The organism is Microcoleus sp. LAD1_D5 (assembly GCF_036702115.1).
Taxonomy (GTDB): Bacteria; Cyanobacteriota; Cyanobacteriia; order Cyanobacteriales; family Microcoleaceae; genus Microcoleus.
In genome coordinates this window covers 1-57,671 of sequence record NZ_JAUBSA010000035.1, presented here as the reverse complement: position 1 = coordinate 57,671, position 57,671 = coordinate 1, and the positions used below count along the sequence as shown (strand labels likewise).

Below are 57,671 nucleotides of genomic sequence, written 5' to 3'. Positions count from 1 at the left end.
TAACAGTTGCGTAGCTGTGTTAGAGGGCGGTAAACCCGTCGTGATCGCCAATTCCGAGGGCGGCCGCACAACTCCGAGTATAGTAGGATTCGGCAAGGCGGGCGATCGCTTAGTAGGTCAACTAGCCAAGCGGCAAGCTGTAACTAATGCTGTAAATACTGTCTACAGCATCAAACGATTTATCGGGCGGCGGTGGGACGACACGGAAGAAGAACGATCGCGAACTCCCTATACCTGCATAAAAGGCAAAGACGACACCGTTAACGTCCAAATTCGGAACAAGGTTCACACTCCCCAAGAAATCTCGGCAATGGTACTCCAAAAGCTCAAGCAAGATGCTGAAGCTTATTTGGGACAAACTGTTACCCAAGCCGTGATTACAGTGCCAGCCTACTTCACAGACGCCCAACGGCAAGCTACTAAAGACGCCGGTACGATCGCCGGCCTAGAAGTCCTGCGGATCGTCAACGAACCGACGGCAGCAGCCCTTTCCTACGGGCTGGACAAGCAAAATATAGAACAGAAAATCTTGGTCTTTGACCTAGGCGGCGGTACTTTTGACGTTTCGATCCTGCAACTGGGAGACGGAATTTTTGAAGTCAACGCTACCTCCGGTAACAACCATCTCGGAGGAGATGACTTTGACGACTGCATAGTCCAGTGGCTGGTAGAAGCTTTCCGCACTCAAGAAGGCAGTGACCTTTCACAAGACAAAATGGCCTTGCAGCGCCTCCGAGAAGCTGCCGAAAAAGCCAAAATCGAACTCTCCAACCGCGAATCCACCTCAATCAATTTGCCCTTCATCTCCTCTGACGAGAAAGGGCCGAAGCATTTGGAAATGGAACTCTCCAAAGCTCAGTTTGAAAAACTGGTGGCTCATTTGGTGCAAGCGACGATCGATCCGGTGACTCAAGCCCTCAAAGACGCAAGTTTGACCCCCAAAGACATAGACAGGATTATTTTAGTGGGAGGGTCAACCCGAATTCCGGCAGTTCAAAAGGCAATTAGCAAGTATTTTGGGGGCGTTTCTCCCGATAAATCCGTCAATCCCGACGAAGCTGTAGCGGTAGGCGCGGCAATTCAAGCCGGGGTGTTGGGCGGTGAAGTCAAAGACTTGCTGCTGCTCGATGTGACGCCACTCTCCCTGGGGCTCGAAACCTTGGGCGGGGTGTTTACCAAAGTAATCGAGCGCAATACAACTATTCCCACCAGCCGATCGCAAATGTACAGCACGGCGGCAGACGGGCAAACCTCGGTAGAAATTCACGTACTCCAAGGCGAGCGGGCATTGGTTAAAGACAATAAAAGTCTAGGCAAGTTCCTGCTCAAAGGCATTCCGCCAGCCCCCCGTGGCGTACCTCAAATCGAAGTTACCTTTGAAATCGATGCCAACGGGATTCTCAAAGTCGCTGCTGAAGACAAGGGAACCGGAAAAGAACAAAGCATCCAAATTTCCAATACAGGGGGATTGAGCGAAACCGAAGTCGAGCGGATGCGACAAGAAGCCGAACTTTACGCCGACGAGGACATCAAGCGCGCTCTACTCGTCGAACTCAAAAATCAAGCTGACTCCCTCGTCTATAATTGTGGTGTAACTTTAAAAACCAACACGCAACTGCTGAGTGACGAGCTCAAGGCCGAAGCGGAAACAGCCGCAGCAGCCTTGCGGGCAGCGATGACTAACCCCGACATCACAGTCGAGGAACTCACGCCCGCAATCGAATCTTTCAAGCAACTGCTATACTCGCTGGGGACAGCAGTCTACGACCAAGCCCGCAGCGGGGTAGCCCCGTCAGGAGCTGTTGTTGAAAGCGAGATGATGTCAGAAGTAGAATCATCAGAACCAGAAGAGGTTAAAGCGGACGACGACAGCATTTTGCTGAAAGAAGAGCTGCTGGTGGCGCCGGAACCAAAGCCGGAACCAAAGCCGGAACCAAAGCCGGAACCAAAGCCGGAATCAAAGCTGGAATCAAAGCCGGAATCAAAGCCGGAGCGACAGTCAAAACGACAGTCAAATCCACAGCCAGGTCCACAGTCAAATCCACAGCCAAGTCCACAGTCAAATCCACAGTCAAAACAAAAACAGAAGGTTCCCGAACCAGAAGTTGATGATATGAATCCTTTCCTTTAAAACTGAAAAGCTAAAAATTAAAAGTTAAAAATTAACAATGAGAATTTTTGATTTTTAATCTGTAATTTCAGGAAAGGTCGCCCGTTTCTTTTTCGTACACTTTTTGTTATTTACCTCCAGGCAAGCAGCTCTATGGCCGGTGATTACTATGAAATATTAGGCGTTTCTCGCAGCGCAGACAAAGAAGAAATTAAGCGTGCTTACCGCCGCCTAGCTCGCAAGTACCATCCAGATGTCAACAAAGAATCCGGTGCCGAGGAGCGGTTTAAAGAAATTAACCGCGCCTACGAGGTACTCTCAGAACCAGAAACCCGCGCCCGTTTCGACCGTTTCGGCGAAGCAGGGGTCAGCGGTGCAGGCGCACCTGGGTTCCAAGACTTTGGTGACAGCTTTGCCGATATTTTTGAAAGCTTCTTTCAGGGTTTTCAGGGAGGTGTCGGCCAACAACAGCAAGGTCGCAGGCGCAGCGGGCCGGTGCGCGGAGACGATTTGCGCCTGGATTTGCGGCTGGACTTTCGGGAAGCAGTGTTTGGTGGCGAAAAAGAACTTCGCATCAAGCATCTAGAAACCTGCGAAACTTGCACCGGGACTGGCGCGAAACCGGGAACCAGACCCCAAACTTGCTCGACTTGTACCGGCAGCGGTCAAGTCCGACGCGCTACCCGCACTCCTTTCGGCAGCTTTACTCAAGTTTCTGTTTGCCCCACTTGCAACGGCACCGGGCAAGTGATTGAGGATAAGTGCGAAACTTGTGGGGGCCGAGGCCAGAAAGAAGTGATGAAAAAGCTGAAAATCACAATTCCGGCTGGGGTTGACAACGGTACTCGCTTGCGCGTTTCCAATGAAGGGGATGCCGGCAAACTGGGCGGGCCGCCCGGGGATCTTTACGTGTTCTTGGCGGTGAATGAAGACCCGCTATTTAAGCGCGACGGCACTAACGTTAGCTCGGAAGTTAAAATTAGTTATTTGCAAGCAATTTTGGGGTGCCGGTTGGAAGTGGAAACCGTAGACGGGCCGACGGAATTGTTAATTCCTACGGGAACTCAGGCAAATACTGTTTTGACTTTGGAGAAAAAAGGGGTGCCTCGGTTGGGAAATCCAGTCAGTCGTGGCGATCATTTGATTACGGTGTCTATTGACATTCCGACTAAGGTGACGGCTGAGGAACGGGAGTTGCTGATGCAGCTTGCTAAGCTGAAGGGCGATCGTACCGGTAAAGGCGGTATAGAAGGGTTTCTGGGCAATTTGTTTCAGAAATAAGCAATTTTTGACACCAATTGGTGTCAAATTTTCCTGTTTGAGGATTCCCCGGCAATTTGTTTTAGTACCTGTCAAAAAATTGTGTGCAATTGCTCACAAAAATGGCAGGTGGGACGGTTCCGGGACATGGGGTTTCAGTAGCGGTCAAAAAAATGTGCGCAATTGCGCACATTTTTTCCAGAAAAAATAATCTGTGTCCAATTGGAAACAAAATTTTAGATTCTCCAGTTTCCAGGCAACTTGTTTAAAAAACTAAGGCTTTCAGGATTTGAGATTGCAAAAAACATTATGAATTCAACATCCACAATTGAAAATCCCAAATCCCCAGATGCCAAAATCGATCTGCGTGGTACTCCGTGTCCTCTGAATTTTGTCCGCACTAAACTGCGCTTGGAGCAAATGGCACCGGGTGCTGTTTTGGAGGTGTGGCTGGATGCTGGGGAGCCGATCGAACAAGTACCCGATAGTCTCAAAATGGAAGGCTACCAGATTCTCGAAACGCAATTTGTCGCTGATGAGCCGGAGTCGGGCTTTTTTTCAATGAAAGTACAGCGCCCCGAACATAAGGAAGCAGGATGAGCCTGAATTCGCCCTCGATCGTGGGTACTGTAATTGCTGTTCAGGCTAACTTCTACCAAGTGAGGTTAGATCCCGAAGTCTCCATTGACGGGAAAAATGCCCCCCTTGCTGATTCTCTAATTCTCCTGTGCACTCGCCGCACTCGACTGAAAAAAATTGGTCAACAGGTGATGGTGGGCGATCGCGTGGTGGTAGACGAACCGGACTGGACTGACCGCCGGGGTGCAATTTCTGAAGTCTTCCCGCGCCAAACAGAACTCAACCGCCCGCCTGTAGCTAATGCCGATCGCATTCTCCTTGTTTTTGCCCTCGCTGAACCCGACTTAGACCCGGCCTCATTAACTCGGTTTTTAGTCAAGGCCGAATCTACAGGTTTAGAGGTAAGTTTGTGCCTGAACAAATGCGATTTGGTCACCCCCGATGAGTTGGAACAGTGGCGCGATCGGCTGTCAGGCTGGGGCTACGAACCAATGTTTATTAGCGTCCGTAGCGGCTTAGGAGTCCAGGAAGCTGCCGCTAATTTTCAAAATGAAGTTTCTGTAGAAAAAGTAGCTTCCCAACCTTTATCGGACAAAATAGATAATTCCCTCTTGCCTTCTGAGGATAAACCCCTGCTGGCAAATTCGGTCTATCCATTACATCCGTTAAATCCTGTACAAAGTCCGTTGCCGAACTTGCTTCAGGGTCACATCCAAGGGAAAATAACGATAATTTGCGGCCCTTCTGGGGTCGGCAAGTCCAGCTTGATCAACCAACTGATTCCGGCCTTGAATCTGCGAGTGAACGCTGTTTCCGGCAAACTCGGCCGCGGGCGCCACACGACTCGCCACGTAGAATTATTTGAACTCCCCGGCGGTGGACTCTTGGCAGATACTCCGGGGTTCAATCAACCAGCTCTAGAATGCGATCCGTCCGAGTTAGCTGAATATTTCCCAGAAGCGCGCCAGAGGCTGGCTTTGGGTAGCTGCCAGTTTAGCGACTGTTCGCACCGAAGTGAGCCTAACTGTGTGGTGCGGGGCGATTGGGAGCGCTATGAGTATTACTTGCAGTTTCTCGAAGAGGCGATCGTCCGCCAGCAACAAGAGCAAAACTCTAGTAGTGCCGAGGCGAGTTTGAAGCAGCAAACTAAGTCGGATGGTACGCAGCAATACGAACCGAAGCTGCAAACTAAAAAGTATCGGCGCTCTTCCCGCCGCCTTCAACATCAGTCGCTGCAAGATAGGTGTCAAGACGACTTAGAAGAGGTTTGAGGAAATAGTCGATCGCGATCGGTCTATCGGCCCCGGAACACAGTACATTAATAGCTAAAATTAAATGGCCTTAAATTTGTTAAAAAAAGTACAACAGAAGCAAAGCTAAGCCGGTTATGCAGGAGTAAAAATACTGTGAATATTCAAGAACTGTTTCAAAAAGGCGGCCCCGCCATGTGGCCCCTGTTGGTGTTATCGATTCTATCTTTGAGTACAATTATCGAGCGCTTGTGGTTTTGGGCGAGCCTCCTGAGCAAAGAAAAGCAGATAGTTAACCGTATTCTGGAAGCGGCTCGCAGCGATTGGGGGGCGGCTAACGAGATTGCCAGACAAGCTAATCGACAGCCGATCGGGCGATTTCTTTCTGCACCACTGCGACTGTACAATCCCGAACCCGATTTATTTCGACTCGCACTCGAAGCCGCAGCCGATGAAGAGCTGGCTTCGATGCGTCGCGGCGACAAAATATTAGAAGCTACGATCGCTCTAGCCCCTTTGCTGGGCTTGCTGGGAACAGTTTTGGGCTTGATTAACTCGCTCAGCTCTATCCGTCTGGGCGACATCGGCACGTCGGCAACAACGGGCGTAACTTTGGGGATTAGCGAGGCGCTGATCACGACTGCTACAGGGATGGTAGTAGCAATTTTTACCTTGGCGTTTTATCGGATATTTCAAGCTTTTTTGTTCAACCAGGCAAAAATATTTCGCAAAGCTGGAAATGAACTGGAATTGCTTTACAGGCAATACTGGCCGGCAGCTAATGCTAAGGGTCGATCGCCCGGTGTAGAACACAGCAATTCTTCCTTTGGTTCCGATGGTTTGAACAGGCGTTCTCTCAATTCTCAAGAATCGGGAGAACGGAACCGGGAGCCGAAATTGAAAGGTTCCGATCCGGCTGAAGATTCACCTTCTAATAATTAGAACTAAGGAGAACTGATGAAGATTCACTTAGATACTCCTGCTGAAGAGGCTCGGATAGAACTGGTGCCTTTAATTGACGTGATATTTTGCATTCTGACCTTTTTTCTCCTGGCGGCTTTGCAACTGACTCGCCAGCAAGCCATTAATGTCGATTTGCCTAAAGCGAAGACTGGACAAACGCAGATGCGAGAGATGCTGATTGTCAGCATTGACGATTTCGGGCAAACTTATATCGATCAATTGCCTGTTAATTACCAACAGCTCGATCGAGTGTTAAAGAGTTTCCAAAGCACAAATCCTACGGGGTTGATGGTGCTGTACGCTCCTCAAAATGCTAGATATGCTAAAGTTGTCGAGGTTTTAGACAAATTGAGAGAGGTAGGGGGCGATCGAGTTGCCCTGGCAACTCTTCCTAGCTCGGCTTCCTCCCCATTGCCCAATCCCTCGCTTCCCAATTCTGGGATTCCTGCAACACCTGCGATCGGCAATTCCGGTCAACCCCTGCAGTCTCCTGTGCCTCCAGGGCAGCAACAGTTCAATCCTAATCAGTTTCAATCTCCTCTCCCCGCTCCAGGGCAGCAGCAGTTCAATCCCAATCAGTTTCAATCCCCTCTCCCCGCTCCAGGGCAGCCTAGCAACTTTGGGGCAAATCAGGGCATTCCTCCTGTTTCGCCTGCACCCGCTGCTCCCAATTTCCGACCCGGAGCGGCCACTCCACCCCAGGATGGCGGGCCCTCGAATTAGTTAGAAGGAATAAGGAAGAAGGGAGAACAGAGAAAAAGAAATTCTCCCTTCTCCCCATCTTCCGCTATCGAGCTCTCCTCATCTCCCCCTCTCCCCTGGCGGAGAGAAGCTCCACCCGATTTGGTATAAAGCGCTTCAATTCTTTTGGTTCGTACTGAGCCTTTTTTCTCTTGACAAGTAGATACACTTGTATATGCCTGCAGAAGGAACTTTTGCAGGGATTTCGCCATCTCTCTCACTAAGTTATTTCCTGGGACAGATGGTAATTTTGTCAAATGATTGTTACCTTTTGTAATATACACTCAAGCCAGATGGGCTATCGGGCATCCCGAAACCAACGGTTGATCGCTGAAACAATTTACAAATCTGGTTAATCCAGGTGTTCACTTTTAAGTCACCTTTACTTACAGAGGAGTCAAAGTCATGAGCCAACCAGCAGAATTGTCTTTGGAACAGCAATTTAGCCTGTGTTCCTTCAAAACACAGGTAAGTGACATGAGTCGCGAACAAGCTCAGGAGTTTTTGGTCAAGCTTTACGAGCAAATGATGCTGCGGGAAACCATGTACCGCCATTTTCTGAAACACCACTGGGGTTTAGAACCTAACCCAGGCCTTGAGTAGGAAAGAGTCGCAGTCGGCGACCTCCGTCTCTTACTCTCTTCCCTCAGGCGGAAAGGAGTTGGGGGTGATGGGGCGTCACTCGAAGGCAGAAGGTAGAAGGCCTCTGTACAGACTTGAGGAAAATTTGACAGTTTCTTTGTGAATTTCACTCTATTTGGGGAGTCGAGCTAAGCAGTTTGGCGATCGACACTACAGAGAGTGCAAAGATAATTTATCGCGCCTCGATGCAAAAATTGGATAACTCTTAATAAGAAGTGTTAATTTTTTAATCCCTTAAAATTTTTAACAAATTCAATATATTTGTTTTTAGTTGCAGCGGATGAGGTTTGACAGCAATGGGGCTAGTCGGACATCTGAGCGCGACCTCCGACTAGCAAAACCTTCAATTTTCACATCAAACCCTCGAACTGGCAAATGTTTACTCTAGAAAGAGTTATTCCCCCTGACGTTCGAGAGTCGCTTCCATCGTACTCGTCAGGTAATGACCAGACATGATGCCACTAGATTGGTAGTATCGGTTATCATCAACGCGGTGAAGGGTATCAAAACCCGTCCGTCGCTGGCGTTCGTCTCCCAATACCCAATAACGCTGGACGATCGACTGGGGAGCAATCCAACCTTCGCCCTCGACGCGGGCGAGTTCGCTGTGTTGGAGTACAAAAGTATACTGCCGTTCATCGCTGTTGAGGTGTCCTCGGTACTGCAAAATAATCTCTTCGCGATCGCCTCCAGGAAATACGAGCTTTGTCACCATACTGAACCAATCTGTTCGGTTCCAGCTCACTAAAGTTTTGCCTTTAACCGTAATTGGCACGCCATTGCGCTCAATCCAGCTTCCTTCGAGCGTCCATTGGCCAGATTCCATTAAAAACGTGTGAGCCACAGTGCTGTTCCTATGCTTTTGCTGCTGGCTACAATGCTGGTGCAACAACGCACAGCCGTTGTCCCTCAGACTCTATGCTATCACGCCCAACTGTGCCAACAAGAGTTAATTTCCCCTAAAAGTACCGGTACCCGGGCACCAGTAACTTGAGGCAGATTACCGGGAATGCCCCGAACCCGCCATGCGGCTAAAACCGCAAAAGCGATCGCCTCTTTAAAATCTACATTCAAGCCTGCCTCAGAAGTAGTCAACACTTGCACTGGATGCAATTGAGATTGCAATCGGCGTTTTAAGTAGAGATTGTGGCTGCCACCCCCGCATAGTAAGACTCGATCGGGCATAGCCGGTAAAAATGTTTGGTAACTGTGAACGATCGAGGCAACAGTCAGTTCTGTCAGAGTAGCCAGCACGTCAGCAGGACTGAGGTTGTAACCTTGGGCCTCGATCAAACACCTGTCAAAATAGTCTACACCAAATAACTCTCTACCCGTTGATTTCGGCGGTGCTTGCCGGAAGAACTCTGATGCGAGCCAATCCTCGACTAAAGCTTGACAGGGAGTGCCCGATGCCGCCCAAGCTCCACCTTCATCGATCGTCTTAGTGCCGCCTGAGAAGTGCTGTACTGCCAAATCTAACAGGGAATTCGCCGGGCCTGTATCCCACCCCGATATGCCATCCCCAAGACTGAAAATCTCAGACTCGTCATTGTTTCCCCCTTTTCCTCTTGCCGGAAGATAGGTTACATTGCCAATTCCCCCCAGATTTTGGATGCAGAGGCTGATGTTGGGTTCCGCCAGCAGGCAGGCATCAACTATTGACACTAAGGGTGCTCCTTGACCCCCTGCTGCAATGTCTGCTGAGCGAAAGTTACTCACAGTAGTAATTCCTGTCAATTCCGCAATTAGCGCGCCCCGCCCGAGTTGCAAGCTGTAGCCCATTAACGCATCGGCGCTGTCTGTGTGGGCTTTCCCAGCAGGTCGGTGGTAGACGGTTTGACCGTGAGAGCCGATTAACTCCGCTTTATCATATTCTGCTTGTATTGTCAAGGCAGCCGTGGCAAATTCTTGGGCGATGGCATCATCTAATTGGGCTAGTTCAGCCATTGACAAAGCTGAGCCACTGCAAACCGAGAGAATTTGCGATCGCAAATTAGCAGGATAAGGGAAAGTCTTGCCGGCCACCAATTGCACTTTCAAGTCTGTTTGGGAACCGACCACATCCACCAAAGCAGCATCAATGCCATCCACCGACGTGCCGCTGATCAAACCGATAACGCGGGTCATTCAATTTTAGATTTTAGATTTTAGATTTTAGATTTTCCGGGGGTGCCCGACTTATTTGAGGTCGATCGTTACGATCACCACAGTAATATTATCGCGTCCACCTTTATCCTTCGCTGCTTGAATTAAAGCATTTGCAGCGCCCTCGCAGGCGCGAATCGACTTCAGAGGCGAAGCTATCAAAGGATCGGAAAGTTCTTCAGTCAAGCCATCGCTGCAGAGCAGCAAGCGATCCCCAGGTTGCACGTCCACCGGCAAAATATCTATCTCCCGCAAATCATCGCGGCCCAAACACTGGGACAAAACGTGACGCCAAGGATGACTGCGAGCCTGGTCAGGAGTTAGGGCCTTTCTTTTCACAGCCTGAGCCACCCAAGTCTGGTCTTCAGTAATCTGCTCCAAGCGAGAGCCGTGCAGCCGATACAAGCGAGAGTCCCCGATATTAGCGCACCACGGTCGGCCCTCATCCCTAAACATCAGAACCACAGCAGTAGTCCCCATATCAGCACGCTCGGGGTGGTCGAGTTGATCCGTCAAAATTGCTTGATTGGCAATTAAAAAAGCCTTTTCCAACAACAGCGGAGAATCCTCAGGCCCTTCCCAATGTTCGTGCAAATAAGATTGAATCGCCTCAGTCGCAATCCGGCTGGCTTCTTGACCTCCGGCGTGTCCTCCCATTCCATCGGCCACTATGAAAAATCGCCCGTCAGAGTCTATGTAGTAAGAATCCTGATTTACGGAACGAACTAGCCCTGTGTCTGTCTTACCTGCGAAAGAGCGTTTCATAGATTGGGTGATTGGACTCATCGAACTTGAAAGCTTGATTTAAGTGGTGCCATGTTTTCTTCCAAAACTTAAATCCCGAACGGGACTTGAAATTTCTGCCGCCCGCGATCGCGAGTTTTGGAAAAATTGCACTACCTTGACCTCATATTGTAGATCGTAGGATGGTAATCCCATCTTAAAATTTCGGTAAATCCAGTAAATTAAGCAGCACCTGCAAAAAAAAAACAGGATTTTTACCAAAAATCAGAGGTTTAGCTGGGGGAGAAATATAGGAAGCAACGCGGTTTTTAGCGTCAAAGCGTGTAAGTGCGGTAAATTTTAGCAATCCGTTGTCAGCCAGCCAAAACTTAACATTCGATGTCAAATTTTGGCTGGCGAGAAATCTCAAACCTGAAATTTCAAATCGCAAATTGCACAATTATGACATCCTGTCTAAACGATCAATCCGCTTGAACAAACGCAGCATAGCAAACCCTGCACCCGCCGCCAGCGCGGCAACAGCGACAGCCGGCCAGACTTGATTGCTGACAAACAAAATTGTCGCCGACAAAGTAAAAGCACTCATCAGCAAAGCATAATTCGTGCCCATTTGAGCGCTGCTCATGCGGCGCAGCAAGCGCTCTGTTTCTGCCGAACGGACGCGAATCCGCAAATCTCCCTGTTCGAGTTTGTCAATAGTCTCCTCAATCCGGCGGGGCAAACCCAAAGCACTCGAACTCACCTGAGCTGCCTGACGGCCGATTTCGTTAAAAATGCTGCTACTTGTATCATGGCCATTTCCATTAGTCATAAGCTGCATGGCAAAAGGTTGTGCCACCTCCATAAAGTTGAACTCGGGATCTAAGCCTCGACCCACCCCTTCGATGGTGGAAAAAGCTCGCATTACAAAAGTAAAAGTAGCTGGGAAGCGGAAAGGTTGGTTGTAGGCAATATCGTAAAGGTCGTCGGTAATCGCGCTCACAGACTGATTTTCAAAAGGCTTGTCCATGAAGTTATCCAGCATATACTGGATCGATCGGCGCACCGGACTCATATCACCCGTAGGCACCAAAGCTCCCAAATTGATCAGAGAATCCATAATCCGCTGTCCATCCTTGGAAGCAATGCCGTAGAGCGTCTCCATCAGTCCTTCGCGGACGTTCGACTGGATTTGCCCCATCATGCCAAAATCGTAGAAAATCAGACAACCGTCAGCACTAACAGCAATGTTGCCGGGGTGTGGGTCAGCGTGGAAAAAGCCGTCGTTGAGCAACTGCCGCAAATAAGCTTTTGCGCCCAACTGAGCGATTAATTTACGATCGATACCGGCCGCTTCCAAAGCTTCGTAGTGGCTGATTTTAATCCCTGGCAGGTATTCCAAAGTCAGCACTCGCGGAGCCGCGTACCGCCAATAAACCCTCGGCACCCGCACCCAGTCACAGTTGCTAAAATTGCGACGAAAAGTATCAGCATTGCGGCCTTCATGGAGATAGTCAATTTCCAGCCACAGAATGCGACAGCATTCCTCATAAATCCCCATCCAATCTCGGCCGCGGCCCCACTTAGGATGGTTTTGAAAGTAACGGGCAATTCCCTTAAGAATTTGCAAATCGATCTCGAACAGCTTCCGCAGTCCAGGTCGCTGCACCTTGACAACCACTTCCGGGCCCGAATGGAGTTGAGCTTTGTGTACCTGACCCAGACTGGCAGCAGCCAGGGGCACTGGATCAAAGCTGCGGTAGAGTTTTTGAACTGTCTTGCCCAAATCTTGCTCAACAATTACCTCTAACTGCTCGTAGCTGAAAGCAGGCACTTTATCTTGCAGCTTAGAAAGTTCCTCCACAAACTCTGCTGGGAACAAATCGGCGCGGGTAGAAAATAACTGCCCCACTTTAATGAAAGTTGGCCCCAAATCCAAGAGTGTTTCTCGAACCCAGATAGCTTGAAAGCGGCGTCTGGCAACTTTCTTTTCTTCAGTCACGCCTCCCCAGTAGCTCCAATTTTTGCTGTCGAGCCACAGCGAAGCCAGCCAGAGCAAAACAAAGGCCCAAATGTCGAAGAAGCGCCGCTTCCGGGAGTATTTTTCGCGATTCCAGCGATAAGCTTTACTTTTGTAGGATTTACTAGCAGTTTTTTGCTCATCGGCTTCGCCAGTGTGCTTGGGGGAGCGCTGGCGATTAACAGAGTCATCAAGGAGAGCAGACACTTGGGTTCCCAACTTGCTTATTTTATGTTGTTGCTTTGATTGAAAGTAGGAGCGCAGGAGCGCAAAGCAATGCGCTCACGTAGTAAATAATATTTGTGGTCGAATCGATCGCTACGGCAAACTGCTGCGGTAACGCTGCAATTCCGATCGCACCAGAGCCACTTCGGCGCGCAGCTCGTCAATAGTCGCTTGCAAATCTGCAGGATGGATGTCTTGAATAGTGGTGGTGCTTGCAGTGCCAGTTCTGGTGTGCATCGCCTCATCCGAAGCTCGATTTGCCCGTTCCACAACTCGATCCGTGAACTGTCGCAGGCGTTCTCTTTGTTCTGCGTCAAATTTGCCGAGTTCAGAGAAAGCGTTGGTTGCCGCGCTTTCTAATTGCTCGTACAGGGCTTCGGCAAGTGCTCTGCCTACAAAAAAAGCATGAACTGGGGGTTTACTCATAAAAAATCTCTGTGCGCTTCCGCAACAAATTATAACTTGCTTGTCCCCGATGATGCTTGCTCCCAAAGGAAGGAAGTTTGGGGGAATTGACACTCCCACCCCGAGTGTCGCAGATGGGATTCTTGAGATTTAGAACAGTCTAACGCGCCACGGCCTAGCCCAAAAGCGTCGCTTACACTGACTCAAATTCGAGGTTGGGGTTGCTTTGTACCAAAATGTTTGCAGCTTGGCAGCAGTAATACAAGACTTAACAGAACCTCAGCGCCGCGCACATATTCTAACATAATTTAAATCAAAATAGGAAACAGTCCTGCATTTTTTTGCGGGCATTTGGATTGCAGAGGGAATAGGAAATATTCGATAAACTCAGACGCCGACTGTTGGGATTTTCAGATTCGACGGAAGTTTTTGGAAGATAGTCGTTGGCTAGGTAGGGCCTTATTATCTCAACTACTGAGCGGATATTTGCTGACTTAGAAAACCAAGTATTTGTCCGCACTTTTAACCAACAAAAACCATACTAATTTGTCGCAGGTTCGGGAAAAGGCATCGTGGGATCGGCTACAGGAGGTGGTGAATCAGGTGCGATCGAACTATCTGAATTGTTGCCACTGGGACTTGGTATCGCAGGCTCAGGCGATCGCTCGATCGGCGAGGCTATTACTGGCGACGGGGATTCCGACGGCGGCAGGGTTTCAGCGCTAGCACTCCCAGGGGCAGGCGGGGCGGGTGCGGCGGGCGGTTTTGGCGGCAGGGGCGCAACTTCCGGTACTGGTGCGGCTTCTGGTTGGGGATCTGGCTCGATTTCGGTTTGAGGCTCTGGAATGGGGGACTCAGAAGGCTCCTCCGCGGGTTCGGGCGTCGGGGATGGCTCCGGTTCCGCTTCGGGCTCTGGGGCGGGAGTTTCCTGGCTTGGAGCCTCAGAAGGTTCGGCGCTAGTTTCTGAGGGCTCGTCGATCTGTTCAGGAATGTTGCTGGTATCTAAGGGGGGTTTGGGACGCTTGTTGAGTTCGATCGGGTAGAGAGGGCTGCTTTCGACAGATGGCTGCCCGAACATTGGCCCTGACAAATCGCGGGATTTGAGCAAATCTTCCAGAGATGGGAAGGACTCACTTTTGGGCCGATTACTGAGAGTCGTGCTGTTGTAGTGCGATGCTAGGTCAAAACCCATCCAGCCTGCAATTGCAGCCGTTACCACAAACGCCACAAAAGTCAACTGTGGCGGGGGAGGTGCGGGCAATTTTAGACTTTGCTTGCCTTTTCTTTTTACTGATACTCGCTCTGTTTCTTGCAGCATGGTGAGCCAATTTTCCACTGTTTGAGGGCGGTTGTGGGGGTCGATTTCGAGTCCCTGAAGGATGGCTCGCTCGATTCCTGGGCTGAGGTTGGGCTGAAATTGCCGTAACTCAGTCAAGGGAATGCGATCGCGCAGGGGTGCTGCTACGGGCGCCACGCCGGAGAGTAAGTAGTAGAGGGTGGCTGCGATCGCATAGATGTCAGTGGCCGGTGTACATTTACCGTCATAGAGGTATTGTTCGATCGGCGCGTACCCGGGGGAGAGCAAGTTAGTGTGGGTTTGTTTGGTGCCGGCGGTAAAGCCGCGGGCAATTCCGAAATCTATTAACATTACTACGTGAGAATCGGCTCGCCGGATAATATTTTCTGGCTTGATATCTCCGTGCAGCAATCCGCTGTGGTGAACTGTACTTACGGCTGAGGCTATCTGCCGAATATAGTGCAGGGCCTGGGCTTCTGGCAGCGGCTGATCGGTTTCGACTATTTGGGCGAGAGTTTGCCCCGGAATGTAGTCCATTGCGACAAAAGACTGTCCGGCTTCTTCAAAAAAGTCGATTACTCTGACTATGTTGGAATGCTGACACTGCGACAGGCGTTGGGCTTCGGCAATAAACTGCTGCTGAAATTGGGCAGATTCGGGGTGTTGGCGCAGACTTTCGTTGAGGGTTTTGAGTACGACGGTTTGGTTTAAATGAGTGTGGATAGCTCGGTAAGTGATGCCGAACCCTCCTATGCCTAAAGTCGCGTTAATTTTGTATTTGCCCTGTTGCAGGACTGTTGCTGAGGCTAAGTTCATCTTCAGTTGATGCCGTTTCCCAAACTATGCTACCGCCTTTGGGTTATTTCGCAGAGTTAGGGGTGAGGTTTGATCGATCGGCGCCCTAGTTTGAGCTTTAGCTCTGCTATATCTTTAATCTTGGCATCCCCACGTCATTTTATCGAAAAAATGGGTCTAAAACCCCGTGCTTCTAGCACGGCTTTGGATTAAAGTAGAGATGGTTGAAATCCCCAAGGTGGGCGGTTGTGAAGCGACTTTTAGTCGGCACCCTCGAACCTGAAAGCTCTTTAAAAGCACAAAGAAGGGTAGCGAAAACCTTGTAAAACACAGCTAGAGAGTCAACGCATTCTCAATACCAGAAAATCCCTAATTCGGTTCAATCAATCCAGTAGGGCGGGGCACGCCCGAACTCTAGGTCGTATCCTAGTACGCTTTTGGAGATAGACCCTCTGGGGTTGCTGTAAGTCAGACTCGTCAATTGGTGTTTTTTCACGGTTGAAAGGTTTGAGAATTGCCTGCAAGGGATATGGTGCCTAAAGGTCAGTCGCTGAATTAAGAATCTCCGGACTTTAGGACGGAGAGTGTCAACTGTAGTAGGTATTGTGAAACTTAACCCTCCGGCTTTCCCATAATAAAAATCCCGCTCTTGTGGAACGGGAAAGCCATCAGGGTGCATCTATAATATCTGACTCTAACTTATGGGGGGTACAACCCCTCATTGCTTTAGCAAGTCTTTAAAATTAGTCGATTTTTGTAAAGATTTAGGTTTTATGTTGACTTATGATCAATCTTATGAGTTATAAGATTGCCGGATGGCGATCTTGAGCTTGGGGAATTGACACTCTCAGGTCTGATGTTGCTCCCAGAGTCACACCTTACAGACCTGATTACCTTTTTGGCTCAGATGAAGTTCAGGCGAGCGGCATAAAATAACAAAGAGGCATCGTATCGGGCTTAATCTTGAGGCTGCACATGGCTCAAACCTTGTAAATAAAAAGGCTGTAAGCATTCTCCCGACATTGGTAGCCCATAGCCATCAATGCTTCAATCGCTGTTCGCGTTACACAGCAAGGCCTGGAGGCAAGCTCAAGTTCTCCGAAGGGGGGAACTTGAGCTTAAGTTGTCACCAATGGGGTCTTCCTAGTAACGAGAAGCGATCGATTAGGAATTAGCAAATTAGTAATTACTTATTCTTTGGTTTGAAAATGTCTGTTAAACAATCACATTACGAGACTTTACTAGCAGAGTACAGCGAATCTTCTGCCGCGATCGCCCTGCTGAAAAAATATCGGGTTTACATGGAAATGATTCCGAGTATCCGCCGCGCCCATGAGAGTTTAATCACAATTCCTTTGCCAATTGCGCGCTTGCGGGACGGGGTTTCTTATGCCGGAAGCAGCGGCACTAGCATATCGCCCGGACAGGCAGTTTGTTTGCCCTGCGATTTGGCGATTTTGATGTGCGATCCTGAATGGAAAGTTAAAATTGGTGTGGAAATTTTGATTTTCATTCATCGTCCGGACGAAGAGTTTTCTGAGTTGCTCGGCCGCTGGCGGCAGTCTCAGGTTTGGCTGGATAAAGGTTACGAATGGGTGATGCCGTACCGCTACAGACATATTTACAGCGATGAAGCCGAGGCTGTTCATCCGCTATTTGTTTTGTTTGATGAAACGCCGGAACTGATTCAACGGGGTTTGATGGCGGCTGGTTTGCCGTTTGTGGTGGAAAGTTTCGAGTCTGGGAGTGAGGAAGTAGAGGAGGAAGAGTTTCTGGGTAGCGGGGAACTGGGAAGTATTGGTGAAGAGAGTTTTGATTTGTAGGGTGGGTGCGATCGCCTATAGCTATCCTATTACTTGAAGTAAACTAGATTTTTTTCAACGAACCGCAGAGGGAGCAGAGAAAGAGAAAAGAGAGAAATATTGATGTTTGCCAATAATCCCGAATCTGGCTGTTATATGCAGATATTCAAAGATATTTTGGGTGGGTAAAGGAATGTTTATGCTCCACAGGTGGATCATATTTCAAACAATCGAATTAATCGATCGCTTTGGCATTTGTGACCGGGCAAAAACACATACAATCTCCCGATGTCGTGGAGAGATAAAAATTTTAGACGCAAGTTAAAGCTCCCAGATCCACCTGTGGAGTAAATCTCAAATCTCAAATCGAATGATCCCTCTAGCTGGGCCACCAACGTTGGCTTTCATGCTGGTTGGGTAGCCTAATGTAAAGGTGTAGGTTGAGATTTTGCCCTCGAACATGATATCATCAGCGTGTTCTATTTGGTTTATTAATTTGAATAGAATTTACTAAATGAACCGCAGAGAGCGCAGAGTTCCCAGAGGGGAGAGAAAGAGGAAATTAGAAATTTATTTATATGAGTACAATTTTTTATTAAACCGGAGCTAGTGAAATGAGATTGTTAAAATTATGGCGTTTAGTTTTATTAGGTCTAGTTTTTGGGATGGCTGTAATTTTATCAAATTGCGGCACTCCTTCAAACACGGTTAGCAATAATTCTCCAACTCCGACAACTCCTGCTGCGGTTCCGGCTGGGGCTTTAGTCTACGGTGCTGGTGGGCCGCCGATCAATCTGGAACCGGGAAATATTACTGATGGCAATTCGGTGATTGTTATCGACCAAATTTACAATCGCTTGACTGATTTCCAACCGGGAACTGTGGAACTTGAGCCGAGTCTCGCTACTAAATGGTCAAGTTCTAAAGATGGTAAAACTTGGACTTTTAAGTTGCGTTCCGGGGTAAAGTTTCACGACGGTACGGATTTTGACGCGGAAGCTGTTAAGTTTAATGTGAATCGCTGGTGGGATGCTAAAAATCCTAACGGTTTTCGAGAAGCGGGGAAGAATTATCCAATTTGGAAAGATTTTTTTGGGGGGTTTAAGGGAGAAAAAGATTCTTTAGTAAAAGATGTGGCGGTTGTTGATAAGTTTACAATTAAATTTGTTTTGAATCGACCTTTTGCTGCTTTTCCCTCGGCGATAGGTTCCGCTTATTTCGGAATGGCGAGTCCGGCGGCGGTGAAAAAAGCGGGTGCTAAGTACGGCACTCCGGGGTCGCTGGCGGTGGGTACGGGACCTTTTGTGTTTCAGGAATGGCGATCGGGCGATCGCATTGTTTTGGAGAAAAATCCGAATTATTGGAAAACTGGCACGCCAAAAGTCAATCAATTGGTAATTCGTTTTGTTGATGATCCGGCGGCGAGACTCGCTCAGTTGCGAGCAGGACAACTTGATTTTACTGTGGATTTAACGCCGGATCAACTGAAAGAAGTTCAGGGAGATCCTAATTTAGAAGCTGTTGTGCGACCTTCTTTTAATGTCGGTTATTTAGGGTTAAATCCGAGTTACGAACCTTTGTCAAAACCCGAGGTCAGGCGGGCGATTGCCCAAACAATTAACAAGCCAGCAATAGTCCAAGCTTTCTGGGGAGAACTGGGAAAACATGATTCGGAATTTATCCCACCTGCGCTGAATTGGGCGGCGTCTGATAAATTTAAAGATTATGAATTTAACCCGCAGCAAGCTAAAGCAATGCTCGCGAAAGCCGGTTATCCGAACGGTTTTGATTTGGATTTGTGGTATATGCCCGTCAGCCGTCCCTATTTTCCCACGCCGAAGCCGATTGCTGAGGCTTTGGCGGCGGATTTGAGCGCGATCGGGATTCGGGTAAAATTGCTGACAAAGGATTGGTCTGCTTATTTAGCCGATCGGCTAAAACCTCCCGGCTTTCAAGCTTTTATGATGGGTTGGACTGGAGATTATGGCGACCCGGACAATTTTTATTATCCTCACTTCGGGCCTGGTTCGACGGCGGATTTGGGAAATTGGAAAAATCCGAAAGTTCTGGAACTTTTGGATCGGGGGAGGGCGAGTGGGGATAAAGCAGCTAGGGCGAAAATTTATGCGGAAGTTAGCGAGATTTTGCATGAGGAAGCTGTGCGTTTGCCGATCGTACATTCGCAGCCGCTTTTAGGGAAACGCAAGAATATTCAAGGTTGGATTCCGAGTCCTTTGGGATCGGAGTCTTTTGAGGAAGTGAGCAAAAATTGAGAAGTTAGAGACAGATAGAGTTTATGGGTAAGTCCTGTTTTAGATGAAAGTGAAGTCGGCAGCATTAATTTGACTCGCCGATATCGCGCTCAGAGATGCCAAGATTTCTCCTGTTGGCACAAACCGGATTACAGTTGCACTGTTACTGTGAGTAATTGCTAATTGAGAGAAGGTGATACCGCTAGCAAGTGTCAGCAAATCTTGGTCGTCTTCAAAATCTAAAATGGTATCCGTTGCGACATCAAGTCCTAAGAGGAATCGATCGCTCCCCAAACCTCCAATTAAACAATCATTTCCCAAGCTGCCAAATAGGGTATCATTTCCCTCACCGCCGTAGAGAGTATCATTCCCTTCACCGCCAAGGAGACTGTCAGAAGCGCGATCGCCAAATAAAACATCCTCACCGTTATTGCCAAGCAAAGTATCATTGCCCTTGCCACCGTAAAGGGTATCATCCCCATTGCTACCTTCGCGAAAATCATTACCTTGATGACCATACATCCCATCATTGCCATCAAGACCACTGAGGGTATCATTTCCCTGTTTACCGCTGATGGTATCGTTGCTGCGATCGCCTGGAAGGATATCGTCGCCATCAGTACCGATAATTGGAGAAGAGTTCTGCGTTGGTGTCGGTGTGACAGATGGCGTCGGTGTTGATGTCGGAGTTGGCGTTGGCGCGATCGAGGGCGTTGGTGTTGATGTCGGAGTTGGCGTTGGAGTGATTGAGGGCGTTGGTGTTGCCGTAGGAGTTGCTGTGAAAGTAGGTGTCGGCGTTGTTGTGGGAGTAGGCGTCGATATTAGTATCGGTGTTGGTTCTGGTGTTGGTGTCAGCGTTGGTGTGACTACCTCTGCGATCGTGCCGAGTTTAGCAATCCAAATATCTTGACCGCCTGCATTGGGACCTCCCAAAGCGCCGTTGGTTTGTCCCGTCAGGTAGACATTACCAGCGCTATCGAGTGCTAACTCTGAGGGAGAGTCAGAGTCAGCAGTCCCAAATTGCTTCAGCCACAACTGGTTGCCATTGCTGTCATACTTAGTTGCCCAAATATCTTTACCACCTGCATTTTGGCCTACCAAAGAGCCGTTGGTTGATCCCGTCAGGTAGAGATTGCCAGCGCTATCGAGTATTAACTCTGAATAGGAGTAATCGCTAGCAGTCCCGAATTGCTTTAGCCACAACTGGTTGCCATTGCTGTCATACTTGGCTTCCCAAATATATTGACCGCTTGCATTGGGACCCCCGAAAGCACCGTCGGTTTTTCCCGTGAGGTAGAGATTGCCAGCGCTATCGAGTACTAACTCTGAAGAGGAGTCATCGCTAGCAGTCCCGAATTTTTTCAGCCACAACTGGTTGCCATTGCTGTCATACTTGGCTGCCCAAAGATCTTGACCGCTTGCATTGGGGCTTCCCAAAGCGCCATTGGTTGTTCCCGTCAGGTAGACATTGCCAGCACTATCAACTGCTAAGTTTGAGGGGTAGCCTGAGAAGGAGTCAGAGTTGGTATTCGGAAATTGCTTCAACCACAACTGATTGCCATTGCTGTCGTACTTGGCTGCCCAGGTGCCACCATCCGGTGGATAGCCTTTTGAAAAGTTATAGTTTATGCCCGTCAGGTAGACATTGCCACTGCTGTCCACTTTTATGCCATTGGAGATGTCGTAGATGTCAGAATTGACACTCTTCAACCACAACTGGTTGCCGCTGTCGTCATACTTGGCTACCCAAGCGCTTTTGGGGCCTCCACCTGCACCGGAAGTTGTATAGCCACTTGTTCCTGAAATGTACACATTGCCGACACTATCCACAGCGAGGTCTGAGGGATTGTCATTAAAATCAGGGGTTGTGACGACGAACTGCTTGAGCCACAACTGGCTGCCGGTGTTGTCATACTTAGCTACCCAAGCGTCTGACTCGTTAAAGGGCGGCTGCGGTGAAGGGCTAGCAATGCTTCCCGTCAGGTAGACACTGCCAGCACTATTAACAGTCACTTCACTGGGATAGTTATTACTGCCACCTAACTGCTTGAGCCACAACTGACTGCCACTGCTGTCATATTTGGCTACCCAGGTATTTGTACTTCGATTGGTGCCCAAAAAGTCATCGGTATATCCTGTCAGATAGAGATTGCCTGCACTGTCAAGTGCTGCGCTGCTGAAGCGATCGTCACTGGGTGTGCCGAATTGTTTGAGCCACTCAAGGTTAGGCGCTAGTTTTCCAATAGTCAGTGTGGTTTCAGGGATTGTACCTGCAACGGCATCTGCGATCGCGCGTGCTGATATTGTTGAGGAAGGCATAATACACCTCACAAATTCATTTATGTCACAAAATGCGTATATTCCGGTTAAAGGTGCGATCGCTCGTTTTTATCTAGTGCTAGTGCGATCGCCTGCAAGATTCAGCCCAAATAAAATCAATTTTACAACAGCCTATGTCTGCGTAAGTATGTGCGCAAGTATGTCACTGTCGATCAAAATATCTTCTCTTTGGTTCCTCATACTTTACATAAATTTACTTTTCTATTTATATTTTTGTTCTCAAATCTCAAATCTCAAATCTAATTATGGCTAAATATATTGCTAAACGTTTGCTGGGACTATTGCCAGTCCTTTTCGGAATCACTCTGCTAGTATTTACTTTTTTGCATTTGATACCAGGAGACCCAGCTACAGTGCTTTTGGGAGAACGGGGAACTCCCGAACAGGTGGAAATTTTGAGAGCAAGGTTGGGTCTGAATCAGCCTTTGCCTTTGCAATATTTGGCTTTCTTATGGAGTTTGCTGCGCTTCGATTTGGGAAATAGCATTCTTAGCGGTATTCCGATAATTGATGAAATTAGAATGCGCTGGCCTGCTACTTTGGAACTGTCTGTGGTGGCGATGTTGGTAGCACTTTTTATCGGAATTCCGGCGGGTATTTTGGCTGCTGTTCAGAAAAATAGCTGGCTGGACAATCTAGCGATGAGCGGTTCGTTAATTGGCGTATCATTGCCGGTGTATTGGTTGGGATTGATGTTGATTTATTTGTTTGCTGTTTATTTGAAATGGCTGCCCCCTAGCGGGCGGATTAGTGTAGATTTGGGGTTTGGTTTTAAGTCGATTACGGGTATTTATGTTTTGGATTCTTTGCTGAGGTGGGATTTGGCGACTTTGCGGGATGCGATCGCCCATTTAATCCTGCCAGCTTTGACTTTAGGAACTATTCCTCTGGCGATTATAGCTCGCATCACTCGTTCTGCGATGCTGGAAGTGCTTTCTCAAGATTACATCCGCACTGCGAGGGCGAAGGGATTGCCGGAATATTGGGTGATTTTGAAACACGCTTTGAAAAATGCGTTTTTGCCGATCGTCACAACTATCGGTTTGCAGTTCGGCACTCTTTTAAGCGGCGCTATTTTGACTGAAACGATTTTCTCGTGGCCGGGAATTGGTTCTTGGATTTATAGCGGTATTCTGACGCGGGATTACCCAATTGTCCAAGGCGGAGTAATTTTTGTGGCTGTAACTTTTGTACTGATTAATCTGGCGGTTGATATTTCCTATGCTTTTTTCGATCCGAGAATTCAGTACCGTTAATCAAAAGGAAATTAGACACGAAATGCTTGTTTAACATCCGGTCGCAATAGGTAGTAAATGCTAGCCACTGCAAAACCCAGAGTTAAAAAATTGACTGCTGTACCCCCGCTGCCAAACATTTTGACAATTTGCGCGAGGATGGCGATGATATGGACAATTAACGTTCCCGTCCAAGCCCAATTTTTTAGTTGAAACAAACCCCAAGCTAAGAGTAAGGAGAGGAGGCCTAAAATAAAACTGAGCGCCGCAAAAATTGCAATGAAGCTGCCGATTACAGTGCCAACTTGCGCCCCGCCGACAGCCGCACCGAGACCGCCAAAAATGCCTGCAAAAAGTAAGATGAACAAGCCGTCAAGCAAACTGAAGATGCCGCTAATTAGCTGCAATATTGCCAAAACTGTAACGCTTTGAGGACGATTCATTGTTTGGATTTTCCATTTTTAACGAATTTGAAAAATATTTTAACCTGTTGTGGGCACAGGGCGGATATGTATTCAGGACTTACGCACCGCTACCCGTGAAACCTGGTTTATGAGAATAAATGTGTCCCTAGTGTGTCGCTGCGAGATTCGCCCTGGCAGATCCCGCTGCGATCGTTAACATGAGTCCGCAATAACCTAGTGACGATCGCCCGCTGTCACATCCGCCTTGGTTGCTGGTGAGAAGCGCACTCCTAGATCCCAAAAAGAATATTATCTGCTAAAATATATTTTTATTTGCCAGCAGCCGGCAGCGATTCAGTTTGGGCCCACCTCTTTGGGATGAAAAAACTTAACATTATTTAATAATTTGCAAAGATTAGCTATAATTGTTTACAGGTGCTGGTTGGGGAACTTTTTTAAATTCACCCGATCGGATGAGTCTGAAAGACGATGCCAAGCATCAGAAAAAATTCTACCTTTAAAGGTAATCCTGAGATTAAATTAGGTGAGTCGGTATGATCGTTAGCCCCAAAAAGGAAACTGCTCAGGTCAAGGTGGAAGATACTCAGACTGTAGACACCAAGGCCGCAGAGACCAAAATTGCAGATAAAAAAACCGCCCAAAAACAGTCTCCGAAGAAACCCGCGCGCAAACCGCAGCGGTGGGCGATTGGGTTGGTTGCAGCCGGGTTGCTAGCTGTACCGACCACAATATATGTAGCAAAAAGTCGATCGCAGCCGAAAGTAGATGCGATCGCCACGATGACAGTGCCGGTGGAAGCGCAAAACCTCACGGTGCGGATCACATCGAGCGGCACGGTGCAGCCCGTACAGCGCGTGAATCTCAGCCCCAAAGGCTCCGGCCGCATAGCAGAATTGTTTGTCGAACAGGGCGATAAAGTGGAAGCAGGACAGATTGTTGCCCGCATGGAAAGCCGCGACGTAGAAGCTCAACTAGCTCAAGCTAAAGCCCGCGAAGCCAGCGTGCGAGCTAAACTCGCCAAAATCGAAGCAGGAAATCGATCGGAAGATATTGCCAGTGCCCGAGCGCGCTTAGATCAAGCCGAGGCCAGTCTCGCGCAAGTCCAAGCCGGCAGCCGTATAGAAGAAGTGGCAGGAGCCAGAGCCCGCTTGCAGCAAACTCAAGCTGGCTTGCAGCGATTGCGAGCCGGCAGCCGCGTGGAAGAAGTCAGCCAAGGGCGAGCTCGTTTAGTCCAAGCTCAAGCTCGTTTAGCAGACGCTCAAACCGGCAGTGTCAAACAAGAAATTGCCCAAGCACAAACGCAAATTGAATCGAGTAAAGCCCAAGCTGAACTAACAGCTCAACGGGTGGAACGCAATCGACCGCTAGTGGAAGAAGGTGCTCTTGCTAAAGATAAACTAGATGAATTAATTAAAGAAAATCGTACAGCCCAAGCTAAATTAACAGAATCTCAAAGACGCCTGCAACAACTACAAGAAAATCGGCTGTCGCAAATTCAGCAACTGCAAGCTGCTGTGCAAGTCGAGCAGCAAGCATTGAATCAGTTACAAAACGGCACGCGATCGGAAGAAATTGCCCAAGCTGAAGCAGAAGTTGCCGAAGCCAAAAGCAAATTAGCGCAGCTAGAAAACGGCAACCGTCCAGAAGAAATCGCCAAAGCCGAAGCAGCAGTTGCTGAAGCCAAAAGCCAATTGGCGGCACAAGAAAACGGTTCTCGCCCTGAAGAAATAGCTCAAGCTCAAGCTGAATTAGAGGAAGCTCAAGCTCAAGTCCGCTTTCAAGAAGTGCAGTTAGAAGATACGAAAGTTCGCGCTCCTTTTGCTGGAGTTATTACCCAAAGATACGCCATTCAAGGAGCTTTTGTAACTCCCGCAACTTCGGCATCGGAAGCAACTTCGGCAACTTCGACATCGATTGTCGCTTTAGCTAGAGATGTGGAAGTTTTAGCGAAAGTTCCAGAGGCAGATATCAGTCAAATTAAACCGGGGCAAGAAGTTGAAATAGTCGCCGATGCTTATCCAGATAAAGTGTTTAAAGGCCAGGTTAAATTAATTGCGCCGGAAGCAGTTAAAGAACGGGATGTGACGCTATTTCAAGTGCGAGTTGCGATCGCCACGGGCAAGGATTTCTTGCAATCGGGGATGAATGTAGATTTGAGATTTGTCGGTCAAAAGCTGAGCAATGCTTTGGTTGTGCCGACAGTGGCAATTGTGACTAATAAAGGTCAAACAGGTGTGCTGGTTCCTGATGAGAAACAACAGCCGAAGTTTAAGCCTGTTACGGTTGGCTCGACTATTGGCAACAAGATTCAGATTTTAGAGGGTGCCGCATCGGGCGATCGCGTTTTTACCGAACTTCCTCCAGGTAAAAAACTGGAGGATATTATCAAGAATCAGAAATAGGGCATAGGGCATAGGGCATGGGGCATTATTTATCTCGATCGCTCTAGGGTGTTTTCTAACCTGGAGATCCCCCTAACCCCCCTTAATAAGGGGGGGACAAGAGCAGTCAAAGTCCCTCTTAATAAGGGGGATAAGAGTATTCAAAGTCCCTCTTAACAAGGGGGGGACAAGAGTATTCAAAGTCAACCCCTACTCCCCTTATTAAGGGGGATTTAGGGGGATCGAGACTAAAATACAAGCGAGATTTATTATGGGTTTAAATATTAAGTTGACACCAATAATCCCAATTCCCTAATCTAAAATCTAAAATCCAAAATCTAAAATCGAATTATGGATATTGTTGAAAGCGTCAAAATGGCCGTCACAACCTTGATGGCAAACAAGCTTCGCAGCACCTTGACGATGTTAGGAATTATCATAGGCAATGCTTCGGTAATTTCTATGATCGGGATCGGGGAAGGAGCTCAAACATTTATCGAAGGACAAGTTAACTCTCTGGGTTCAAACTTGCTATTTATTATTCCCGGAAGTCCTGAAGCCCAAAGCCGCCCGGTGATTCCGCCCCAGACTTTAGTAGTGGAAGATGCAGAGGCGATCGCATCTCAAGTTGCTTCTGTCCAAGAAGTCGCACCAACTCTCAATGACAGTCAACTTGTTACCTACCGCAACAAAAATGTCTCATCTTCCATTGTCGGAACTACCCCAGAATTTCTGACAGTCAGAAGCTTTGATGTTGGTCAAGGTCGATTTTTAAACAAATTAGATTTAGAAAGACAAGAAAATGTGGTTGCTTTAGGATCGGAAGCAGCAGAACAATTATTTGGCAATACACAACCAGTTGGTCAATACATTCGCATCAAAAACTCGACCTTTCAAGTGATTGGAGTCATGCAGGCGAAAGGCTCAAGTTTTGGCGACAATCAAGATATGAATGTTTATTTGCCGCTGACAACAATGGCAAATCGAATTGTTGGTCGCTCGTCTCCCTACGGCACAAAAGTAACATTTATTTCGGTGGCTATCAAAGATGAAACTATGATGCAAGCTGCCCAATTTCAAATAGAAAATTTGCTCAGATTGCGTCATAAAATTACTAAAGAGGATGATTTTACTGTTCGCAACCAGAAAGATTTAATGAATACTTTGGGCAGTATTACTGGTGCTTTGACGTTGATGTTGGCTTTCGTGGCGGCAATTTCGCTGTTTGTGGGCGGCATCGGGATTATGAATATCATGCTGGTTTCTGTTACCGAACGCACGAAGGAAATTGGTTTGAGAAAGGCGATCGGAGCTTCTCAGCAAGATATCCTGATTCAGTTTATGATCGAGTCTGTGATTTTGTCAGCAGCAGGCGGGGCGATCGGTACTGGATTTGGTATCGGAGGCGTGCTTTTAGTCGCTGCTTTTACTCCTCTGCAAGCTAGCGTTTCCCCAGTGGCGATCGCACTTGCAGTCGGTGTTTCCGGCAGTATCGGCTTATTTTTCGGCATCGTACCTGCGAAACAAGCTGCTAAATTAGACCCGATTGTGGCATTGAGAAGTGCTTAATTAGTTTGTTGACCGTGGACGGTTGACTGTTGACTGTAGTAATTAGTTATTAAGGGTGTAATTTTCGCTGTGCGTTGCAATCCCAATCCTGTGGGATTGTGACGCACAGCAAACAATGACATAGGGCTTTCTTTATTCTTTATTCTTTCTTCCTTTTTAACAAATTATGAATTTTATTGAAAGCGTCAAAATGGCAGGTCAAACACTGCTAGCCAACAAAACTCGCAGCAGTTTAACAATGATCGGGATGATTGTCGGAAATGCCTCAGTAATTGCGATGATTGGAGTGGGAGAAGGAGCTCAAAAATTTGTAGCAGGACAAGTTCAATCCCTGGGTACAAACGTATTAATCGTGAGGCCGGGAGTACCGAACGCTAGGCGAAGTACAATCTCAAGTGCGCCTCAAACTCTCGTACTGCCAGATGCAAAGGCGATCGCAACTCAAGTCCCGTCGGTTCAAGGGGTGTCAGCAGAACTTAACAGTTCCGAAATAGTTCGCTACAGCAACAAAAATGTTTCTGCTCTAATTTTTGGCACAATTCCAGAATTTCTAGAAGTCAGAAGCTTTGAAATGGCAAAAGGGCGGTTTTTGACCGAACTAGATGTTAAGCAAAGTAACCAAGTTGTAGTTCTCGGTTCAGAATTAGCGGAGAAACTTTTTGGCAATACAAATCCCTTGGGCGAACAGGTGCGTATCCAAAATGTCAGCCTCAAAGTAATTGGAGTATTGGCGCCCAAAGGCACATCTTTTGGTACGAATTTTGACAATTCCGCCGCTGTGCCGATCGCCACAATGGCCAATCGCATTGTCGGGCGCAAATCTCCCTACGGTTTGGCTGTCACGTCGATATTTATTTCTATTAAAGATGAATCGCAAATGGATGCGGCTCAATTTCAGGTGGAAAACCTGCTGAGACTGCGGCACAAAATTACTACCGAAGATGATTTTAGTGTCAGAAATCAGAAAGATTTAATGGCAAGAATGGGGGCCATTTCCGGCGCTCTAACTATTATGTTAACTGCCGTTGCCAGCATTTCCCTATTAGTCGGCGGCATTGGCATTATGAACATTATGCTGGTGTCCGTTAGCGAACGCACTCAGGAAATTGGACTCAGAAAGGCGATCGGCGCATCCCAACAAGATATCTTGTTTCAATTTATTGTAGAAGCTGTAATTTTGTCGGCTGCTGGAGGGATAGTCGGTACTTGCGTAGGTGTCGGTGGTATCTTACTTGTAGGTAATTTCACGCCCTTGCAAGCTGGTATTTCGCCCGTGGCGATCGCCCTTGCTGTCAGTGTATCCGGTGCAGTTGGCCTCTTCTTCGGCGTTGTCCCCGCCCGCCAAGCCGCCAAACTAGACCCGATCGCAGCTTTGAGAAGTGCTTAATCAATATATACTTACTCAGTTACACAATCCGCAGCTTTTATGCGGGTAAAAATTATATTGCTCTCAATATTAAAACAAACAGCTTTTTTGTAAAACTTTAACAAAGTTGCAGTATATGAAGTCCTTTTAATGGCTGTATTTTTACGCACATTCAGAGCAGAAAACTTCATAAAAAGCCGATTAAATATTAAAGATTCAATAAAGCTGGTTTGTGATGTTTACATCCCCGCCAGAAAGTTTAATAATATTAAACTAGGGGTAAACACACTTAAGCATCTATCGAGTTTACGAAACCTTTGCACCTTAATCAAAATATCCAATAAATAAACATGGCATCCCTGACCCCTAGTTCTAACTTTGACTATCTCGAAGGAACCACCCAACCAGACAGATTTAACGCCTTGGATGGCAACGACATCATTTATGCCAACAGCGGAGACGACTATCTCGAAGGCGGTGCAGGGAAAGACAAAATCTGCGGCGACCAAGGCAACGATACGATTTTAGGCGGAGACGACGACGATATCCTCTGGGGTGGCAAAGGCAGCGACCTAATTGGTGGCGATTCCGGCAACGACATCATCTACGCGGGCGCAGGTAGCGATACCATCAGCGGCGGCACAGGCGATGATATATTTGCCATTGCTAAAGACAGCGGCGGCCCAACTGTAGCCACAGCAGACTACATCGCCGACTTCGGCAACGGCAATGACAAAATTCGATTGCTAGACGGCCTCACCTTTGAAGATTTAAACATCCAGCAAGGCACCGGTGCCAACAGCAACAGCACCGTAATTCAAGACAAACTCACGGGCGAGTATTTAGTAGTCTTGCAAGGAGTTAACAGCAACACAATCAACCGCGACCAATTCACAAATCAGCTATCAGGAAACCCTGTCATTGAGTGGAACGGAGTCATGCTGAATGCAGTGCGGACAGCCAGCACCCCGCCTCCCCTCGCCTCCCGCAACATGGCAATGGTTCACGCAGCCATTTACGATGCTGTTAACTCCATCAGCAAAAAATACACCCCTTACCTCGTGGAAATAGACCCACCCGCAGGTACATCAGCAGAAGCAGCCACCGCCGCGGCCGCCCACCGCGTCTTAGTCAACCTCTACCCAGCACAAGCAGCCACATTCAACGAAGCATACGCATCGTCTCTAGCTAAAATTACCGACGGCAAAGCCAAACAAGACGGGATTGCCCTCGGACAGCAAGTTGCCGACCAAATTATCAGTTCGCGGAGTACAGACGGCATCACGAAAGTAGTGCAGTACACCCCCTCAACCGACCCCGGCAGTTGGGTGCCGACTCCCCCCGCCCTTGCGGCCCCGCTAGCGCCACAGTGGGCAGAAGTTACTCCCTTTGCGATGACTAGCGGTTCCCAGTTCCGCCCGCCCGGCCCCCCCGCCCTCGACAGCGCCAAGTACGCAGAGGAATTGAACTACGTCAAAGAAATCGGCAAAAGTGACAGCCTCACGCGCACCCCAGACCAAACAGCGATCGCCAAATTCTGGGCCAACGGCGCTGGGACGTTTACGCCTCCGGGCCACTGGAACCAAATCGCCGAAGAAACAGCGACTCTCACGGGTCAATCCTTAGAAGATAGCGCCCGCTTGTTCGCCCTGCTAAATTTTGCCCTCGCCGATGCAGCTATTAGCTGCTGGGATGCCAAGTACCAGTACAATTTATGGCGGCCGGTGACAGCTATCCACCAAGCTGACACAGACAACAATCCCGAAACGACAGCCGACCCTCTGTGGACTCCGCTGATAACTACTCCGCCGTTCCCTGAGTACACGTCGGGCCACAGCACCTTTAGCGGTGCGGCAGATCCTGTTATGAGTTCTGTATTTGGTTCGGATTACGGCTTTGCCGATCGGGGAGACAGGACTGTCAACACTTTGCGAACCTATCAAAACTTCAGCGAAGCGGCCGACGAATCGGGCATGAGTCGCATTTACGGAGGCATTCATTTCATGAGTGCTAACGTAGATGGTTTGAGTGCGGGTAGAAATGTGGGGAACTTGGTTGTCCAGAATTTCTTAAAAGCCTAGGAAAGTTGGGGCGGGTTTACGAGATTATTGGTTTGAGCTTACATCTTTCACCATTTTCAAGAACGGGCACTCCGGCCCGTTCCACAAAACTCAATTTTATTGTGGAATGGGCCGGAGTGCCCGTTCCTAATTATTCGAGCAGTTCTACAGTGCCGAGATACCCGTCTACTCGGACTTTTTGACCGTCTCGCAAGCGAGTTGTAGCTTCAGAAATATTCATAACTGCAGGAATTTTGTACTCGCGAGCGATAATTGCTCCGTGAGATAGTTGGCCACCAACTTCGGCGATAATTGCTGTTGCTCCTAATAGCAGCGGTGCCCAACCTGCATCGGTGTAAGGAACTACGGCGATCGCATTTTCTCCTAAATCTGTGCTCGCGGTGCGGCAAATCTTGACAAAGCCTTCGACACGGCCGATACTTGCGGGAATTCCCTGCATAATATTAGTTGCGGATGTGGCAAGTTCGATCGCCGTTGTCTGAGAATTTGGCAGCAAATTGCCGTAGACGACAGGGGGAATGGGACGATCGCGATCGGCTACCAGGCGATCGCGCCTTTCCCTAATTGTATCCTTAAACGAAACACTCGCACCGCTGCGAATCCACTGCTGAATTTCCCCAAATTCCAGATAAAAAATATCCCCGCTTTCCTGAAACACCTGCATTGCTAATCCGCAACCTTCAATTTCCAAAAAAGTCCAGCGCAGGTGAGCCAATAACCGCGCGTAAATTTCGCTAATTTCGTTTTTGACGATCGCTCTTTCCTGACATTTATCGAGTCGCCACTTCTGCCCAAAAGTCAAGCCTAATTTCCGCTTTTCGACTAAATTAGTTTCGGCTTTTTGAGCCATGCTTATTAGCAACTTTTGATAAATTTCCGGTTGTTCTTGCCAAGTAGGAACAGCGATATCCGTTCCCACTTCGCTCAAATATCCGTAAATATCAAGCCACTTTTTAAATTCGGCTTGTAAAGCCGGACTTTCGGCAAATATCTGTGCTAAATGTGCGACTGAAACAGTTTCGTCAGACTGCGAAACAGCAGCTTGCCGCAATTTCTGAGCCAACTGCTGCAAAGCTCGCACAGAAGCAATTTCAGGAGCGCTGTCATTGTCCAGCCAGCCATCATCAACGCGAAAAATTGCCTTGCGAATAGCCAGCCCAATCGGCCCTAATATATTGTAGTAAGTAATCGGTTTCAGCCACTCCTGAATTTGCTCCGCTCTTTCCAATAATTTCATTAAATATTGATAATCTGGCATTGAGCATTGGGCATTGGGCATTAATATTTCTTCTTCCTTCTTCCCTCTTCCTTCTTCCTTCTTCCCTCTTCCTTCTTCCTTCTCCAGACTTTGCAGTGCCGGGAGGAAAATAGAAGTACGATCGCCCTTAAATTCTGCATTCAGCGCCCTCTCTCGCTGCACCAGACGCCACAAACCAGGCAAAGAAGGCAAAATCTTCCCCAAAGGCGGCTTGCCCATTTTTTGCCCTCTCAGCAAAAATTCCAAACCCTGCTCTGGCAATCCCATCATCCGAAAGATTTCGCCCAACAAAGTCGCATTAAAATAGGCGTGAGAACCCAGTAAAGTTGCCGTTTCATTAAATTTTAAGCCACTGGCGCGATCGCCCAAAACCACCTTAAAAATCTCTCCCCAAACCCCGCAAGTCAGCGGTCGATTAATCGACCAAGTTAGCGGGCGAATTGCACCGGGAATCACTTCTGCTGCAATAGTTCGCGTCCAGAATGGCTGCAAATTAGTAATGGGGCGACTTTGCAAAATCCAAACTTTTACCCCGTCCCAACTCCACTCAATATCCTGCGGAATGCCGTGAAAAAATGCTTCAATTGCTTGCGCTTGTTTTACCAATTCTGTTAAAAGTGATTGAGCAATAATTGAAGTATTTTTTATTTCAGTTAATTTTTTTTCTAAGGATTCAGGTGTACTAAAATCAATTTCTAAATGAACCGGAGTAGATTGTCCGCCGACAACAGCTTCGGCTCCTCCCGGTAAAGCTTCTATAATTACCTGGGAACCACCATCTAAAGGATTGCGACTGAACATGACTCCCGCCAATTCGCTGTCAATATAAGGCTGAATTAATACAGCCATTTGAGTATCGGGCAATTGTCGCTGTCGGCGGTAAGCAACGGCTTCGGAAGTCCAATAAGACTGGCGACAGCGCTTAATTGCATCGAGCAATTCTGCTTCAGTGAAAACAGGGCCAATACTTTGATATTGTCCGGCGGCAGAACTAATATCGCCATCTTCTCCCGCCGCAGAAGAGCGCACAATCTTTCGATTTTGGATTTTGGATTTTAGATTTTGGATTACAGAATTACTGATTAACAGTCGGTCGGCATTTTCCTCATTCCTTCTTCCCTCTTCCTTCTTCCCTCTTCCTTCTTCCTTCGATGGCAATATAAAACCAGCAGGTACGTTAAAACCTGCGCGTTTCAGTTGAGACAATTTAGCCGCTTTATCGCCGCAGAGTGCAGCATCTAACGAGTCATCAAGAGAAAACAATTGTTCTGATTTAGATAAAGCCATATCATCACCCTGACTGAAATTAATTGCTGCTAACAACAAAGCTAATCCTGCTGCTGCTAAAAATTCGGGCATTGATTGTCGCCACACCCAAACCCAAATTGGCGTGCACAGACACCCGCAACGGGAAGCAAATAGTCTCGCCCGATCGCCCTCACCCCACCACCGCTGTGCCAAACCCCACACCAGCAGCCCCCAAATGCCCGATGAAACAGCCATCGGCGGCGAAAATACCAAAAGACCCCAAACAGCGTTTGTCACCCCTCCACCTCTGGCGATCGCATATCTGCCCGCAACTAGAGGAATTAACAGGGCGATCGCGATCGCAGGTGCATCCGGGAAGCAAAATCGCCCCGCCAAAACCGGCACAATACCCCTGGCAATTTCCGCCAACACCGCAGCAATTCCCGCTAATTTCCCCCCGTGAATGAAAGCTGCCGACACGCCAACATTCCCCGTGCCCAGCGCCCTCAAATCTCGGCGGCTAAACACTCGCACCGCCCATCCCGTTAGCGGTAAAGCACCCAGGCTGAAACTAGCAGCCAACAGCAATGCTATTGTCGGCAACGGCATAAAATCAGCTCTCCTATTTTCAAGCTCTAAACATTATGACGGCAATTCTGTCACTTTTTCTGTCTTCCGATATATCAACCAAACTGCATTAGCACTTAAGATAATGTAAAAGTAGAGTAGATAAGGATTTAGCCTAATGATAGATATCAGCTTGACCACTCCCATAGCAGTTGTTGTTGCACCCATCAGGCGAGTAATGATAGAGCTGCTGATGCAGCAGCCAGTGCCGGAATCAAGTGTCAGCTTGACGACTCCAATAGCAGTTCTTGTTGCTGGCTTTATTGCTGCCACTACGATCGGCTCGATCGCCTGGTATAACTCCAAGCGTCCCCCCGGTTGGGAATCCAAAGAACGCCCTGATTTTGTACCTAAAGTTGATAAAGACGATTTGATTGCTGATGTTTCTGACTCCAAAGGTAAATAAAACAAAGTTTCTGTAGAGGAATAAAAGCAGGACTTGTGCATTAATGAGAAAACTCGGTCATTGCGAGTTTGTCATTGCCAGCCGGAGCGCGGCAATTTCAAGGGTTCACTTTTTCATTTTTGGCGCAAGTCCTATAAATTTCAAATCCCCAATCTAAAATCTAGAATATGGGTAAGGTGCGCCATCAGCAACCTACAGATACATGACTAAGGCTAAAAAGTAGTTTGAGACGAGGTATATAGGGTAAGGTGCGGCATCAGCACATAGCCCAGTAGGAGTGTGACCAACGAGGTTACTAACTTTGGGCTTTTTGATTCTAAACCCAAGCTTCCCAAGCAATTTTTCTTGATTGAAGTCTCAAAAATCGGACTGTGAAATATTGGTTTTCTGCTTTTTATATGGTTCAGATTTAACACGCCAGATAGGTCTAGCCATCAGCACCCTTGATCTACGGGGCTTACGAAAAAAGTAATTTTACATGAGTAATATATAGTAAGGTGTGTCCAGCGCACCTGCAGATTCTGCGTTCAAGACAGATATAGAATTTCTGCCTAAGTCTTGTGAATATAGTGTAGGGACTATTCAGAAAAAGCCCCTACAAATTGGCTAGACCGCGCCAGTTCTGCTTGCTTATTTTTGCAGCGGATTGAGCTTCGTAACCGAACTTTCCTTGGCATCTTCAGCGCTATCTTGGAGGAAACCAGAAGCATCCTTAAAGGCGGCGCCTACTCTCTCTAAAATATTGGCATCGGGATCACTGCGATCGAATACGGGTTGAGCCTTAGCCGGCTGTCCGTCTGACGCTTCTAAAAGAGTTTTATCTCCGCCGAGTTCCGGGTCGAACTTGTCAGTTTCCATCGGTGCAGAACCCGGATAAAGCAGCTTTGAGGAATTAGATTCAGCGGTAGTCGCAGCCAGGAGATGATCGCCCACGATTGACAAATCAGCCCGATTCTTTTCTGCTTTAGCAGGCGATTGATTGACTTTAGGGTCAGTAGACATTTGATAATTCGTGTATCCATCACCACCGGCCTTGTGGGGGTTATTCATTCCTCCCATTTGAACGGGAGGATTCTCAGGCCGAGCACCTCGAACATCGCCCGCATTGCAAGCGGTGCTGGTAAACAGCAGCAAACCTGCCATCAATACAGTCAAAAATTGACCGATACGCAGTCTTTTAAAAAAAGAAGTTACAGTGTTCACAAAAGGTTTCCAATTTTTTACTACTTGTCATAGAGTAAAAATAAACTCTCTCTGCCTGCCTCTAACGGCGGTGATACTTTGCCACCGATTGCTAGCAATTTTTTTATAACTTTAGAGGGATTTAAAAAGTGCGATCGCCTTGGAGAAATTATTTTCGGTATGACTAACGCACGGGTATCTAGAAACCAGGTAAAAAACCGGGTTTCTAGAATAAGTTCGGTTGAGACACTCGTACCCGACGGACAAGCAAAGGGCAGAGGTAGTTTCAAAGCATCGTCTTCGGATGCGTCAGTTCCAATAATTGCTTGATGTCAAAATCTTTTGTGTTTTTGACCCCGCCCAACAACGGATACTTGCGAACGACTGTTGTAGTGGAAAGAGTAAAATTTTAGACTCTTGTTCAAACCCCCAGATTCATCTGTGGAGTAAATCTAACATCTAAAATCCATTGACACACCCTACAAGCTACTAATTTGGAAATTGTTCGACTTTCGCTTCAGCTTGCAAAGTCAGCACACCAGCTTCCACATTTAGCTGCTGAATTCGCAGGGACATTCCCTCAATTTCAAAATTTCGCAAGTTTAAAACTTCACCAGCTTTGTCCGCCAAAGCTGCTGTTAACTCAGGCGAAAATTCCTTGTTTTCGGGATACTCGACATCCTCAAGAGAAATTGCCCAACCGCCATCTGCGATCTGAGGTTGTGCTGTAAAATAAATTTTTTCAGTTGAGGCAGTTTCCCGCACCAATACCTCAGCATTTAAAGCGATTTTTCCGGCTAGCAATTGGCACTCAATAGTTTTAACGTCTATTGTCCGCAGTTGTCCGTCAACAGTAACTTTTAAGTTGTTCAGTTTGCGACTGATGTATTCGGAATTAAAAGCGCGGTTGATATCGCTTTCGGTTAAAACTGCGCGCGCCCCACCGAAGGCAGGCCCGTTCAGTTCAATTTTGCCAAACATAGCGCTCAGGGGATTGACAGCAATATCCTTGACGTGAATTTGCAATTCTTCTACGCGCAAGTCTTGTTGCATTACCAATCCTTTGCCCTCAACGGCAACAGCCTCTACTGCTCCCTGGGCTAGCTGCCCAGGATCGGTGTTGACTGTGACAGACAAACTTTCCGATTCGTCTAATTTACTAGCAATAGCAATCTCGGCAACTTTGTCGATCGCCTGTTCCCCTAAACTTCTATTTTGTTGAAGCACGCTCAGAATTCCTAATAATATTGTTGTAAGAAATAGTAGTTAATACCTAAGTCATTTACCGTCTTCCTCTCGGCAGGTTTCTCTTCTGAAAAAAACTCAGCCAAAGACAGAGGGTTTCCAGAAAATTGCTAAAATTAATCAGGTACTCTTCGGCGCAGTCTACATTGACTCGGTTGCGAAGCGGTGAAAACTCAAAAACTCGGATTTTTGCCAAAAGTCTTTTCTAGAAGTTCGATCGCCCGCTACAATAAATAAAAGCCGGCACAGCCTTTTGTAATGAATCCAGAATCAACTCTCGCCAGACTACAAGCTACACTTCCCGACGGAAAACTGCCTTCTAGCTACGGGGTATACTTCAAAAACACCCTAGTAGCTCTGTGTCACGCCCTAGAAGACCACATTTTGCAAACCAGTGGCGGGGACAAGAGCGAACTCCAACCCTTAGTTTTGGTAACGTTTCAGCAGGGTAAATGGTATTTACAGGAAGCCGATCGCTACCTCGATATTGCTAATGCCTCTCGCCGCGTTGTCATCGGTGCAGTAGCCGACAGCGGTTTCGCTACCCACAAAACCGGGCAATTAGAAAATGTATCTTTAATAAATCTCGATGAAAACGACCCCATCATCGAAGAATGGAATTTAATCATCCTCGCCCCGACATACAAAGCAATGGTGCTTTGCCGCGAACTTTCAGCCCAGGAATACTTGCCCCAGGGCAAGCCAGAAGTAGATACAGAACGAAAGTTCTACGGTTTGTGGTCGTTTGACCAGTCTTTGGTGTCGGCTGCTGCAGAAATTTTTATAGAACAAACGCGACATTATAACTCCCCCTTAGCCGACAGTTTGCTGGAAATGTACCACGAAATTCTGGCTACCATTGGCCCGCCCTTGGCAGACATTAGCGGCGTGGTATCGCGGATAGTCACTTACCTGCAAAGTTCTCAGCAGCAAATGGTGGCAATTAACCGCCAAACCCGCGAGTTGTGGGAATTGGAAGGTCAAGCTTTGCGTATCAGCCGCAATTTGAACGCAAACAAACTTCAAGCTTTTCTGCGGATGGCACAGCGCGTGGACGAACGCGATACCTCAAATCCTACAGCGTCATTGCAGGTGGCGGCTTTGTCGGAAACTTTGGGTCAACTGCTGGATTTGCCGGCTTTGCAGTTGCGGAGGCTGCGGCTGGCTGGATTGCTGTTTCGAGTCGGCTTAGTTTCTGCCCCGAATGAGGTGTTCGATCGCACTCCCGATGCTTTTGACCAAGCAACTTTATCCTTTTGGCGCGATCGCAGTTTCATCGGTTCCCAACTGCTGCAAGCAATGCCGGAGTTAGCACCTGTTGCGGAAATTGTCAAGTATAAACTCGAATATTGGGACGGCAGCGGCAGGCCAGAGGGTTTGCGAGCCGAAGCGATACCCGTTGCTTCGCGGATTTTGGGGTTGGTCGCTTATTTTCAAGAATTGACTCAACCGCGTGGCGATCGTGCGGCTTTGAGTTTGAGCGAAGCTTTGGAACAGTGCCGCGAACAGTCCGGCATTCGCTTCGATCCGGCTTTGGTGGAAACTCTGGGCAACGTCGTCAGACTGGCAGAAATGGGTTTGATGGAGTTACCGACTCGCCCGAGCCAACTGCCGAATGTATGGTTGGAGGATTTGGGCGATCGCACGACCGCAGCCGCTCCGGCATTATAAAATAACTGGATGGGTAAGGGGCGATCGGTAATGGGTAATTGGGCATGGGGCATTTAAAACTCGGCACACAATCCTTTCCAACACTACAAAAAATCAGCCTTTGCTTCCTAAGCGCACCCTACTTCTGAGAGTTGCAGCCGCAGCAGTAGGGTGCGAAAAATGACTAATGACCAATGACTGATGACTAATGACTAAAAACTAATGACTAATGACCTCGAAGCCATACGCAAAGGCAAAATTTTGATGTTAGCCGGCACTGATTTAGCCGGCACAGACTTATCGGGAGCCGCTCTCGCCGGTGCCGACTTGTCTCAAGCCAACTTGAGTGGAGCTAATCTCGCCGGCGCTAACTTGCAACGGGCCCTATTGCGAGCCAACCTCCGTGGCGCTGACTTGAGCGGCGCTGACTTGCGAGGCGCAGATTTTCGGAATGCCGATTTGCGGGGAGCTTCTTTCGCTAACGCTTTAGTCCGCGATGCAAGTTTTGGGGGTGCTTTTTTGACCGGGGCTGCGATCGGCAATTTGGATTTGAGCGGTGTCGATTTTCGCGGCGCCGATTTGCGGGGCGCTAATGCGGCTCGGGCAATTTTGCACTCCGCCGATTTGAGCAATGCCAATTTGTCCGGCGCTGATTTGTCGGGAGCTGACTTGGAAGAAGCGATCTTGAATGGAGCCGTACTGCGTGGCGCTAACCTGACGGGGGCTAATTTGCTTTGTGCCATGATCGAACAAACCGTTTGGGATGGAGCGTTGCTCGATCGGGCTTGTCTCCAAGGCACCCCCCTGAGCAATTAAAAAATCAAAAATGTGATTTTCCATGCACACCAACTAAACAATCCGTGCTTATGATGTGAATAAGCACAAGCTATTTTAACATTTCTTAATAGGAGGTTATAATGGCGACTGTAAATGAGCAAACGAATAAATGGTAGCAGCTTTGTTTAGCGGTACATCCTTTCAAGGTCAAAGTGGCGATCGCCTTGTTAGTAAAGTAGCAGGAGCTGCGATCGCAGCCTTATTCAAGCGTTCTGAAAAGGCAGAAGCCAATATCCGAGTCGAACCTGTGGCCAAACTCTTGCAGGGAAGCATCGACGGTTTCGACTTCGTTGGCAAAGGTATGTTGATGTACAACGGCCTGCGTATAGAAGTGATGGAACTCTATCTGCAAGCACTCTCCATTGATTTTGGGGCGATTTTTGCAGGTCAAGTAAAATTGCGGCAGCCTACCCAGGCAAATATGCGAGTAGTCTTAACTCGATCGGATTTAACCACCTCATTCAATACACCTTTTGTAGTTGAAAAACTCCAGAAGCTGAAGTACCAAGAGCAATCTCTGCACTTTCAAAACACTGAAGTCAGCTTCGGAGCCGACAAATCAATTCGCCTTCAGTCCGAGATTACCGTAGGCGAGGCCAGCGAACCCGTCAACATAGATATTACAGCTCAGTTGCAAGTAGAAGACCGACGCAAAATCCAATTTGTCAGCGTTACTTACGGCGGTGACGGGCAAGCAGTAGACTTGGGTCAAGCTATAATTGCCCACGTAAATAACTTGCTCGACTTAGACAAATTTGCCTTAGAGGGCACTCAACTGCGAGTAGACCGCTGCCGAGTTCAGAACGACGAGCTGGTTTTTTACGGTTGGGCTGGTATCGAACAGTTTCCCAAAGGCAAGCGCTAAACCTCAGCAGGTTGAGGTTTGCCCAGCCATCTTGTTGGGAAAAAGAGCATTTTTCATTTAGCAAACAACCCGCACCGGCGGGTTTTGCTTTAGATTTTAGATGGGAGGAAAATCTAAGCTCTAAAATCTAACATCTCTGTTCCATCGACTCAAAATCAGCACTGAGGTTGATTCCAGGGGGCAAATTATTTTGATAGATTGAAATAATAAATTAAATCACCCCTGAAGAATAAAGATGCTCGGATTTTATTTATTTTGTATCTACGTCGCAGTCTTGTCCGTGCTTGCGGGGCCCAGCCACCGCAGCCCCCAGAAATGGTGGGTAGAAATTGTCACCGATTTGCCCCACTGTACCTACTATTTTGGCCCCTTTGACACCGACAAAGAAGCTTCCAGCAATACTCCAGGGTACATAGAAGACTTGGAAAGCGAGGGAGCCAAAAGGCTTAGCATCCGCATCAAACGGTGTCAACCTTCGGATCTCACCATTTGTGATGAATTCTCAGAAGGTGTGGCTGCTTAATAATTTTGATATTCTTGGTCGCAGAAACCGCGTTTGTTGACGAAAATACTCCGTCTATCGCGAGGGGTATCGGTTAAACAACCCGGTTTCTGGGCGTCTAGAGTGCGTAAGTTCTGTTTTAGTTTTTCATTAACTGAAGCCTCAACAATAATATTAAGCATCCTCTTGTCCTAGTCCTTACCCTGCGGACTTTATATTTGTAGTGGTGGCTTAAAAGTCGGCTTCTTCTCCACCAAAATGCAGATTTTAGCTAGCATTAACTGCCAAAAATAATCGGGGCTAAATCAGCACTGAGGACGAGCCGATAGATCCCGTTGCGTTGATAAATTGAGAGGGAACAGAAAAAACTACTTAAATCTTCCCAGAGGTAAATATGTTTGAAATCTCTATGTTGGGTATGTTTTTCACTGCCTTTTGGGTGCTAGCTCAACCTGCTAGCAGCACTCGACGTGGCGAATGGTGGGTAGAAGTTGATACTGATTCGCCCAAGCGTACCTATTACTTTGGCCCCTATGACAGCAGACAGGAAGCTTCTAACAGCTCGAACAGTTACATCCGAGACCTGGAGAACAAAGGAGCTAAAAAAATTAGCATCAACATCAAACAAGGTAGCCAACCTACTCAGCTAAGAGCTAGCGAAGAGTCTTGATAACGTTGGAAACTGCCAATTACGGGCGAATATAAAGTTGACTTGTTAACAGGGTTTTTTTCAAATGAGATCGCGCTTGCATACAGTAGGGACACAACAATGCTGTGTCCCTAGGAAATATTTAAGAAACGGTATTATTTGCGTCTGAGAAATGCAAGTTTTTTCAAAGTAGCGCTTGGTTTAAATTGCTCCGGGGATTAAAAGTGCGATTTGCTTTGATTTTTTCATAGCATTCGCGTTCTACAGTGCTAATTTCTTTCGGTGGCACGATCGCAATTTTTACCAACAAATCAGTCCGCTCGTCTTTCTTGGGTTTTGGCCATCCTTTGCCCCGCAAGCGTAAAGACTGACCCGATCGCATCCCCGCCGGAAATTTTACAGTTATCATACCTTCAGGCGCCGGCACTTCAATTGAAGCTCCCAACACCGCTTCGTCGGGAGTTATCGGCACTTCGCAGACCAAATTCTCTCCCTCAAACTGAAAGAAAGGGTGAGGCAAAACTTCTAATTTTAGGTACAAATCTCCCTGCTGCTTCGTGTACGGGTCAACTTGACCTTTGCCTTTTACCCGAATTTTGCTGCCGGTTTTCACTCCCGCAGGAATCGAAACTTCGCCCGTGGCGACTCGCTTGGAAGTGCCCCGAAATGCTTCCCCCAGAGTTAGGGAAATTGCCACCTCGCTGTCGAGAGAGCTTCCTGCGGTGCGATTTTCGTACCCCGCGAAATCTTCAAATCCGCCAAAACCGGTGGGCCCGCCGGTGCGGTAGTTGCTGTAATTCCACTTGGCGTTGCGGCCACTACCCGCACTGCTACCTGCGCGGCCTAGCAAGGCATTGATAAATTCGTCAAAACTGCCGTACTCGCTGAAGTCAACCCCGCCAAAGTCTACATTTGTACTGCCCCCGCCTGGCCATCCGCCTGGAGTTGTGGCAGCTTGCTTCCAGTATTGACCGTATTGATCGTATTTTTTGCGTTTTTCTGGGTCTGATAGCACTTCGTAAGCTTCGTTTACTTCTTTAAAACGAGCTTCGGCTTCTTTGTTCCCGGGGTTCATATCCGGGTGATATTTCCGGGCTAGTTTGCGGAAAGTTTTTTTAATTTCGTCAGAGCTAGCAGTTTTGTTGAGTCCCAAAATAGCGTAATAGTCTTTAAAATCTGTTGCAGCCATTAAGCAATCCCCTCTTTATTAGTTGTTATTTGTTAGTTGTTAGTTGTTAGAAAGAATAAATCCCAAATTAGCCGCAGGATGGCGCATTAGTATAATGCCAGGAGCCGAAGTGCCTGCGGCATCTCATTCAAATTATAGGTTATCAAAGGTTTGGACTCGATCGAGTTCGGTTGCTTCTTGCTGGACGATCGCAATTTCCGCACTCCGCTGCTGTTTGATATTTTATAGCATTCGGCTCTCTCGTGCTGAAGGGAGCCGAAGCAGCAGCCTCTAGAAAAGCTTTTGGCCTTCGACAACACAAACCATAGTTTTCATCAATTAAGAACGTCCTTACCATCTGGGCCGTTGCTATACCTGTGAGCTTTGAGACGGTGAAACTCCTGCGCCGCAAACTCTTGGGGAGTTATGCGGCTTGGGGCTTTCGGAAGGCAGCAGCCCGGTTGAGGTGAGGCGGGGAAAGTTGCTGCTGTTGCTGGCGCGAGCCCAGGAGGGTTGACTGGCGCGGACGAGCGATCTTTTTTTGGTCTTTTTTTCCGGGGCGCGGTGCGATGGCTACGCCCCGGCTTACGCCTACGAACTTCTCGATATGAGCTTTATCACCCAATCCAAATCTTAGCAGGTTTTCATCAGCAAGTTCTGCCAAATCTGGTGTCTGAATTGTGACTATATAATACCCTAAATTGCGCCGTTTTTACACAAATTTTCTAGAGATTTTTTATTCACGCCACACCCGTGCTAGAGAATTTTATTTTTACAACCTCTGAATAAATTTAATTCAAAGTAATATAACATAATTTCTCCGCTGTCTGTTAGCTACATCACACACTTTTATAAAACATTAAGATAGGATAGTAGAACGATAAGCTTTTAACGCTACGAGGGTGCTAACATTATGAATTATTTGCTAAGTTGGCCTTGCGGCTGCTGCGACGATTGGAAAGATAGTTCCGAGAGTTCTGTGTTACTCAGAAACGGGCAGCGCATTTGTCAGTCGTGCTACCAGCGCAAATACAAGAATCAGAAGCTATTCGCCAAACGCAGGCGAGCGGACATATCGGTATCACGGCAGACAGTAACAGAGACTGTCACTTATTAATAATGCGCGAGCCTTTGAATTAAGCCAAGTATTTCAACAACCTCGCATCAGCAGTTAGGATTAATAATCAACAAAAAAATAAATTTTGTCATCAGTCATCAGTCATCGGCCATTGGTGATCTGTCACTAATTTAATTATTTATCATCAGTCACTTGCTGAGAGGTAACAGATTTTAACTTAAAAAACTAATGACTGACGACTAATGACTAATGACTAATAACTAAATGATAGTTCCATCAGGAATCGTGGCATTTTTCAGGACTACGATAATGCCGCTGCGGATGTAAAAACCTTGGTTTTCGCGGTTTGCTTCTTCCACTCGGTCTTTATTAATTATTTGAACATTGCGGCCGATGCGGGCATTTTTATCCACAATCGCGCGGCGAATTGTAGTATCTCCACCGATACCGAGGGCGACGCCGCCGGTGCCCAAACTCGAATGCCTTTCGGCGTCGGGTTCGTAGAAGTCCGCACCCATGACTAGGGTGTCTTGAATCGTACATCCAGCTTCAATGCGCGATCGAACTCCCAGCACAGAATGGTCGATCCGGCACTGTTTGAGAATGCAGCCTTCCGCAATAATCGATTCAGTGACGTGAGTATCTAAAAGCTTAGTCGGCGGCAAGAAACGCGGGCGAGTGTAAATCGGCGCATTTTCATCATAGAAACTGAAAGGCGGCTGAGGCTGTTTTGTTAGAGCCATGTTAGCATCGTAAAAAGCCTCAATGGTTCCGATATCTTCCCAGTAATCGTCAAACAAATAAGCTTGAACATTGTGGTCTTTTGCAGAATTCGGAATAATCTCTTTACCAAAATCAGTTTGGTTTGGAGATTCTTTCAGCAGTTTAATCAGAACTTCTTTTTTGAAGACGTAAATCCCCATCGAAGCAATGTAAGGACTTTCCTGAGCCTGCTGCGCTGTCAGTCCCAGTGTAGTAGTATCCACCTGCATTTGTTTGAGCGCCTCGCCTTTTGGCTTTTCGCTGAAAGAAACAATGCGGCCCTTGTCGTCGATTTTCATCAAACCAAAATCCGAGGCCCGCTTCTCGTCCATTGGCAAAACCGAGAGGGTGATATCGGCTTTAGTTTCGCGATGTCTGTGCACAAACTTCTGGTAGTCCATGCGGTACAGGTGGTCGCCAGAGAGAATCAAGTATTCATCCACGTCCCACTGTTCTAGCAGCGAGAGATATTGGCGAACTGCGTCCGCTGTCCCTTGAAACCAGTTGGGGTTTTCCTGAGTTTGCTGGGCGGCGAGCACCTCGACAAATCCCTCCGTGAAGCCGGAAAACTGGTAGGTGCGAGAGATGTGACGGTTGAGGGATGCCGAGTTGAATTGGGTGAGGACGTAGATTTTGACTATTTCGGAGTTTATGCAGTTGCTGACAGGAATATCGATGAGGCGATATTTGCCTGCGAGGGGAACTGCGGGTTTGGCTCGCAGTTTGGTTAGGGGGTAAAGGCGGGTGCCTACACCGCCACCGAGGATGATGGCTAAAACTTTTTTCAAGGAACTTTCTCCCTAGGGTCGATTAACTCTCCAAGTACAGTGTCGGATGGTGAGGGCTTCTTGACAAGGGGGGAGAGCAAGGAAGTTTTGAGTTTTCACTTATGAGCGAGTCACTTACGCAGAAACCGGGTTGTTTAATCCAAATACTTCTTCACACCCTCAATAAGAGTTAAAAAACCCGGTTTATGAGAGTTGGAGTGCGTCCGGGACTGGAATTATGAGTTTGGAGTTGTGAGTTAAAATACCCCTCAATAAATAAGGGCAGTTTAAGGAAAGAATAAGGGTGGGGATTTTGGCTGTTAATAACAAGTTTTTTAGGTTAATTGCCCGTTTTGGCAATTTCTCGCTCCAGGATGGCGCGCGCTGTTGTTCTTGTTCCAGGCTGGTCGATCGCAACGCCACGCCCGCTAACCCTCTGTATGGGCCCAAAGTGTGCTCTGGTTCTGCTTGAATTTGATCCGGTTCTTTTTGCTGGCGTTCCTGTTATCTGAGTTTGTCCAACTCCACAGCAGTCAGGAAGCGCCGCCCGTCGGAACCATAATTTTCTAGGTAGAGCTCAGTTTTCAATCTTAGATTGACTGCAAATTTGTGTAATATTTTACAATTTGTCGATGAAAAAAATGGGATAAAATGTCTATTCTCTACCAAAAGTTAGATCCCCTAGAAACCTCTGCTACTGTAGCCTAAGCCGTAAAAGCTAGAAAAAGTGTATGCAAATTCAAACGCCGGACTGGGTTAAAAACGCGGTATTCTACCAAATATTTCCCGATCGCTTCGCCAAAAGCAAACAGCCCCGCAAACGCCTGCTGCAAAACTTCATGTGGGAAGAATGGCACGAAATCCCCACTCTGCAAGGCTACAAAGGCGGGGACTTGTGGGGCGTGATGGAACAGCTAGACTACTTGCAAGACTTAGGCATTAACGCAATTTACTTTACCCCCATATTTCAGTCGGCCTGCAATCACCGCTACCACACCCACGACTACTATCAAGTCGATCCGATGTTGGGCGGCAATCCAGCGTTTAAAGAACTTTTAGATGCCGCTCACGATCGCAACATCAAAGTTGTCCTCGACGGCGTATTTAACCACGCCAGCCGCGGCTTTTTCTTCTTCCACGACATCCTGGAAAACGGCCCCCATTCTCCTTGGGTGGATTGGTTTAAAATTGAAGGCTGGCCGCTATCTGCCTACGACGGCAATTTTCCTGCTAATTATGCCGGTTGGGACGGGAATCGAGCCCTTCCTGTATTCAATCACGACAATCCAGAAGTGCGAGAATACATCATGGAAATCGCCGAATATTGGATTAAATTCGGCGTCGATGGCTGGCGGCTGGACGTTCCTTTTGAAATTAAAAGCCCCGGATTTTGGCAGGAATTTCGAGACCGAGTTAAGGCAGTTAATCCCGAAGCTTACATTGTGGGCGAAGTTTGGGAAGATGCGAGAGAATGGCTCGACGGTACTCAATTTGACGGGGTAATGAATTATCTTTTTGCTGCGCCGACGATTGCTTTTGCAGCGGGCGACAGGGTTGATTTAGCTCAACTTGAAGGCCGTTCTTACTATCCCTATCCGGCGCTTTTTGCTAAAGAGTACGGCGACAAAATTCAGCACGTTTTGGAATTATATCCTTGGGAAATACAGCTAACTCAACTCAACTTGTTAGCCAGTCACGATACCGCGAGGTTGTTAACAATTGCTGGAGGCGATAAAGCTAGCGTCGAACTTGCTAATTTGCTGCTGTTAACTTTTCCCGGAGCTCCTAGCATTTACTACGGCGATGAAGTTGGTTTGCCCGGTGCTCTCGATCCCGATTCTCGCCGCGGTTTTCCCTTAGAAGCTCACTGGGAAATGGATGTCTTAGATTACCACAAGCAGTTGATAGCTTTGCGGCACAAATATGCTGCCCTCCGTACTGGATCGTACCAAATTCTGTTTGCTGAGGGAACGGTTTACGTTTTTGCCCGAATTTTGGGGGATGAGGAAATAGTTGTTGCTGTCAATGTCGCGACCGAAGCAGCTAATATTAGCTTTGAGCCAGCTAAGTTGAAATCTCCTCACGATAAATTGCTGTATGGGAAAGGCGACTTTGTTTGGAAAGGTGACGGGAAAACTCGGCATTTAGAATTGGTGCTGCCGGCGCGATCGGGATTAATTTTAGGTTCGGATAATTAGTTCAGCAATTACGCAAGTGTCACGCTCCAATCGACTTGTAGGGTGCGTCAGACCGAGTTATGGACGGATGATCGATGGCTTGGGATCGGACCCACCTTACTAATTGTGACACTTGCGTAAGTTCTCTAGTTTAAAATGTAAGGTGCGCCCATAAGCACCCTACTAAATTTAGAGATGCCTCAAGTTTGATTATGCTGCAACTAATGCTGGTATTAGCACCGCATCAATGATATGGATGACGCCATTGTCGGCAAGAATATCTGGAGTGATAACTTTAGCCTCATTCACTTTAATGCCGTCAGAAGTATCAATTCCCACCACAGAACCTTCCACTGTTTCAGCAGAACTTAACTCAAGCAAGTTCTCGGTTAGTACCTCGCCAAACAGAATGTGGTAAGTCAGAATTTTCTTGAGCTTGGGTATGTCTTCCAGCCAAGACGTAATAGTGTTCGTAGGAATTTTGGCAAATGCCTCATCAGTTGGTGCTAAGACGGTGTAGGGACCCGGACTTTGCAATAAATTTAACAAACCAGCCGCTTCAATAACAGTCACGAGTGTTTTGAAAGAACCGGCATTGGTGGCAGTCTCGACAATATCAGCCATGATGTTTTTCAGGAGTGCAAATAGCAGAAAATGAATCAGAGGCGACAATCATTTTAGCAATTTACAAATAGCAGAAAATGAATCGGAGGGATGATGATTATTTTAGCCATTATAAGTTAATTCGGTTGCTGGCCCTGATGGCTCCGCGCGATCGACCTTTTTGGCTTATACTTGGGTCGCCTCCTCTCCCTTGCGGAAAAACTGCTTTAAAATCTCTCCGGGTTCTCTGTCCCAGGTGTCGATATGTTCGTAAATTAAGCCGTCTTTATCCAGTTTATAAGTAGAGTAGCCGTTAAAAAAAATCCGAGCTTTCCAGGGAACCCGCAGTGTCCCGCGAACAGTCCAATTTGCCACAATAGTATCAGGGGCTGTCTGATCTACGTCGTGCAGGTCGAAGTAAATCTCGTTAAAGAATAGCTGCCCGTGAAATCGGAGAGTCCAAAAGATAATGCGATAGTTGATTTTTCCTTTAAATTTGTTAACAGGGTCTTGAAAATAAACATCTTTTGTGTAGATGTCGTAGGATATGTCTTTTTCAAAAAGCGTCGGGAGATCCGCTTTCAGGGTGTCTACTGCTTGTTCTACCTGCATTTGATATTCGATCGCGCTCAAACTACCACCTTGTGACAGTATTAATTTATAACTTTAAATGAATAATCTCGATCGGCAGCGGGAGGAGCAAAAAATTGATACTTCATCCAGCTCTAATCTTACCTCTAATTATATTGTCCGCGTCGGCTTTTCTGGTGGCCCGGACTTGCGACATCGAAACCTTGGCACAGATTTGACAGAACACCCCCACTCCTCTGACATTCTCGTAGAAATTAACAGCGGCAAGCTGTTGATGGTAGATAGCCGTCGCCGGAACGGCCTAATTTTGATTAAACGTTTCCACGCGGAGTTTGCCGGGCCTGGGGCTGCCGTTGGGGGCGTTTTTGATGTTGACTCTCAGCAGGCGATTCCCGTGGGCGATTTTTGTTTGGTTTGCCCTCAATCTCCCGAAGAAATACAGAAAGCTTTTGGAATTCGGCGGCAGTGGGTGCGGTTAATGGAACAGTTAACGGCAAAGCCTACAGCTTTGGAACGCGCACAAATGGTTTTAACTCAGTTTGAACAATATTTGGATTCGGAAACGGTGGCACAAATTCCCGATGAAGCTTTGGCACTTTTAGTAGGCGTATTTCCCCAAACCATTCGGGCGGCACGACAAGGAAATGATCAGTTATAAAGTGGTGTAGATATCTTAGGCTGCGATCGCGCTGCTACAAGCTCCACTCGGCATTCTGCAAAACGACTCGATAGCCATCTGGGTCTTCAAAGGTCACTCCATCTTTGTCCCAGTAAGGATTGTAGGAGTTTACAGGCTCAAATCCCATTGCTTTCATTCGCTCAACAGCCTGCTGCCATTCTTGTTGGTTAGGAAGATAAAAGACGATAAGATTGTCTTGAGTTGGAGCGCCACCTACAATATGTCCCCGTTGATGGATGAATTCAAAGTGGTGGCTTTCTCCTGGCATCCCAACCATTACTCCGTCAAAACCTTCATGGTGTTCAAAACTATCGAGGATTTGCAGCCCTAAACCCTCTGTGTAGAAATGAACAACTCGATCGAGGCAATCCGTTGGGCGAGCAACCCGTAAAACCTTTCCTTGAAGCATATATACCTTCTCCAAAGTTATTTTTGTGTTAAGCAGAAACTGGATACCGAATATTATGAGTTGTCAAAAATTTCTCCTATTCGATCGACTGTTCGCTGATTTTCCTCCGGGCTACCCACCGTAATTCGCAAACCTCCTCCAGTATGCCTAATTAAAGTACCTCCCTGTTTTAGCTGCTGCATGATTTGTTTGTGTTCCTGTTCGGCAGATTCGCCCTCACCGGCTTTTACCCGCAGATAAACGAAGTTAGCCGCACTCGGCCAAACTTGCAATTTTTGATACTGAGTTAGCGCTGCAATTAATTTGGCTCTTTCTGATAGAGTTTCGGGAATGGTTGCTAGCAATAACTGCCGCTGCGCTAAGGCGAACTCGGCTGCAGTTTGCGAGAAACTGGGAAGGTTGTAGGGGAGACGGATTTTTTCTAAGGTGGCTGTGAGTTCGGGATGGGCGATCGCATATCCAACTCTCATTGAGGCTAGTCGAAATGCTTTGGAAAATGTGCGTAAAATTATCCAATTCGGGTGATGGTGCAATTGGTCTGCTAAAGTATTTTGGCTGAATTCAAAATAGGCTTCGTCAATTACTACTAATATCTCTTCGGATAAATTTGACAACCATTCTATTTCATCTGCTGTCAAAGCATTGGCTGTGGGGGAATTGGGATGAACGACAAAGACGGCGCGCACGGGGGGATTTGGATTTTGGCCTATCGCCCTTTTAGCCTCCTCGATATCGATTTCAAAAGTCTCCTCTTTTCGCGGAACACTCACAACGGGAATACCGAGGGTTTGGGCGATTATTCCATACATCGAAAAGGTGGGATTCGCAACGAAAATAGAGCCGGTACCGCCTAAACAAGTAGCTATTAAGATGGATCTAATTAGTTCGTCGGAACCGTTGCCCACAGAAATATTGTCGGCTGTAATGGCAGTTTTGGGCAGTGTAACCCCCCCAAGCCCCCCCTTGTTAAGGGGGGGGACATTTAGGGATTCATTGACGTATTGGGCGAGATCCTCTTTGAGCCGTGCGTGGCCTCCGTCGGGATAGCGATTTGTCTCAATTAACTGCTGGTAAGTCCAAGCTAGCTTTTTTTTTAATTCCTCTGGCAAGTCGTAGGGGCATTCGTTGGTATCAAGGCGATCGATCGCACTTTCCGAGTGCGCTGGTTCTCCTGATGTGCCGCCCGGATGGGGAGTGTATGCGGTAAGTTCGGCTAAATCTTTTCGGATAAAGGGAAGCATGGTATAATTTACGACTTTTTATTTTAGATAATCTGCTTAGAAGCATCTGAACTTAGCATAGAGCTTGTTCTATCTCGAAAGCAAGAGGAGGGAGGGAATTGAGTTTCTGTCGCTCGATTGATGCGTCGGCTATGGCAAATTGATTATTTTGATAAAGTAACTGCTGATATTTGGAAACCGAGTATGAAAGTCAAGCCTTCCGATATATCTAAAAATGCCGCCGCTACCCTCATAGCTTTAAGTTTGGCTGTTCTCCCTTCAGCTATGCCTGCCTCAGCTCAAACGCAGTCAGCTCCGGCACAGAACAATACTGATTCTAATGGAGTTGTTCTAGACAGAACTCCCTTTCAAGAAAGCAAGGACGACAACAATCATTGGGGTGCTTTGGGTTTATTGGGTATCCTCGGTTTAGCGAATCTGTTTCGCAAGGATGAACCCAAACGCTACCGCGATCCGATGGGCGAATAATTTTTTAAACGGATCTCGCACCAGCCAAAAAACAAATCAACTGTCGTCGATTCAGAAACCGGGTTTTTTACCGAAAGACTGGATTATTGCCTTTAATCCGAGCAAAAAATCCGGTTCCTTTGATCATGATGGGCCTTTTGACCACAAAGTTTATTCAATCGCGCCACAAAGCAATCCCGCCCAATAAACCGCTGACATTGGGTACTATTTTAACCTGGGGCGGTAACTCAAAAACAATCTTTTTAGTATTGCCACCGCCGATGTAAAGGCGATCGCAGTTAAAGAGATTTTGCAGAAAGGCGAGTGCTTTTTCCAGACGGCGATTCCATCTTTTGGAACCCACTGTATCTAATGCCGATCGCCCTAATTGCTGTTCGTAAGTTTCCCCTTTGCGAAACGGGTGATGTCCTAATTCTAGATTTGGCACCAAGATACCATCGACAAATAAGGCAGAACCGAAACCGGTGCCCAGGGTAATTACTAATTCTACCCCCGTCCCAGCAATTGCTCCCAATCCTTGAATATCGGCATCGTTAGCCACTCGCACAGGTTTTCCCAAGCGATCTTTGAGGGTAGTTTCTAGGTCAAAATCTATCCAAGACGGATCTAAATTCACTGCGGTTTTGATGATGCCTAGGCGCACGACGCCGGGGAAACCGACGGATACTCGGTCAAATTCCCCTTGTCCGCTGGCTAAAGAGGCGATCGCCTCTAGTACAGGTTCCGGTTTCGGTGGTTGAGGCGTTTCTAAACGGCTGCGTTCCGTTTGGGGTTCGCCTTCATTGTCCAACACCATAACTTTGATGCCACTTCCGCCAATGTCAACGGCTAAGGTGCGAGTCGATCGATCTTGTTCAGTCATTTGAGTGTTAAGACTTGCAAGTTGGTCAAATTTTAATTTGTGAATTGGCAAAACTTTTGAATCGCTTCCCACATTTCCGCTAGGACATTTCCCAAAGAATGATCGTCTTCTAATTCGATTAATTGCACCCAGGGACGGTTAGCGGCAAAATTTCTGCTAGCTTGAATCGGTATTATTGTATCATGCTTGCCGTGAAGAATTAACGTAGGGACTGAACGCATTAATTTTTCTTCAGGGTATTGAGCCATATCTCCCAAAAACTGATATTTTAGTGGCAGATAACGCTGTTCGCCGTAGTGGTAAACGGGCAGATATTTCTCAGACTGCCACTTTTCTAACTGTTGCTGTCCCAACAGTGGCAGCCAGTGGGAGAGAAAGTCAAAAGCCGGTGCTAACAAAACTATTTGCTTTACTGACAATTGTCGCTGGGCCAACCAAGCCGCTGTCAGCCCCCCAAAACTAGACCCTATTATGGTGACTCCCCCTAGATTTTTTACATTTTCTGTGGGATGTTGGGAGGATTGGGTTGGCAAAAATTCTGTTTCTATTTGGTTTAATTGGCGGGTGAGAGTGAGGCCGGAAAAATCGTTTTGATTGAGATCGGGAGTTTTTAGGTCAATTCCTAGGTAAGAAAAGCGCTCTCGGAAATATTTAGCCTTAGCTGAATTGGGACTTGAAGCAAATCCGTGTAAATAAATGTAAGTCGAGTCTATCGGTAAATTCATCCAGAAAATCTTATGATACTTCCCAACTAATTATTCTAACTTAATAAGAGTTATTAATAACAATTTAAAGCCTTTAAGTAGATGAAAATATATAGTGATTTTCCGAAGAGATAAAGCAAGCGAATAGACTTAAAGTTGCTGCGCTTTTAGACGGCTTTTGCGAAGATAGAAAGCCATTGCATAGATTACAGAAAAGCAGCGTTTCTCCCTGCCTGCATTTATTGATTTATACCTGCTTACAATGAATCATCGCAGAGTGTGCACTACGCACCCTGCGATTCACTCAAAACCACTCGTCAATTACTGGGGTTTTTGACTACTGCGATTTTTGACCGTTTTGCATCCGATTTTTCGCAGTTTGTCGGCGCTGCTGCATCATTTGAGCTAATTGGCTGCGCTGTTCGGCTGTGAGCACTTCTCGCATTGCGAGTGTACTTTCAAATTGCACCTCTTCCAACTGCTGCCTCAATCCGATTATTTGACGGTGTTTTTCGCGCATTTCGCTAGCATTTGCCGTACCAGACATCATCGTTTCCAATTCTTGTCGGGCTTGGCGGACTGCTTGCATCCGCTGCGAAACTTGGTCTTTATACCGATCGCGAACTGCCTGCATTTGCTGCTTTTGGTCTGCGCTTAAATTAAGTTTCTCGAACATCCCCCCTTCCTTGCCACCGGGTCGATTGGGACGCTGGTTTTGGGCAATTGTTTCCGGTTCTAGGGGATTAGGAACTGCTATTGCTGCGGCTGTGCTGCCGAGAGTCAGCATTAAAACGGCTAGGGCAGAAATACGACGAATTGACATGAAAATTCCCTCTTTGATATTAGTTATTTGTTAGCGGTTCGCTGTCAGCACTCTGGCTGAAAGTCAACCAGTCTGTTTGCGAGCGATCGGTCATATTTTTTTCGCTAGAATCATGCAGTACACCCTCCCAGTTAGTGACTAAAAATGCTTCTAACTTAGCTGTTTCATTATCTGGCAATTGTGCAGTCTCAAACGCACGGTAGCCCGACCAAAAAACTAGCAAGCCAGCGGCGATCGCAGAAGGAAAAACCCACTTGCGAAAACCGACCATTCTTGACCTTTTACTAGACCGGGTAAATTGGGGATCTCCCAGATAATTGAGCTTTCTCTCACCCGCCTCATTCCTCTCTATTGCAGCTAAAAGTTTTTGCTCAAAATCGGGCGCAGCTTCGGGAAGGTTTGGGCGATGTTGCTTCAAGAAATTAACTAACTTTTGGTCGCTGCTTTGGTTATTCATAGCTCGCTGACACCTTCTTTTTGCAAAAATTGTCGCACAGCATTTCGGGCATAAAAGACGCGAGATTTGACAGTTCCTGCTGGCAGTCCCAAAATTTGAGCCACTTCTTTTTGCGGGATGTCTTCTAGGTCGTGCAGCACCAAAACGCTGCGGTGTTCAAAGCTCAATTGCTCCAGTCCCCGCTGCACTAAATCTTGATAGTGCAACTTCATCAAGTCGGATGTGTTATCTTTTAGAATAACCCCATCCATTACTTCTTGATTTTTGAGCTGGGAGTCAAAATAATGCTGTTTAGCAAATGCTTGTCTTTGGTCGGAAGCCACATTCCAAGTGATTCGATAAAGCCAAGTAGAAAAGTTTTCCTGGTGCTTGAGTTTGGGCAATCCTTTCCACACTCGCAGAAATACTTCTTGTGCTAAATCGTCAAGAAGCGACGGGCCGCAGAGTTGGTAAAGGGTTGACCTGACTTTGTGTTGGTAGCGTTGGTAAAGGTAGCGAAAGCAAGTGCGATCGCCCTTTAAACATTGAGCAACTAAGTCCGAGTCGGAACAGTCATCGGTTAAAACATTGGCTGGCACACCTAACACCTGTGAAGTCTCCCCCACCAGTTCGTTATCTGAAGTGTTTAGACAGGACGATCGCAAAAAAGGTTCAAATAATTTAAAATATTATTTTGAGCATTAATCCGCCTGGGGTGGAAAACTGCACTCATGTCAGCAACAGGCAATCCGACCTGTTCCACAAAAATTAAATTTTATTGTGGGGAGTAGGGGTTGGGCATTCTTAGCCCGCCCGTAACAGGCTTTGGGGCCCGTTCCACAAAAATTCAATTTTATTATGGGTCGTATGGTTGGCTATAGCGATAATTCTCAAATATCGCTTCTAAGTATTTACAGCATTTTTCCAATAAGTATAAGTTTCTAAACTAATACTGGATTTTTCTTCGTTATATATCTCATCTAAACACATGAAAAGAGCTAAAGCGTAATTTTTTAATCCCAACTCTGTCAAACTTGTAAGAATCCTAGTCAGCCGCAGGTAGTTGTGATTAAATTGTTGAATCCACTCTCTTTTTCTTGACAAATATTCCTCGGATTTTGCAATTACAATTGCTGCGTTTTCCCCTTCGCGGCATTCCAGCCCGTAAAATGCCAGCATGACAGTGAACGAATGGAGTAAGTGATTTTTCAACTCTTCACTTGTTCTAAAAGCTTGAATCACCTCATCATTTAAAGTCGGAGCACTGGAATTAAAGCGACTCTTTTCTCTCAGCGGAAACAGCCATTGAATGTAATTGTGCACGGATTCCAGCTTCTGGTAGTCCCACGACCAAATATCCTCGATCGCCCGACCTTGTGAATCAGGCTCCTGACCGAGATAGAATGCTAAAATTTTGTTTTGTTTGGTTGAATTACTCATTAATAAGCTGTTTTGTATCTAAATTGTATTTTTGGGCGGGCGGGACGCCCACCCCACAACCAGAAAATTAAATTTTTGTGTGGAACAGGCAGGATGCCTGTTCTTCAAAATAGTTTTCTTGAGTCGGTTTTAACTCATATGTTGCACCATTGTCAATTAGCCTTTTATGAACAGGCTTTCCGGCCTGTTCCACAAGAAAATTAAATTTTTGTGTGGAACAGGCAGGATGCCTGTTCTTCAAAATAGTTTTCTTGAGTCGGTTTTAACCGACTTTAGCTATTAGCCAGGGGTTTAAACCCCTGGCGACTTCCCAGCTTTACCGCAAAGTAACAAACTCTTCAGCAGTCGATGGGTGAATGCCAATAGTCACGTCGAAATCTTTCTTCGTAGCTCCCATATTAACAGCGATCGCCATTCCTTGAATAATCTCGCCCGCGTCTTTCCCAACCATGTGCACGCCCAAAACTCTGTCAGTATTAGTCTCAACGACTAACTTGACAAAAGTTTTCTCGTCTGCGCCTGTCAAAGCGTGAAACATCGGCCGAAACTTGGCTGTGTAGCACTTAATTGAGTCAGGAAACTTGGCTCTAGCCTGCACTTCGTTTAAGCCGACTGTAGCCGCTTCCGGCTGGGAAAATACCGCTGACGGGACATTTTCGTGAGTGATTGCTCTCGGATTGTTGCCAAATTCAGTATCTGCAAAAGCGCGTCCTTCGGCGATCGCAATTGGCGTTAAATTGATGCGGTTGGTGCAATCTCCGACTGCAAAAATGTGCGGTTGACTGGTACGGCTGTCTTTGGTAACTGCGATCGCACATTTATCGATTTCTACTCCCGCATTTTCTAAAGCCAATTTTTCCAAGTTCGGCAAGCGCCCGGTAGCGCACAACAGCGCGTCTACTATGAGCGTTCCTTCCGATTTTCCCGACAAACTTATTTGTAAGCCTTCTGGGGTTTTCTCTATGTGGTTGATCGAGCTTTCTGTCAAAATGTCTATTCCGTGCTTAATCATTCCTTCTTGCACGTTGGTGCGAATTTCTGTGTCGAACTCGTTCAAAATTAACTCGCTGCGGATGATTTGAGTTACTTTGCTTCCCAACCCGTTCATAATGCAAGCAAATTCGACGCCGATGTAGCCGCCACCCCAAATGGCAAACCGTTTTGGCTGCTCTTTTTGCAGGAAGATTTCGCGGGAGGTGATCGCGTGTTCGATGCCGGGAATTGGGACTCTTCTGGCTTCTCCGCCGACTGCAATTAAGATTTTGGCTGCGGTATATTTTTTGTCACCAACTTCGACGGTGTGGGGGTCAATAAATTTGGCGTATCCTGAGATTAATTCGACTCCCGCTTTTTCGAGGAAGCTGATGTGCAGTTTGCTCAGCCGCCGCACTTCTGTGTCTACCGTGGTGACGAGTTTTTCCCAATCAAAGCTGCTTTCTACTGGACTCCAACCGTAGCCCACTGCATCTTCGTAAAGGTGCGAAAATGTTGAGGCGTACACCATGAGTTTTTTGGGGACACAGCCGCGAATTACGCAGGTTCCGCCTACTAAGTCATTTTCGGCGATCGCCACTTTTGCGCCGTAGGATGCTGCTCGCTTGGAACTCGCCAATCCGCCGGAACCCGCACCTATCACAAACAAGTCGTAGTCGTATGTCATAATTGTCTGTACCTTCTTATCGCCCACTTACCAATTTTACGCTTTACTTTTCTTAATGATATCTCAAAAAATTTTTGTTTTTTTTGGGGAGCCACTACTTTACTGTTTGCGATTGATATGGTATTATTAAATAATAGGATATTATACGTTAATTTTAAAATTACTCACACTTCCATTATTAGATTATAACACAAGCGCTCGACCAGAAACATATAAAAATATAACTATTTTCTAGCCGCCGCCAAGAATAAAAGAGCTAATTGTCGATCGCTCGTTATAGCCGAGTCGAACTCCCGTAAATCCCTTTAAAAAAGCGCAACTTTGATGCTCTTCCCGATTTTTAGGGGGTAGTAGGGGGCAACAATCAGGCGGGATCGGGGCTAATCGCAGCCCAGCGATAGAAAACTGATACTACCCTAACCTATCGGGGCAATCACGGGAGATTACCCTACAGTTTTTGATGATTTCATCAATCCTTGATAATTGCTATATTATCAACATAAATTAATTATCGGGCTAGCTTTATGAGCGAGTGGCTTGTGATCTGGGGAGTGGCGCAGGGAGTTGGCATTCTCGTCAAACCCATCTTAGAAGAGTTGGCAGTAGACGGCGCGAAGGATTTGGTAAAAGATTTTTTTAAAGATTCCCTAAACAATACTCCGGACAGTTTTTGGAACGAGACTACAAGCTTTACAGCGCAAGGATCATAAATAAAGTCCAATTAAATG

Annotated in this window: 50 protein-coding genes (1 of these 50 running past the window's edge); 24 read left to right on the top strand and 26 right to left on the bottom strand. The window is 47.1% G+C overall.

From position 1 onward, the window contains the following. The 7 genes from dnaK to QUA70_RS16245 form a co-directional block, all read left to right on the top strand. Positions 1-2,131 carry the 3' portion of a molecular chaperone DnaK gene (gene dnaK, locus QUA70_RS16275; protein ID WP_333348352.1) on the top strand. The gene continues 35 nt to the left of window position 1, outside the view, so 2,131 of the gene's 2,166 nt are visible here — the last part of the coding sequence; its start codon lies off the left edge, out of view; the stop codon is at positions 2,129-2,131. A gap of 132 nt (positions 2,132-2,263) precedes the next feature. Further along, positions 2,264-3,391, top strand: a complete 1,128-nt coding sequence (gene dnaJ, locus QUA70_RS16270; RefSeq protein ID WP_333332812.1) for a molecular chaperone DnaJ — start codon at positions 2,264-2,266, stop codon at positions 3,389-3,391. A 288-nt stretch (positions 3,392-3,679) separates the two neighbouring features. Next, a complete protein-coding gene (locus QUA70_RS16265; RefSeq protein WP_333332809.1) occupies positions 3,680-3,970 on the top strand; it encodes a sulfurtransferase TusA family protein in 291 nt (96 codons plus the stop codon). Next, positions 3,967-5,220 (top strand): ribosome small subunit-dependent GTPase A, encoded by a 1,254-nt coding sequence (rsgA, locus tag QUA70_RS16260; protein WP_333332806.1) that lies wholly within the window; start codon positions 3,967-3,969, stop codon positions 5,218-5,220. The genes QUA70_RS16265 and rsgA overlap by 4 nt, the downstream gene beginning before the upstream one ends. 135 nt (positions 5,221-5,355) lie before the next feature. Continuing rightward, positions 5,356-6,141, top strand: a complete 786-nt coding sequence (locus QUA70_RS16255) for a MotA/TolQ/ExbB proton channel family protein (protein ID WP_333332802.1) — start codon at positions 5,356-5,358, stop codon at positions 6,139-6,141. Between the two features lie 15 nt (positions 6,142-6,156). After that, positions 6,157-6,885: a biopolymer transporter ExbD gene (locus tag QUA70_RS16250; protein ID WP_333332799.1), complete on the top strand. Its 729-nt coding sequence runs from the start codon at positions 6,157-6,159 to the stop codon at positions 6,883-6,885. A 423-nt stretch (positions 6,886-7,308) separates the two neighbouring features. Beyond that, positions 7,309-7,506 carry an NblA/ycf18 family protein gene (locus QUA70_RS16245; RefSeq protein ID WP_106150106.1) on the top strand — a complete coding sequence of 66 codons (198 nt, stop codon included), beginning with the start codon at positions 7,309-7,311 and terminating at the stop codon, positions 7,504-7,506. 433 nt (positions 7,507-7,939) lie between these two features. Here QUA70_RS16245 and QUA70_RS16240 read toward each other — a convergent pair whose 3' ends face one another. From QUA70_RS16240 to QUA70_RS16215, 6 genes are all read right to left on the bottom strand, one after another. Continuing rightward, positions 7,940-8,389: a hypothetical protein gene (locus tag QUA70_RS16240; protein ID WP_242722026.1), complete on the bottom strand. Its 450-nt coding sequence runs from the start codon at positions 8,387-8,389 to the stop codon at positions 7,940-7,942. 80 nt (positions 8,390-8,469) lie between these two features. Next, positions 8,470-9,672 (bottom strand): anhydro-N-acetylmuramic acid kinase, encoded by a 1,203-nt coding sequence (locus QUA70_RS16235; protein WP_333332796.1) that lies wholly within the window; start codon positions 9,670-9,672, stop codon positions 8,470-8,472. A 51-nt stretch (positions 9,673-9,723) separates the two neighbouring features. After that, positions 9,724-10,455, bottom strand: coding sequence for a protein phosphatase 2C domain-containing protein (locus QUA70_RS16230; RefSeq protein WP_333332793.1), 732 nt, complete (start codon positions 10,453-10,455; stop codon positions 9,724-9,726). Between the two features lie 418 nt (positions 10,456-10,873). Next, positions 10,874-12,640 carry an AarF/ABC1/UbiB kinase family protein gene (locus tag QUA70_RS16225; protein ID WP_333348355.1) on the bottom strand — a complete coding sequence of 589 codons (1,767 nt, stop codon included), beginning with the start codon at positions 12,638-12,640 and terminating at the stop codon, positions 10,874-10,876. A 111-nt stretch (positions 12,641-12,751) separates the two neighbouring features. Beyond that, positions 12,752-13,084 (bottom strand): DUF6825 family protein, encoded by a 333-nt coding sequence (locus QUA70_RS16220; protein ID WP_333348358.1) that lies wholly within the window; start codon positions 13,082-13,084, stop codon positions 12,752-12,754. A gap of 520 nt (positions 13,085-13,604) precedes the next feature. Beyond that, positions 13,605-15,176 (bottom strand): serine/threonine-protein kinase, encoded by a 1,572-nt coding sequence (locus QUA70_RS16215; protein WP_333348362.1) that lies wholly within the window; start codon positions 15,174-15,176, stop codon positions 13,605-13,607. 1,187 nt (positions 15,177-16,363) lie between these two features. Here QUA70_RS16215 and QUA70_RS16210 point away from each other — a divergent pair. Further along, positions 16,364-16,978, top strand: a complete 615-nt coding sequence (locus QUA70_RS16210) for a hypothetical protein (RefSeq protein WP_333332778.1) — start codon at positions 16,364-16,366, stop codon at positions 16,976-16,978. 593 nt (positions 16,979-17,571) lie between these two features. Next, positions 17,572-19,230, top strand: a complete 1,659-nt coding sequence (locus tag QUA70_RS16205; RefSeq protein WP_333348365.1) for an ABC transporter substrate-binding protein — start codon at positions 17,572-17,574, stop codon at positions 19,228-19,230. Positions 19,231-19,269: 39 nt separating this feature from the next. Here QUA70_RS16205 and QUA70_RS16200 read toward each other — a convergent pair whose 3' ends face one another. Beyond that, the gene (locus QUA70_RS16200) at positions 19,270-21,528 is read right to left on the bottom strand and encodes an SBBP repeat-containing protein (protein WP_333348367.1); all 2,259 of its coding nucleotides are present in this window, start codon (positions 21,526-21,528) and stop codon (positions 19,270-19,272) included. Between the two features lie 266 nt (positions 21,529-21,794). Here QUA70_RS16200 and QUA70_RS16195 point away from each other — a divergent pair, with 266 nt between their 5' ends. Further along, positions 21,795-22,805 (top strand): ABC transporter permease, encoded by a 1,011-nt coding sequence (locus QUA70_RS16195; protein ID WP_333348370.1) that lies wholly within the window; start codon positions 21,795-21,797, stop codon positions 22,803-22,805. An 11-nt stretch (positions 22,806-22,816) separates the two neighbouring features. Here the strand turns inward: QUA70_RS16195 and QUA70_RS16190 are convergent, their stop codons facing one another. Then, positions 22,817-23,227 carry a hypothetical protein gene (locus QUA70_RS16190; RefSeq protein ID WP_333332766.1) on the bottom strand — a complete coding sequence of 137 codons (411 nt, stop codon included), beginning with the start codon at positions 23,225-23,227 and terminating at the stop codon, positions 22,817-22,819. Positions 23,228-23,742: 515 nt separating this feature from the next. On the opposite strand from QUA70_RS16190, the gene QUA70_RS16185 reads away from it, so the two are divergent. Both QUA70_RS16185 and QUA70_RS16180 read left to right on the top strand, forming a co-directional pair. Continuing rightward, complete coding sequence (locus QUA70_RS16185) at positions 23,743-25,611, top strand: efflux RND transporter periplasmic adaptor subunit (protein ID WP_333348373.1); 1,869 nt, start codon at positions 23,743-23,745, stop codon at positions 25,609-25,611. A 330-nt stretch (positions 25,612-25,941) separates the two neighbouring features. After that, on the top strand, positions 25,942-27,159 hold the full coding sequence (locus QUA70_RS16180; RefSeq protein WP_333332762.1) for an ABC transporter permease: 1,218 nt from the start codon (positions 25,942-25,944) through the stop codon (positions 27,157-27,159). Here the strand turns inward: QUA70_RS16180 and QUA70_RS16175 are convergent. Beyond that, entirely contained in the window at positions 27,156-27,281 is a 126-nt protein-coding gene (locus QUA70_RS16175; RefSeq protein ID WP_333332759.1) for a hypothetical protein, read from the bottom strand. The genes QUA70_RS16180 and QUA70_RS16175 overlap by 4 nt on opposite strands. Before the next feature lie 44 nt (positions 27,282-27,325). Between QUA70_RS16175 and QUA70_RS16170 the strand changes: the two genes are divergently transcribed. Together QUA70_RS16170 and QUA70_RS16165 are read left to right on the top strand one after the other, a co-directional pair. Further along, on the top strand, positions 27,326-28,546 hold the full coding sequence (locus QUA70_RS16170) for an ABC transporter permease (protein WP_333332756.1): 1,221 nt from the start codon (positions 27,326-27,328) through the stop codon (positions 28,544-28,546). 329 nt (positions 28,547-28,875) lie between these two features. Beyond that, positions 28,876-30,606, top strand: coding sequence for a chemotaxis protein CheB (locus tag QUA70_RS16165; protein WP_333332753.1), 1,731 nt, complete (start codon positions 28,876-28,878; stop codon positions 30,604-30,606). A gap of 130 nt (positions 30,607-30,736) precedes the next feature. Here QUA70_RS16165 and QUA70_RS16160 read toward each other — a convergent pair whose 3' ends face one another. Beyond that, positions 30,737-33,721, bottom strand: coding sequence for a glycerol-3-phosphate acyltransferase (locus QUA70_RS16160; protein WP_333348376.1), 2,985 nt, complete (start codon positions 33,719-33,721; stop codon positions 30,737-30,739). Between the two features lie 211 nt (positions 33,722-33,932). On the opposite strand from QUA70_RS16160, the gene psb35 reads away from it, so the two are divergent. After that, on the top strand, positions 33,933-34,145 hold the full coding sequence (psb35, locus tag QUA70_RS16155; protein ID WP_333332833.1) for a photosystem II assembly protein Psb35: 213 nt from the start codon (positions 33,933-33,935) through the stop codon (positions 34,143-34,145). A 630-nt stretch (positions 34,146-34,775) separates the two neighbouring features. On the opposite strand, the gene QUA70_RS16150 is transcribed toward psb35, so the two are convergent. Together QUA70_RS16150 and QUA70_RS16145 are read right to left on the bottom strand one after the other, a co-directional pair. Continuing rightward, positions 34,776-35,348 (bottom strand): DUF6658 family protein, encoded by a 573-nt coding sequence (locus QUA70_RS16150; protein ID WP_333332747.1) that lies wholly within the window; start codon positions 35,346-35,348, stop codon positions 34,776-34,778. Between the two features lie 468 nt (positions 35,349-35,816). After that, the gene (locus QUA70_RS16145) at positions 35,817-36,554 is read right to left on the bottom strand and encodes a DUF2993 domain-containing protein (protein ID WP_333332744.1); all 738 of its coding nucleotides are present in this window, start codon (positions 36,552-36,554) and stop codon (positions 35,817-35,819) included. 276 nt (positions 36,555-36,830) lie between these two features. Here QUA70_RS16145 and QUA70_RS16140 point away from each other — a divergent pair, with 276 nt between their 5' ends. From QUA70_RS16140 to QUA70_RS16120, 5 genes are all read left to right on the top strand, one after another. After that, positions 36,831-38,243, top strand: a complete 1,413-nt coding sequence (locus QUA70_RS16140; RefSeq protein ID WP_333332741.1) for an HD domain-containing phosphohydrolase — start codon at positions 36,831-36,833, stop codon at positions 38,241-38,243. 201 nt (positions 38,244-38,444) lie between these two features. After that, positions 38,445-39,038, top strand: a complete 594-nt coding sequence (locus tag QUA70_RS16135; RefSeq protein ID WP_333348379.1) for a pentapeptide repeat-containing protein — start codon at positions 38,445-38,447, stop codon at positions 39,036-39,038. Between the two features lie 130 nt (positions 39,039-39,168). Next, entirely contained in the window at positions 39,169-39,924 is a 756-nt protein-coding gene (locus QUA70_RS16130; protein ID WP_333348382.1) for a DUF2993 domain-containing protein, read from the top strand. A 235-nt stretch (positions 39,925-40,159) separates the two neighbouring features. Beyond that, the gene (locus QUA70_RS16125) at positions 40,160-40,447 is read left to right on the top strand and encodes a DUF1816 domain-containing protein (RefSeq protein WP_333348385.1); all 288 of its coding nucleotides are present in this window, start codon (positions 40,160-40,162) and stop codon (positions 40,445-40,447) included. Between the two features lie 373 nt (positions 40,448-40,820). Beyond that, on the top strand, positions 40,821-41,096 hold the full coding sequence (locus QUA70_RS16120) for a DUF1816 domain-containing protein (protein ID WP_333332730.1): 276 nt from the start codon (positions 40,821-40,823) through the stop codon (positions 41,094-41,096). A 163-nt stretch (positions 41,097-41,259) separates the two neighbouring features. Here the strand turns inward: QUA70_RS16120 and QUA70_RS16115 are convergent, their stop codons facing one another. From QUA70_RS16115 to QUA70_RS16105, 3 genes are all read right to left on the bottom strand, one after another. Continuing rightward, positions 41,260-42,264 (bottom strand): J domain-containing protein, encoded by a 1,005-nt coding sequence (locus tag QUA70_RS16115; RefSeq protein WP_333332728.1) that lies wholly within the window; start codon positions 42,262-42,264, stop codon positions 41,260-41,262. A gap of 403 nt (positions 42,265-42,667) precedes the next feature. Further along, on the bottom strand, positions 42,668-42,907 hold the full coding sequence (locus QUA70_RS16110) for a hypothetical protein (RefSeq protein ID WP_333332725.1): 240 nt from the start codon (positions 42,905-42,907) through the stop codon (positions 42,668-42,670). A gap of 674 nt (positions 42,908-43,581) precedes the next feature. Then, positions 43,582-44,871 (bottom strand): glucose-1-phosphate adenylyltransferase, encoded by a 1,290-nt coding sequence (locus QUA70_RS16105; RefSeq protein ID WP_333332722.1) that lies wholly within the window; start codon positions 44,869-44,871, stop codon positions 43,582-43,584. A 710-nt stretch (positions 44,872-45,581) separates the two neighbouring features. Between QUA70_RS16105 and QUA70_RS16100 the strand changes: the two genes are divergently transcribed. Further along, the gene (locus tag QUA70_RS16100) at positions 45,582-47,048 is read left to right on the top strand and encodes a glycoside hydrolase family 13 protein (protein WP_333332720.1); all 1,467 of its coding nucleotides are present in this window, start codon (positions 45,582-45,584) and stop codon (positions 47,046-47,048) included. A gap of 189 nt (positions 47,049-47,237) precedes the next feature. Here QUA70_RS16100 and QUA70_RS16095 read toward each other — a convergent pair whose 3' ends face one another. Both QUA70_RS16095 and QUA70_RS16090 read right to left on the bottom strand, forming a co-directional pair. Next, on the bottom strand, positions 47,238-47,651 hold the full coding sequence (locus QUA70_RS16095; protein WP_333332717.1) for a fasciclin domain-containing protein: 414 nt from the start codon (positions 47,649-47,651) through the stop codon (positions 47,238-47,240). Positions 47,652-47,816: 165 nt separating this feature from the next. Further along, on the bottom strand, positions 47,817-48,242 hold the full coding sequence (locus QUA70_RS16090) for a DUF2358 domain-containing protein (protein ID WP_333332830.1): 426 nt from the start codon (positions 48,240-48,242) through the stop codon (positions 47,817-47,819). Between the two features lie 58 nt (positions 48,243-48,300). Between QUA70_RS16090 and QUA70_RS16085 the strand changes: the two genes are divergently transcribed. After that, complete coding sequence (locus tag QUA70_RS16085; protein WP_333332714.1) at positions 48,301-48,879, top strand: hypothetical protein; 579 nt, start codon at positions 48,301-48,303, stop codon at positions 48,877-48,879. Between the two features lie 34 nt (positions 48,880-48,913). Here the strand turns inward: QUA70_RS16085 and QUA70_RS16080 are convergent, their stop codons facing one another. After that, entirely contained in the window at positions 48,914-49,309 is a 396-nt protein-coding gene (locus tag QUA70_RS16080) for a VOC family protein (protein WP_333332711.1), read from the bottom strand. 53 nt (positions 49,310-49,362) lie between these two features. Further along, on the bottom strand, positions 49,363-50,550 hold the full coding sequence (locus QUA70_RS16075; protein WP_333332708.1) for a histidinol-phosphate transaminase: 1,188 nt from the start codon (positions 50,548-50,550) through the stop codon (positions 49,363-49,365). Positions 50,551-50,670: 120 nt separating this feature from the next. Here QUA70_RS16075 and QUA70_RS16070 point away from each other — a divergent pair, with 120 nt between their 5' ends. Then, the gene (locus QUA70_RS16070; protein WP_333410500.1) at positions 50,671-51,018 is read left to right on the top strand and encodes a WGxxGxxG family protein; all 348 of its coding nucleotides are present in this window, start codon (positions 50,671-50,673) and stop codon (positions 51,016-51,018) included. 154 nt (positions 51,019-51,172) lie between these two features. On the opposite strand, the gene QUA70_RS16065 is transcribed toward QUA70_RS16070, so the two are convergent. The 7 genes from QUA70_RS16065 to gor form a co-directional block, all read right to left on the bottom strand. Beyond that, positions 51,173-51,880, bottom strand: a complete 708-nt coding sequence (locus QUA70_RS16065) for an ROK family protein (protein WP_333332702.1) — start codon at positions 51,878-51,880, stop codon at positions 51,173-51,175. Between the two features lie 32 nt (positions 51,881-51,912). Beyond that, positions 51,913-52,605: a YqiA/YcfP family alpha/beta fold hydrolase gene (locus QUA70_RS16060; protein ID WP_333332699.1), complete on the bottom strand. Its 693-nt coding sequence runs from the start codon at positions 52,603-52,605 to the stop codon at positions 51,913-51,915. Positions 52,606-52,921: 316 nt separating this feature from the next. Then, positions 52,922-53,407 carry a Spy/CpxP family protein refolding chaperone gene (locus tag QUA70_RS16055; protein ID WP_333332696.1) on the bottom strand — a complete coding sequence of 162 codons (486 nt, stop codon included), beginning with the start codon at positions 53,405-53,407 and terminating at the stop codon, positions 52,922-52,924. A 19-nt stretch (positions 53,408-53,426) separates the two neighbouring features. Continuing rightward, complete coding sequence (locus QUA70_RS16050) at positions 53,427-53,864, bottom strand: hypothetical protein (protein ID WP_333332693.1); 438 nt, start codon at positions 53,862-53,864, stop codon at positions 53,427-53,429. Further along, positions 53,861-54,451, bottom strand: coding sequence for a sigma-70 family RNA polymerase sigma factor (locus QUA70_RS16045; RefSeq protein WP_333332827.1), 591 nt, complete (start codon positions 54,449-54,451; stop codon positions 53,861-53,863). Before QUA70_RS16045 ends, QUA70_RS16050 begins: the two co-directional genes overlap by 4 nt. 295 nt (positions 54,452-54,746) lie before the next feature. Next, positions 54,747-55,283 (bottom strand): opioid growth factor receptor-related protein, encoded by a 537-nt coding sequence (locus QUA70_RS16040; protein ID WP_333335217.1) that lies wholly within the window; start codon positions 55,281-55,283, stop codon positions 54,747-54,749. Positions 55,284-55,599: 316 nt separating this feature from the next. Then, positions 55,600-56,943 (bottom strand): glutathione-disulfide reductase, encoded by a 1,344-nt coding sequence (gene gor / locus QUA70_RS16035; RefSeq protein WP_333348388.1) that lies wholly within the window; start codon positions 56,941-56,943, stop codon positions 55,600-55,602. A gap of 524 nt (positions 56,944-57,467) precedes the next feature. Here gor and QUA70_RS16030 point away from each other — a divergent pair. Next, positions 57,468-57,653: a hypothetical protein gene (locus tag QUA70_RS16030; protein ID WP_333348391.1), complete on the top strand. Its 186-nt coding sequence runs from the start codon at positions 57,468-57,470 to the stop codon at positions 57,651-57,653. Positions 57,654-57,671: the final 18 nt, after the last annotated feature.

Bases quoted from the DNA above. Each gene is read 5' to 3' on its own strand.
- QUA70_RS16220 (WP_333348358.1), bottom strand. From the start codon at position 13,084: ATGAGTAAACCCCCAGTTCATGCTTTTTTTGTAGGCAGAGCACTTGCC.
- QUA70_RS16195 (WP_333348370.1), top strand. From the start codon at position 21,795: ATGGCTAAATATATTGCTAAACGTTTGCTGGGACTATTGCCAGTCCTT.
- QUA70_RS16065 (WP_333332702.1), bottom strand. From the start codon at position 51,880: ATGACTGAACAAGATCGATCGACTCGCACCTTAGCCGTTGACATTGGC.
- QUA70_RS16125 (WP_333348385.1), top strand. From the start codon at position 40,160: ATGCTCGGATTTTATTTATTTTGTATCTACGTCGCAGTCTTGTCCGTG.
- QUA70_RS16250 (WP_333332799.1), top strand. From the start codon at position 6,157: ATGAAGATTCACTTAGATACTCCTGCTGAAGAGGCTCGGATAGAACTG.
- QUA70_RS16200 (WP_333348367.1), bottom strand. From the start codon at position 21,528: ATGCCTTCCTCAACAATATCAGCACGCGCGATCGCAGATGCCGTTGCA.
- QUA70_RS16085 (WP_333332714.1), top strand. From the start codon at position 48,301: ATGAATAATCTCGATCGGCAGCGGGAGGAGCAAAAAATTGATACTTCA.
- QUA70_RS16185 (WP_333348373.1), top strand. From the start codon at position 23,743: ATGATCGTTAGCCCCAAAAAGGAAACTGCTCAGGTCAAGGTGGAAGAT.
- QUA70_RS16080 (WP_333332711.1), bottom strand. From the start codon at position 49,309: ATGCTTCAAGGAAAGGTTTTACGGGTTGCTCGCCCAACGGATTGCCTC.
- QUA70_RS16245 (WP_106150106.1), top strand. From the start codon at position 7,309: ATGAGCCAACCAGCAGAATTGTCTTTGGAACAGCAATTTAGCCTGTGT.
- QUA70_RS16135 (WP_333348379.1), top strand. From the start codon at position 38,445: ATGACTAATGACCTCGAAGCCATACGCAAAGGCAAAATTTTGATGTTA.
- QUA70_RS16095 (WP_333332717.1), bottom strand. From the start codon at position 47,651: ATGGCTGATATTGTCGAGACTGCCACCAATGCCGGTTCTTTCAAAACA.
- gor (WP_333348388.1), bottom strand. From the start codon at position 56,943: ATGACATACGACTACGACTTGTTTGTGATAGGTGCGGGTTCCGGCGGA.
- QUA70_RS16235 (WP_333332796.1), bottom strand. From the start codon at position 9,672: ATGACCCGCGTTATCGGTTTGATCAGCGGCACGTCGGTGGATGGCATT.
- QUA70_RS16180 (WP_333332762.1), top strand. From the start codon at position 25,942: ATGGATATTGTTGAAAGCGTCAAAATGGCCGTCACAACCTTGATGGCA.
- QUA70_RS16140 (WP_333332741.1), top strand. From the start codon at position 36,831: ATGAATCCAGAATCAACTCTCGCCAGACTACAAGCTACACTTCCCGAC.
- QUA70_RS16030 (WP_333348391.1), top strand. From the start codon at position 57,468: ATGAGCGAGTGGCTTGTGATCTGGGGAGTGGCGCAGGGAGTTGGCATT.
- QUA70_RS16115 (WP_333332728.1), bottom strand. From the start codon at position 42,264: ATGGCTGCAACAGATTTTAAAGACTATTACGCTATTTTGGGACTCAAC.
- QUA70_RS16130 (WP_333348382.1), top strand. From the start codon at position 39,169: ATGGTAGCAGCTTTGTTTAGCGGTACATCCTTTCAAGGTCAAAGTGGC.
- QUA70_RS16175 (WP_333332759.1), bottom strand. From the start codon at position 27,281: ATGTCATTGTTTGCTGTGCGTCACAATCCCACAGGATTGGGATTGCAA.
- QUA70_RS16165 (WP_333332753.1), top strand. From the start codon at position 28,876: ATGGCATCCCTGACCCCTAGTTCTAACTTTGACTATCTCGAAGGAACC.
- QUA70_RS16090 (WP_333332830.1), bottom strand. From the start codon at position 48,242: ATGCAGGTAGAACAAGCAGTAGACACCCTGAAAGCGGATCTCCCGACG.
- QUA70_RS16265 (WP_333332809.1), top strand. From the start codon at position 3,680: ATGAATTCAACATCCACAATTGAAAATCCCAAATCCCCAGATGCCAAA.
- QUA70_RS16070 (WP_333410500.1), top strand. From the start codon at position 50,671: ATGCGTCGGCTATGGCAAATTGATTATTTTGATAAAGTAACTGCTGAT.
- psb35 (WP_333332833.1), top strand. From the start codon at position 33,933: ATGCAGCAGCCAGTGCCGGAATCAAGTGTCAGCTTGACGACTCCAATA.
- QUA70_RS16230 (WP_333332793.1), bottom strand. From the start codon at position 10,455: ATGAAACGCTCTTTCGCAGGTAAGACAGACACAGGGCTAGTTCGTTCC.
- QUA70_RS16190 (WP_333332766.1), bottom strand. From the start codon at position 23,227: ATGAATCGTCCTCAAAGCGTTACAGTTTTGGCAATATTGCAGCTAATT.
- QUA70_RS16160 (WP_333348376.1), bottom strand. From the start codon at position 33,721: ATGCCGTTGCCGACAATAGCATTGCTGTTGGCTGCTAGTTTCAGCCTG.
- QUA70_RS16100 (WP_333332720.1), top strand. From the start codon at position 45,582: ATGCAAATTCAAACGCCGGACTGGGTTAAAAACGCGGTATTCTACCAA.
- QUA70_RS16055 (WP_333332696.1), bottom strand. From the start codon at position 53,407: ATGTCAATTCGTCGTATTTCTGCCCTAGCCGTTTTAATGCTGACTCTC.
- QUA70_RS16060 (WP_333332699.1), bottom strand. From the start codon at position 52,605: ATGAATTTACCGATAGACTCGACTTACATTTATTTACACGGATTTGCT.
- dnaJ (WP_333332812.1), top strand. From the start codon at position 2,264: ATGGCCGGTGATTACTATGAAATATTAGGCGTTTCTCGCAGCGCAGAC.
- QUA70_RS16205 (WP_333348365.1), top strand. From the start codon at position 17,572: ATGAGATTGTTAAAATTATGGCGTTTAGTTTTATTAGGTCTAGTTTTT.
- QUA70_RS16040 (WP_333335217.1), bottom strand. From the start codon at position 55,283: ATGAGTAATTCAACCAAACAAAACAAAATTTTAGCATTCTATCTCGGT.
- QUA70_RS16215 (WP_333348362.1), bottom strand. From the start codon at position 15,176: ATGAACTTAGCCTCAGCAACAGTCCTGCAACAGGGCAAATACAAAATT.
- QUA70_RS16170 (WP_333332756.1), top strand. From the start codon at position 27,326: ATGAATTTTATTGAAAGCGTCAAAATGGCAGGTCAAACACTGCTAGCC.
- QUA70_RS16120 (WP_333332730.1), top strand. From the start codon at position 40,821: ATGTTTGAAATCTCTATGTTGGGTATGTTTTTCACTGCCTTTTGGGTG.
- rsgA (WP_333332806.1), top strand. From the start codon at position 3,967: ATGAGCCTGAATTCGCCCTCGATCGTGGGTACTGTAATTGCTGTTCAG.
- QUA70_RS16050 (WP_333332693.1), bottom strand. From the start codon at position 53,864: ATGAATAACCAAAGCAGCGACCAAAAGTTAGTTAATTTCTTGAAGCAA.
- QUA70_RS16075 (WP_333332708.1), bottom strand. From the start codon at position 50,550: ATGCTTCCCTTTATCCGAAAAGATTTAGCCGAACTTACCGCATACACT.
- QUA70_RS16210 (WP_333332778.1), top strand. From the start codon at position 16,364: ATGTCTGTTAAACAATCACATTACGAGACTTTACTAGCAGAGTACAGC.